This is a genomic window from Streptomyces chrestomyceticus JCM 4735, from assembly GCF_003865135.1.
Taxonomy (GTDB): domain Bacteria; phylum Actinomycetota; class Actinomycetes; order Streptomycetales; family Streptomycetaceae; genus Streptomyces; species Streptomyces chrestomyceticus.
Genome location: NZ_BHZC01000001.1, coordinates 1,610,271 through 1,667,941, shown reverse-complemented (window position 1 = coordinate 1,667,941; position 57,671 = coordinate 1,610,271). Strand labels below are relative to the sequence as shown.

The 57,671-nt window shown below is 69.8% G+C and carries 39 protein-coding genes, 1 tRNA gene and 5 pseudogenes (2 of these 45 cut by a window edge); 26 read left to right on the top strand and 19 right to left on the bottom strand.

What is annotated here, in order from left to right:
- From EJG53_RS06745 to EJG53_RS06730, 4 genes are all read left to right on the top strand, one after another.
- Window positions 1-953 carry the 3' portion of a sugar phosphate isomerase/epimerase family protein gene (locus EJG53_RS06745; RefSeq protein WP_125044077.1) on the top strand. The gene continues 145 nt to the left of window position 1, outside the view, so only the last 953 of its 1,098 coding nucleotides appear in the window; its start codon lies beyond the left edge, outside the window; it ends in the stop codon at window positions 951-953.
- An 85-nt stretch (window positions 954-1,038) separates the two neighbouring features.
- Entirely contained in the window at window positions 1,039-1,422 is a 384-nt protein-coding gene (locus tag EJG53_RS06740; protein WP_125044076.1) for a chorismate mutase, read from the top strand.
- Between the two features lie 105 nt (window positions 1,423-1,527).
- The gene (locus EJG53_RS06735; protein WP_125044075.1) at window positions 1,528-2,106 is read left to right on the top strand and encodes a hypothetical protein; all 579 of its coding nucleotides are present in this window, start codon (window positions 1,528-1,530) and stop codon (window positions 2,104-2,106) included.
- 143 nt (window positions 2,107-2,249) lie between these two features.
- Entirely contained in the window at window positions 2,250-2,906 is a 657-nt protein-coding gene (locus EJG53_RS06730; RefSeq protein WP_125044074.1) for a PASTA domain-containing protein, read from the top strand.
- Window positions 2,907-3,014: 108 nt separating this feature from the next.
- Here EJG53_RS06730 and EJG53_RS06725 read toward each other — a convergent pair whose 3' ends face one another.
- On the bottom strand, window positions 3,015-3,611 hold the full coding sequence (locus tag EJG53_RS06725) for a class I SAM-dependent methyltransferase (protein ID WP_125044073.1): 597 nt from the start codon (window positions 3,609-3,611) through the stop codon (window positions 3,015-3,017).
- A gap of 38 nt (window positions 3,612-3,649) precedes the next feature.
- Window positions 3,650-4,777 carry an NAD(P)/FAD-dependent oxidoreductase gene (locus tag EJG53_RS06720; protein WP_125044072.1) on the bottom strand — a complete coding sequence of 376 codons (1,128 nt, stop codon included), beginning with the start codon at window positions 4,775-4,777 and terminating at the stop codon, window positions 3,650-3,652.
- A gap of 158 nt (window positions 4,778-4,935) precedes the next feature.
- Between EJG53_RS06720 and EJG53_RS42270 the strand changes: the two are divergent.
- Window positions 4,936-5,182, top strand: a pseudogene (locus EJG53_RS42270) (XRE family transcriptional regulator); the annotation flags it as partial.
- Window positions 5,183-5,222: 40 nt separating this feature from the next.
- On the opposite strand, the gene EJG53_RS06710 reads toward EJG53_RS42270, so the two are convergent.
- From EJG53_RS06710 to EJG53_RS06695, 4 genes are read right to left on the bottom strand one after another with little or no spacing between them, the layout of a single operon-like run.
- Window positions 5,223-6,587 (bottom strand): OFA family MFS transporter, encoded by a 1,365-nt coding sequence (locus tag EJG53_RS06710; protein ID WP_244955018.1) that lies wholly within the window; start codon window positions 6,585-6,587, stop codon window positions 5,223-5,225.
- 33 nt (window positions 6,588-6,620) lie between these two features.
- Complete coding sequence (locus EJG53_RS06705; RefSeq protein WP_125049204.1) at window positions 6,621-8,768, bottom strand: acetate--CoA ligase family protein; 2,148 nt, start codon at window positions 8,766-8,768, stop codon at window positions 6,621-6,623.
- A 29-nt stretch (window positions 8,769-8,797) separates the two neighbouring features.
- Entirely contained in the window at window positions 8,798-10,054 is a 1,257-nt protein-coding gene (frc, locus tag EJG53_RS06700) for a formyl-CoA transferase (protein ID WP_125044071.1), read from the bottom strand.
- Between the two features lie 10 nt (window positions 10,055-10,064).
- Window positions 10,065-11,780: a thiamine pyrophosphate-binding protein gene (locus EJG53_RS06695; protein ID WP_125044070.1), complete on the bottom strand. Its 1,716-nt coding sequence runs from the start codon at window positions 11,778-11,780 to the stop codon at window positions 10,065-10,067.
- A gap of 282 nt (window positions 11,781-12,062) precedes the next feature.
- Here EJG53_RS06695 and EJG53_RS06690 point away from each other — a divergent pair.
- A tRNA-Leu gene (locus EJG53_RS06690) sits at window positions 12,063-12,149 on the top strand.
- 245 nt (window positions 12,150-12,394) lie between these two features.
- On the opposite strand, the gene EJG53_RS06685 is transcribed toward EJG53_RS06690, so the two are convergent.
- Window positions 12,395-13,720, bottom strand: coding sequence for a hypothetical protein (locus EJG53_RS06685; protein ID WP_125044069.1), 1,326 nt, complete (start codon window positions 13,718-13,720; stop codon window positions 12,395-12,397).
- On the opposite strand from EJG53_RS06685, the gene EJG53_RS06680 reads away from it, so the two are divergent.
- The 7 genes and pseudogenes from EJG53_RS06680 to EJG53_RS06665 all read left to right on the top strand — a co-directional run bounded on the left by EJG53_RS06680 (window position 13,676) and on the right by EJG53_RS06665 (window position 18,579).
- Window positions 13,676-14,758: a DUF262 domain-containing protein gene (locus tag EJG53_RS06680; RefSeq protein ID WP_218041907.1), complete on the top strand. Its 1,083-nt coding sequence runs from the start codon at window positions 13,676-13,678 to the stop codon at window positions 14,756-14,758. The two genes, EJG53_RS06685 and EJG53_RS06680, sit on opposite strands and share 45 nt — an antisense overlap.
- A gap of 116 nt (window positions 14,759-14,874) precedes the next feature.
- Window positions 14,875-15,207: an HNH endonuclease family protein gene (locus tag EJG53_RS41680; RefSeq protein WP_218041996.1), complete on the top strand. Its 333-nt coding sequence runs from the start codon at window positions 14,875-14,877 to the stop codon at window positions 15,205-15,207.
- 219 nt (window positions 15,208-15,426) lie between these two features.
- Window positions 15,427-15,549, top strand: coding sequence for a hypothetical protein (locus tag EJG53_RS43290; protein WP_280526756.1), 123 nt, complete (start codon window positions 15,427-15,429; stop codon window positions 15,547-15,549).
- A gap of 57 nt (window positions 15,550-15,606) precedes the next feature.
- Window positions 15,607-15,789 (top strand): annotated as a pseudogene (locus EJG53_RS43825) (AAA family ATPase); the annotation flags it as partial.
- 252 nt (window positions 15,790-16,041) lie between these two features.
- On the top strand, window positions 16,042-16,596 hold the full coding sequence (locus EJG53_RS42265) for a hypothetical protein (protein WP_244955017.1): 555 nt from the start codon (window positions 16,042-16,044) through the stop codon (window positions 16,594-16,596).
- Window positions 16,593-18,110: a hypothetical protein gene (locus EJG53_RS42260; protein ID WP_244955016.1), complete on the top strand. Its 1,518-nt coding sequence runs from the start codon at window positions 16,593-16,595 to the stop codon at window positions 18,108-18,110. Before EJG53_RS42265 ends, EJG53_RS42260 begins: the two co-directional genes overlap by 4 nt.
- Window positions 18,079-18,579 carry a hypothetical protein gene (locus EJG53_RS06665; protein ID WP_125044067.1) on the top strand — a complete coding sequence of 167 codons (501 nt, stop codon included), beginning with the start codon at window positions 18,079-18,081 and terminating at the stop codon, window positions 18,577-18,579. The genes EJG53_RS42260 and EJG53_RS06665 overlap by 32 nt, the downstream gene beginning before the upstream one ends.
- A 498-nt stretch (window positions 18,580-19,077) precedes the next feature.
- On the opposite strand, the gene EJG53_RS06660 is transcribed toward EJG53_RS06665, so the two are convergent.
- The 3 genes from EJG53_RS06660 to EJG53_RS06650 form a co-directional block, all read right to left on the bottom strand.
- Entirely contained in the window at window positions 19,078-19,329 is a 252-nt protein-coding gene (locus EJG53_RS06660; protein ID WP_125044066.1) for a hypothetical protein, read from the bottom strand.
- Window positions 19,313-20,362: a PIN domain-containing protein gene (locus EJG53_RS06655; protein WP_125044065.1), complete on the bottom strand. Its 1,050-nt coding sequence runs from the start codon at window positions 20,360-20,362 to the stop codon at window positions 19,313-19,315. Before EJG53_RS06655 ends, EJG53_RS06660 begins: the two co-directional genes overlap by 17 nt.
- A gap of 234 nt (window positions 20,363-20,596) precedes the next feature.
- Window positions 20,597-21,061 carry an ATP-binding protein gene (locus EJG53_RS06650; RefSeq protein WP_125044064.1) on the bottom strand — a complete coding sequence of 155 codons (465 nt, stop codon included), beginning with the start codon at window positions 21,059-21,061 and terminating at the stop codon, window positions 20,597-20,599.
- Between the two features lie 168 nt (window positions 21,062-21,229).
- Here EJG53_RS06650 and EJG53_RS06645 point away from each other — a divergent pair, with 168 nt between their 5' ends.
- Together EJG53_RS06645 and EJG53_RS06640 are read left to right on the top strand one after the other, a co-directional pair.
- Entirely contained in the window at window positions 21,230-22,102 is an 873-nt protein-coding gene (locus EJG53_RS06645; protein WP_125044063.1) for a helix-turn-helix domain-containing protein, read from the top strand.
- Window positions 22,099-22,283 (top strand): annotated as a pseudogene (locus tag EJG53_RS06640) (DUF397 domain-containing protein). The gene EJG53_RS06645 and the pseudogene EJG53_RS06640 overlap by 4 nt, the downstream one beginning before the upstream one ends.
- 60 nt (window positions 22,284-22,343) lie before the next feature.
- Here EJG53_RS06640 and EJG53_RS06635 read toward each other — a convergent pair.
- The 9 genes from EJG53_RS06635 to EJG53_RS06600 form a co-directional block, all read right to left on the bottom strand.
- Window positions 22,344-25,439 (bottom strand): restriction endonuclease, encoded by a 3,096-nt coding sequence (locus tag EJG53_RS06635; RefSeq protein WP_125044061.1) that lies wholly within the window; start codon window positions 25,437-25,439, stop codon window positions 22,344-22,346.
- Window positions 25,440-27,437 (bottom strand): site-specific DNA-methyltransferase, encoded by a 1,998-nt coding sequence (locus tag EJG53_RS06630; RefSeq protein ID WP_125044060.1) that lies wholly within the window; start codon window positions 27,435-27,437, stop codon window positions 25,440-25,442.
- Window positions 27,438-27,482: 45 nt separating this feature from the next.
- Complete coding sequence (locus EJG53_RS06625; protein ID WP_167515069.1) at window positions 27,483-28,253, bottom strand: DUF4391 domain-containing protein; 771 nt, start codon at window positions 28,251-28,253, stop codon at window positions 27,483-27,485.
- Window positions 28,250-31,426 (bottom strand): helicase-related protein, encoded by a 3,177-nt coding sequence (locus EJG53_RS06620; protein ID WP_218041906.1) that lies wholly within the window; start codon window positions 31,424-31,426, stop codon window positions 28,250-28,252. Before EJG53_RS06620 ends, EJG53_RS06625 begins: the two co-directional genes overlap by 4 nt.
- 281 nt (window positions 31,427-31,707) lie before the next feature.
- Window positions 31,708-33,072: an AAA family ATPase gene (locus tag EJG53_RS06615; protein WP_125044058.1), complete on the bottom strand. Its 1,365-nt coding sequence runs from the start codon at window positions 33,070-33,072 to the stop codon at window positions 31,708-31,710.
- Entirely contained in the window at window positions 33,069-34,586 is a 1,518-nt protein-coding gene (locus EJG53_RS06610; protein WP_125044057.1) for a hypothetical protein, read from the bottom strand. The genes EJG53_RS06615 and EJG53_RS06610 overlap by 4 nt, the downstream gene beginning before the upstream one ends.
- Entirely contained in the window at window positions 34,583-35,701 is a 1,119-nt protein-coding gene (locus EJG53_RS06605; RefSeq protein ID WP_125044056.1) for a hypothetical protein, read from the bottom strand. Before EJG53_RS06605 ends, EJG53_RS06610 begins: the two co-directional genes overlap by 4 nt.
- 90 nt (window positions 35,702-35,791) lie before the next feature.
- A complete protein-coding gene (locus EJG53_RS42255) occupies window positions 35,792-35,959 on the bottom strand; it encodes a hypothetical protein (RefSeq protein ID WP_244955015.1) in 168 nt (55 codons plus the stop codon).
- On the bottom strand, window positions 35,956-36,666 hold the full coding sequence (locus tag EJG53_RS06600; RefSeq protein WP_244955014.1) for a hypothetical protein: 711 nt from the start codon (window positions 36,664-36,666) through the stop codon (window positions 35,956-35,958). The genes EJG53_RS42255 and EJG53_RS06600 overlap by 4 nt, the downstream gene beginning before the upstream one ends.
- A gap of 136 nt (window positions 36,667-36,802) precedes the next feature.
- Between EJG53_RS06600 and EJG53_RS06595 the strand changes: the two genes are divergently transcribed.
- The 11 genes and pseudogenes from EJG53_RS06595 to EJG53_RS43275 form a co-directional block, all read left to right on the top strand.
- Entirely contained in the window at window positions 36,803-38,449 is a 1,647-nt protein-coding gene (locus tag EJG53_RS06595) for a PD-(D/E)XK nuclease family protein (RefSeq protein WP_125044055.1), read from the top strand.
- Window positions 38,446-39,621, top strand: a complete 1,176-nt coding sequence (locus EJG53_RS06590) for a pPIWI_RE_Y domain-containing protein (RefSeq protein WP_125044054.1) — start codon at window positions 38,446-38,448, stop codon at window positions 39,619-39,621. The genes EJG53_RS06595 and EJG53_RS06590 overlap by 4 nt, the downstream gene beginning before the upstream one ends.
- Window positions 39,614-43,051, top strand: coding sequence for a pPIWI_RE_Z domain-containing protein (locus EJG53_RS06585; protein ID WP_125044053.1), 3,438 nt, complete (start codon window positions 39,614-39,616; stop codon window positions 43,049-43,051). Before EJG53_RS06590 ends, EJG53_RS06585 begins: the two co-directional genes overlap by 8 nt.
- 89 nt (window positions 43,052-43,140) lie before the next feature.
- Window positions 43,141-46,011: a pPIWI_RE module domain-containing protein gene (locus tag EJG53_RS06580; protein WP_125044052.1), complete on the top strand. Its 2,871-nt coding sequence runs from the start codon at window positions 43,141-43,143 to the stop codon at window positions 46,009-46,011.
- Between the two features lie 736 nt (window positions 46,012-46,747).
- Window positions 46,748-49,615, top strand: a complete 2,868-nt coding sequence (locus EJG53_RS06575) for a helix-turn-helix transcriptional regulator (RefSeq protein WP_125044051.1) — start codon at window positions 46,748-46,750, stop codon at window positions 49,613-49,615.
- Between the two features lie 288 nt (window positions 49,616-49,903).
- On the top strand, window positions 49,904-50,953 hold the full coding sequence (gene aroF / locus EJG53_RS06570) for a 3-deoxy-7-phosphoheptulonate synthase (protein ID WP_125044050.1): 1,050 nt from the start codon (window positions 49,904-49,906) through the stop codon (window positions 50,951-50,953).
- Window positions 50,954-51,214: 261 nt separating this feature from the next.
- Window positions 51,215-51,700, top strand: a pseudogene (locus EJG53_RS43285) (winged helix-turn-helix domain-containing protein); the annotation flags it as partial.
- A 436-nt stretch (window positions 51,701-52,136) separates the two neighbouring features.
- Window positions 52,137-53,132, top strand: coding sequence for a ParB N-terminal domain-containing protein (locus EJG53_RS06560; RefSeq protein WP_244955013.1), 996 nt, complete (start codon window positions 52,137-52,139; stop codon window positions 53,130-53,132).
- A 458-nt stretch (window positions 53,133-53,590) separates the two neighbouring features.
- Window positions 53,591-55,663 (top strand): ABC transporter ATP-binding protein, encoded by a 2,073-nt coding sequence (locus EJG53_RS06555; protein WP_125044048.1) that lies wholly within the window; start codon window positions 53,591-53,593, stop codon window positions 55,661-55,663.
- Between the two features lie 105 nt (window positions 55,664-55,768).
- Entirely contained in the window at window positions 55,769-57,595 is a 1,827-nt protein-coding gene (locus tag EJG53_RS43280) for a condensation domain-containing protein (protein ID WP_125044047.1), read from the top strand.
- Window positions 57,583-57,671 (top strand): annotated as a pseudogene (locus tag EJG53_RS43275) (amino acid adenylation domain-containing protein); its annotated part runs 7,333 nt beyond the window's last position; the annotation flags it as partial. The gene EJG53_RS43280 and the pseudogene EJG53_RS43275, both read left to right, overlap by 13 nt.

Sequence of the window (57,671 nt, the reverse complement as noted above, 5' to 3'; positions counted from 1 at the left end):
CGTACGGCACACGGCCCGCCGCCCCGGCGACCCCCGCCCGGCACCCCCTCCACCGTCCCGTCCTCCCGCCCGGCCGCCTCGGCATCCAGCTCTACACGCTCCGCGACCAGACCTCGTCCCTCGGTTTCGCCCGCGTCTTCGAGGAGCTCGCCCGGTACGGCTACGACGAGGTCGAGTTCGCCGGCTACACCCAGGGCACCGCCGGCGCGATCACCCTGCGGCGGATCAAGCGGCTCCTCAGGGACAACGGCCTGCGCGGCATCGGCAGCCACGTCGGGTACGCCTCGGCCGACCCCACCGCGTACACGTTCGCCACCGCCCTGACCAAGGTCCTCGACGACGCCGAGGCCCTGGGCCTGCCGTACGTCGGCACCCCGTCCGTCCCCGACCGGTACGGCAACACCGTCGACGCCTGGAAGCGCGCCGCCGCCGAATTCAACGCGTACGGCGCCGCCGCCCGGGCCCGCGGCCTGCGTTTCTACCACCACAATCACGCCGAGGAATTCGCGTTCGCCGCCGACGACCCACGCGTCCGTCTCTATGACGTCCTGCTCGCGGAGACCGACCCCCGGCTCGTCTTCTTCGAGATGGACATCTTCTGGGCCTATGTGGCGCAGCATCGTTTCTCCAGGCGTCCGGACGGCACCCCCGCCCCCTTCGAACCCCTCGACTACGTCCTGGCCGCGCCCGCCCGCTACCCCCTCTTCCACGTCAAGGACGGCGAGCACGACACCGCCACCCAGGACGGCTACCGCATGGTCGACGTAGGCGACGGCGACATCGACTACCGCCGCTTCCTCTCCGCCGTGGAACGCCGCCGCGGCCGCCGCTCCGCCCACTGGATCGTCGAACGGGACGACGCCGTGGACCCGGCCGCCAACCCGGCGGGCTCCCTGTCGACCGCCCGCCGCTCCGCCCGCCATCTGCGGAGCCTGCGCGCACCGCGCGGTTAAGCCGTACGCCCGTGGCCGGGTAGTGTGCTCAGGATCAGCGCTACCCGACCGGGGCCACCGGTACGACCAGATTGGCGAGACGTACATGAGCGAGGGGACCGCACCACCGGCGGGCGACGCGACCTCCGTCGCCGACGAGGAGGCGCGGGAGCGCCTGCTCTACCTGCGGGGCAGCATCGACAACCTGGACGCCGCACTCGTGCACCTGCTCGCCGAGCGCTTCAAGTGCACCCAGCAGGTCGGCGAGCTGAAGGCCCGCCACAACCTCCCGCCCGCCGACCCGGCCCGTGAGGCCACCCAGATCGCCCGCCTGCGCAGACTGGCCGAGGACGCCAAACTGGACCCGGCCTTCGCCGAGAAGTTCCTGAACTTCATCATCGGCGAGGTGGTACGCCACCACAAAGCCATCGCGGACCAGGAAATCGGACGGGACGACGCCCCAGGCCGGCGTGACGTGACCATCGGCTGACGTACCGACGTGCTCCGGCGTGCTCCGGTCCGGCTGGGCTGGACGGGAGCGGGCGGCCGGTCCGGAAAACCTTCACTGTCAGTGGTCGGCGTTACCGTCAGTGACATGACCGTAAGCAATCATCTGCTGGACCGGATCGAGCGCACCCCGGACGTCCGGGAGCTGCTGCGCTCGTCCTTCGCCTTCGACACCAGCCGACGGAACGGTGACGGCCTGCGGCTCGCCTCGGGCGCGCCGCTGGAGCCGATCGCCGGAGAGTTCGCGGGCGGGACGTACTTCCTGTGCCCGGAGGAAGACGGCCGTCGGCCGGTGGTCTACGCGAGCTCCGAGGGCGAAGGCGGGCTGATGGCCGACGATCTGGCGGACGCGCTGGAGATCATCGTCGGCCTCGACTGGATGGACTGCCTCAGTTTCTCCGGCGGCGGTGACGCAGCCGTCATGCAGGTCTCCGCTCAGCATCTCGAACGGCATCTGGCCAGGGACAATCCGGAGATAGCCGAGGAGCGTGCCCGGGTCGCCGAGGCTCTGTCGCTCCGTATCGTGCCGGTCGCCGACCTCGTCGTCCGGCTGCACACGGCCGCCTCGCGGACCGTGCCCGAGTATGTGGTGACCACCGAGGACGGGGAGGAGTACGGTCCGCTCTTCGGCGTGTCCACGGAACCGCGCCTGGGCGGCTGGGACTGAACCACCGGCCGCGCCCGGCCCCTCGAACAGGTTTGCCCCCGGCCTCGCGCACAACCCTTGCCGGCGATCGGAGGTCTCGGTCTCCGTCACGACCTGTCACGACGCCATCTCTCCATCGGCGCCCTTCCCGTACTGGGGGAACCATGCACCGCACCACCGTCACCGCCGCTGCCCTCGCGGTGCTCTGTCTCGGGCTCACCGCCTGTCAGCCCGCGGGGAGCGCCGACGGCGCCGCGGGCTCGCCCACGAAGGCGGTGGCGGAGCCCGGGGCAGCCGCGGAGACCACGCCGGGGCCCGCTCCGGCGCGGAAGGCCACGCTGCCCGATCTGGTGGGGAAGGGGCTGCAGAGCGCGCAGGACGCCGCCCAGGCGGCCGGGTTCCGGGTGCTGCGCAGTCACGACGCGCTTGGCCGCGGACGGATGCAGGCGCTCGACCGGAACTGGAAGGTCTGTACGCAGACCCCGGGGCCTGGCCAGGTGGACACCGGCCGGACGGTGGACTTCGGCGCGGTGAAGCTGACGGAGTCCTGTCCCGAGACCGACGCCGGGTCCTGGGCCGCGGCGGACGGCTCCGCCGGGGCCGGATCGGCCATGCCGGACTTCCGGGACAAGTCGGTGAAGGTGGCCCGGCGCGCTCTCGACGCCGGTACCGGCATCACGGTGAAGGACGCCTCGGGCCGCGGGCGGATCGTGCTCGTGGAGTCCAACTGGAAGGTGTGCCGCCAGAGCCCGGCGGCGGGCACGAAGGTGGACGGGCAGCCGGTGACGCTGGAGGCGGTGAAGTTCCAGGAGGAGTGTTGAGGCTGGGAGGGCCTATTCGAGCTGGCTGAGCCCCCTGATCCCCTTGTGCCCCTGAGCCCCCTGAGCCCCCTGAGTCCGTCGGGTCTGCCGCGCCCGCCGTCATCCTCTTCAGCGCGGGCGCCGGGCTCGTAGGACGGTGTCGTGGGTGTGGGAGGTGCCGGCGGGTGCGGGAACCGTCCGGGGGCGGGTCTCGTTGATCTGTACGGTCCAGTCGGGGTCTAGGAGCCGGGCGATGTCGGCGGGCCGGTAGTAGTCGGCCGGGTCGAAGTCGGGCTGTACGGGCAGGCCGGTCACGTCGTGGCCGACGAAGAGCAGGGTGCCGCCGGGCGCGACGGCGGCCAGCAGCCCGCGCAGCGCGGTGTGCTCCGGTTCGTGCAGGAGCGGGAAGTACTGGACGGACACCAGGTCGAACGCGTCGGCCGGGGGCGGCGTGACGGCCAGGTCGGCCCGAGCCCAGGCGATGCGGTCGGCGACGTCCGCAGCCGCGGCGGCGGCGCGCCGCAGGGCGACCTCGGAGATGTCCACCCCGGTGACCTGCCAGCCCTGCCGGGCGAGCCACCGGGCGTCGGCGCCCTCACCGCATCCCACGTCGAGTGCCTGCCCCGGCGGGAAGCCGGTGATCTCGGTGACGAGCACTCCGTTGGGCGATCCGCTGAAGAGCTGGTCGCGGCTGCTGTACCGGTCGTCCCAGAACTGGGCGTCCATAGGGTTCTCCTGGGGGAGTGGAAGGGGAAGGGAAGGGGCTACAGACCGTGGCGCCGGTCGCCCGCGACCAGCTCGCAGACGTGGGCTTCGGACGCGGCGGAGAACGGGTCCTTACGGGCTCGCACCGCGCGGCGGGTGTCCTCGGCGACGAGGTCGGCGTTGATCGCCCCCGCCGCGGCCGAGCCGGAGGCGGCGGACGCGAGGCCGTTCGCGGTGAGGTCGGCGGCGTTGCCCGCGACCCACACGCCGGGCACGTCCGTCAGACCGGCCGGGCCGGCGGCGAGGTACGAGCCCATGCCGCTCGGGTGCTCGGTGGAGGCCAGCCCGAGGGAGTCCAGGAACGCGGCCGTGGCGGCGCCCGGGACGGCGCGGGGCGCCACGGTCAGCGCCCGGAGCGGGAGCAGTTCGCCGGTGTCCAGGCGGACTCCGGTGAGGCGGTCGTCGGTGATCTCCAGACCGGTCACCTCGCCGGGTACGACCGTGATGCCGCGCGCCGCCAACTGCTCGGTCTCCTCGTCCGTAGGGCGGGGACCGGTGTGCAGCAGGAGGGTGAGCCGGTCGGTCCACTGACGGAACAGCAGGGCCTGGTGCACGCCCATCGGGCCGGTGGACAGGACACCGATCGGCGCGTCGCGTACCTCCCAGCCGTGGCAGTACGGGCAGTGCAGCACATCCCGCCCCCACCGCTGGGCGAGGCCGGGGACGTCGGGGAGTTCGTCGGTGAACCCGGTGGTCACCAGCAGCCGCCGCGCCCGTACGGTGCGCCCCGCGTCGTCGGTGACCGCGAACAGGCCGCCGTCCCGTACCGCCGTCCGCGCCCGGCCGGTGCGGATCTCGACCCCGTAACCGGCCACTTCCCTGCGTCCCGCCGCCAGCAGGTCGCCGGGCGCCGCGCCGTCCCGGGAGAGGAAGCCGTGCATGTGGGCCGCCGGCGCGTTGCGGGGCTCACCGGCGTCGATCACCAGGACGGACCGCCGGGCGCGGCCCAGCATGAGCGCCGCGCTCAGCCCCGCCGGACCGCCTCCGACGATCACCACGTCGTACCGGTCACCGGTGTACCGGTTGCTGTCGTATCGGTCGCCGTCGTATCGGTCGCCGTCGTCCCGGCCACCGTGATCAGGCCGGGACTCCCGGAATTCTCGGGCTTCTCGGGCTTCTCGGGTCATCGTGACCACCTCCGCCCCCAACCTGCGCCCTCTCCCACCGGCCTGACAAAGTTCTTTGCGGAAACCGCAAAACGTGAGCACAGTGGAGGGGTGGACGGCGAGCGGACGGGCGACCGCTTCGATGCCGTGCCGGCCGCGGTCGGGCCCCGGCCGTCCTCGACCCCCGGGTACATCCGCGACCGTTCACCCACAACGGCATGACCGTCGTCCCGCTGAGCCGCAACCCCGGCGGTCTCCAGGCGTTCAAGCAGATTCTTCCCGCGCAAGGTCGCCGAGCTCGACACCCACCTCCCGCACTGGTTCGGCAACGCCGACGCGCGGCCGGTGGAATTCCTCACCATCCTCGGCCCTCAGGGCGAGCGCTTCCACATCAAAGCCCGCTACCGGCCCACCGATTCCCGATAGGCCGGAGCGAGCCCTCACCCGGAGCGGGCCGACCCGCCCCTCACCCCAGACCGACCACCCCTCCCTTCCCCACCGGCCGCCGCAGCAGCAGGGACAGGCCCGCTGCCACCAGGCCCACACACCCGGCGATCGCGTACGCGCCCTCGTACCCCCACGCCGCCACGACCGCCGCGCCGATGCCGCCGCCCAGGAGGCCGGAGACCAGTTTGGAGCTGTAGACGAGGCCGTAGTTCGACGCGTTGTTGTTCTCGCCGAAGTAGTCGGGGACGAGGGCCGCGAAGAGCGGGAAGAACGCGCCGCCGCCGAAGCCGGACAGGAAGGCGAAGACGAGGAACAGGGGCTGGTTGGCGTGCTCCCCGGCCCACAGGACGCCGAACTGGGCGAGGCCGAGGACCAGGCACACGTACGTCAGGGTCACGCGCCGCCCCAGCCGGTCCGAGAGCCAGCCGACCACGCCCCGGCCCGTGCCGTTGACGACCGACATGATGCCCATGGAGGACGCCGCGACCAGCGGCCCGAACCCGGCGTCCTTGGCGTACGGCACCTGGAAGGAGATGCCGAAGATCGAGACGCCGGCGGTGCACAGCAGGCAGACCCACATCAGGGGCAGCATGCCCGTACGGATGGCCTCACGCGGAGTGAACTGGGCCGCCGAGGGCGGGTTCTTGCGCAGCGCGGCGGAGGTACGGGAGTCGCGCGGTACGGCCAGCGGGTCGACGTGTGCGGGCCACCAGTTCTTGGGCGGGTCCTTGAAGAACAGGCCCGCCACCGCGGTCAGCAGCAGCACGTACAGGCCGACCAGGTCCAGTACGGTCCGGTAGTTGTCGGCGTCGAAGCCGTAGGAGAACAGGAAGATGAACGGTACGGCCCCGTAGGCGAAGCCGCCGTTGACGAAACCGGTCTTACCGCCGCGCCGTTCCGGATACCACTTGCCGACCATGTTGATGCAGGTCGCGTAGACCAGCCCGGCGCCGGTGCCGCCCAGCACGCCGAAGCCGGCGATCGCCCACCAGATGTCCGCGGCGTGGCTCAGGCTCAGGAAGCCCGCCAGGGACAGTACGGACCCGCAGAGCATCGCGGCACGGCTGGTGAGCAGGCCCTTCTCCCGCAGTCTGCCCGCGGGGAAGGCCACCGCCGCCTGGAAGAAGACCCAGACGCTCAGCACCCAGAAGGTGTCCGTGTGTGTCCAGTGGTGCGCCGCGGAGAGAGTGGTCTCGGCGGCTCCGAAGGCGTACTCGAATATGCTGATACCGAGCATCGCCACCCAAGGCAGCAGCACCATGGTCCACCGGGGGTGGCCGAGCAACTGCCGGTCGGTCTCGCCCATGCGGTAGACCCGCCCGTGCGCGTCGCGGACCTCGGTGACCGTGGTGCGGTCCGCGCTCCTGACGTCCTGAGTGGTCACCTCACATCGCCTCCCGTCGCCTCACCGTCCGGATCACAGCAGGCCGGCGGCGCGTGCCCACCGGTATTTCGCGCCGAGCGCCGCCACCGGCTTCTCGGTCGTGTACGGGTACGCCACCACGCCCCGCGCGAAGAGGTACGCGCCCGCCTCGGCCACCTCGGTGTCCCCGGCCAGTGACGCCACCACCGGCTTCTCGACGCCGGCCGCCCGGAACTCGGCGACCACACGCGCCGTCAGCTCGGCGAAGACCATCGGCGGGGTGACGAGGGTGTGCCAGTAGCCGAGGACCAGGGCGTGGACCCGGGGGTCGCGCAGGGCGAGCCGGATGGCGGCCTCGTACGTGGCGGGCGGTTCGCCGCCCGTGATGTCGACGGGGTTGCCGGCCGCCCCGAAGGGCGGGATGAACTCCCGGAAGGCGGCGTCCAGATCGTCCGGGACGGTCATCAGGCGCAGCCCGTGATCGACGGCCGCGTCCGAGAGCAGGACGCCCGAGCCGCCCGCCCCCGTGACGATGAGGACGTTCTCGCCCTTCGGCGTGGGCAGCACCGGCAGCGCCCGCGCGTACTCCAGCATCTCGTCGAGCCCCGGCGCCCGGATGACACCGGCCTGCCGCAGGATGGCGTCGTACACCGCGTCGTTCCCGGCCAGCGCACCGGTGTGCGACCCGGCGGCCTTGGCGCCGGCACCGGTCCGTCCCGCCTTCAGCACCACGACGGGCTTCTCGCGTACGGTCTTCCGCGCGGCCGCCACGAACGCACGCCCGTCCTTCAGGTCCTCCAGGTGCATCGCGATGCTCCGGGTGTGCGGGTCGTGGGCGAAGTACGTGAGGAGGTCGTCCTCGTCCACGTCCGCCTTGTTGCCGAGGCCGACGATCGCCGAGACGCCCGTCCCGGTGGCGCGCGCGAAACCCAGGACGGCCATGCCGATGCCGCCGGACTGCGAGGTCAGCGCGACCGGGCCGGTGACGTCGTACGGGGTGCAGAAGGTGGCGCACAGGTGGTGCCAGGGGGAGTAGTAGCCGTAGATGTTCGGGCCGAGCAGCCTGGTCCCATACTTCTCGGCAATGGCCACGAGCCGTTCCTGAAGGGCGTGTTCGCCGGTCTCGGCGAAGCCGGAGGGGATCAGTACGGCATTCGGGATGCCCTTGCGCCCCACTTCCTCCAGGGCCGCGGGCACCAGCCGCGCCGGGACGGCGAAGACCGCCACGTCGGCGCCGTCCGGTACGTCCGCGACGGAGCGGTACGCCGTACGGCCGAGGATGGTCCCGCCCTTCGGGTTCACCGGGTGGACCGCGCCGTCGAAGCCCCCGTCGAGCAGATTGCGCAGCACCGCGTGCCCGATCTTCCCCGGCTCGGCGGAGGCACCGACGACGACCACCGAGCGCGGCCGCATCAGCCGCTCCATCGAGGCGAGGATCTCCTCCTCGGAGTACTGGCGGCGCCGCGGGGGCGGCCCGTCGCCGAGGACGATGCGTACGTCGGCGGCCAGCACGCCGTCCGGGGAGGCGAACACCGGGTTCAGGTCGATCTCGGCCACCTCGGGGAAGTCGGCGGCCAGCCGGGACACCCGGACGATCAGGTCCGCCAGCGCCGCGCGGTCCACGGCGGGCCCGCCGCGTACGCCGCGCAGCACCTCGGCCGCGCGGATGCCGTCCAGCATGGACTCCGCGTCCTCCGTGGAGGCCGGTGCGAGACGGAAGGTGACGTCCTTGAGCGTCTCCACCAGCACTCCGCCGAGCCCGAAGGCGACGACCTTCCCGAAGCTCGGGTCGGTGACCGCGCCGACCAGCACCTCCAGCCCGCCCTCCGGCGCCATCCGCTGCACCAGTACGCCCTCGATGCGGGCCTCCGGGGCGTACGCGGTGGCGTTCCGCACGAGCGCCGGGAACGCCTCGCGCACCTCGGCGGCCGAGGAGAGCCCCACCCGTACGCCGCCCGCGTCCGTCTTGTGCGGGATGTCCGGCGAGACGATCTTCAGGGCGACCGGCCCGCCGATCCGGGCGGCGAGCGCCACCGCCTCGTCCGCCGTCTCGGCCAGGCCCTCCGCCGGGGTGGGAATCCCGTACGCGTCCGCGAGGAGCCTGCCCTCGGGAGCCGTCAGCGTCGTACGCCCGGCGGCCCGCGCGGCCCGCAGCACCGCTGCCACGTCCACCGTCGCCGCCCCCGTCGTTGCCGCGTCCATCGCTGCCGCGTCCGTCTGTCGGTCCGCCATCAGATGACTCCGTCCGCCGCGAGCCGCCGCAATTCCTCGTCGCCGAGCCCCAGCTCGCCGCCGTACACCTCGTCGTTGTGCTCACCGAGCAGCGGTGAAGACTCGATCTCCACGGGGGAGTCGGACAGCTTCAGCGGCGACCCGACCGTGGTGAACGTGCCGCGCCGCGGATGCCGGACCCGGACGATCATCCCGTCGGCGGCCAGCGACGCGTCCTGCACGATCTCCTTCGTGGACAGCACCGGGCCGCAGGGGATGCCGTGCGCGGTCAGCCGCTCCAGCACCTCCCACTTGGGCAGCGTGGCGCTCCACTCCTCGACGAGCTGGAAGACCTTCGCCAGCTTGGACAGCCGGGCGGCCGGCGTCGACCACTCGGGGTCGTGGGCCAGCTCGGGCCGTCCGATGAGCCGGGAGAGCGGTTCCCAGCCGGCCGGCTGCACGATGACGTACACATAGTCGTTGGGCCCGCCGGGCGCGCACCGGACCGCCCAGCCGGGCTGCCCGCCGCCGCTCGCGTTGCCGCTGCGCGGCACCTCGTCCCCGGAGGTGTCGTCCGGGTACTCCGGCAGCGGACCGTGCTCCAGCCGCTGCTGATCGCGGATCTTGACCCGGCACAGATTCAGCACCGCGTGCTGCATCGCGACCTGCACCCGCTGTCCGCGCCCGGTGCGTTCCCGCTGGTAGAGCGCGGCGAGGATACCGGCGACGCAGTGCACGCCGGTGCCCGAGTCACCGATCTGCGCGCCGGTCGCCAGCGGCGGCCCGTCCGCGAACCCGGTGGTCGCCATCGACCCGCCCATGGCCTGCGCGACGACCTCGTACGCCTTGAACCGGGTGTACGGGCCGTCGCCGAAACCCTTGATCGAGGCGTACACGAGCCGCGGGTTGATCTCCCGGACCCGCTCCCAGGGGAAGCCCATCCGGTCCACGGCGCCCGGCCCGAAGTTCTCCACCAGGACGTCCGAGCGGCGGATCAGCTCGGTCAGCAGCTCCTTGCCGCGGTCGGTCTTGGTGTTGAGGGTGATGCTGCGCTTGTTGCAGTTGAGCATCGTGAAATACAGGGAATCCACGTCCGGTATGTCGCGCAGTTGGCCCCGGGTGACGTCACCGGTGACCGCCTCCAGCTTGACGACGTCCGCACCGAGCCAGGCGAGCAACTGGGTGGCGGACGGCCCGGACTGCACATGTGTCATGTCCAGCACCCGGACACCGCTGAGCGCCTTGGCGCCTGCCTCCTGAACTGGAACTGTGCTCATCAGCGGCTCCTCACTTGTACATGGTCTGGTTGACGGTGCCGGGGGCGTACGCGTCCGGATCGATCCAGACGTTGACCAGCGACGGCTTGCCGGACTGCCGGGCGCGCTCCAGCGCCGGCCGGATCTGCGCCGGGTCGCGGACCTCCTCGCCGTGCCCGCCGAGCATCCGCGCGAACGCGTCGTACGGCACGTCGCCCAGCGTGTTGCCGAGCCGCTCGCGCGCCGCGCCGTACTTGGCGCGCTGGCCGTAACGGATCTGGTTCATCGACGAGTTGTTGCCGACGATCCCCACGAACGGCAGATCGAAGCGGACCAGCGTCTCGAAGTCCCAGCCGGTCAGCGAGAACGCGCCGTCCCCGAAGAGCGCCACCACCTCCGTCTCCGGCCGCGCCTTCTTCGCCGCCAGCACGAACGGCACGCCGACACCGAGCGTCCCCAGCGGCCCCGGGTCCATCCAGCGGCCCGGCGCCTTCGGCTGCACCACCTGACCGGAGAAGGTGACCACGTCGCCGCCGTCCCCGATGTAGAGCGAGTCCTCGGTCAGGAAGTCGTTGATCTCGCTGACCAGGCGGTACGGGTGGATGGGCGCGGCGTCCGAGCGGAGCAGCGGCAGCCGCTTGGCCAGCGCGGCCTCCTCGACGGCCCGCAGCTCCTCGATCCACTCCTTGCGCCGCCCGGCACCCGCACTCGCGTCCACCCGGCCCGAAGCGGCCTGCGCGGCGGCGGCCAGCACCAGCCCCGCGTCGCCCACGATCCCCAGATCGACGTCCCGGTTCTTGCCGACGGTGCGGTAGTCCAGGTCGATCTGCACGACGGTCGCGGCGGGGGACAGCCGCTTCCCGTACCCCATCCGGAAGTCGAAGGGGGTGCCGACGATCACGATCAGGTCGGCGCGGGCGAAGGCGTGGCGGCGGGAGAGCTGGAAGTGGTGCGGGTCGCCGGGCGGCAGCGTGCCGCGGCCCGCGCCGTTCAGGTACGCCGGGACGTTCAGGGCCCGTACGAGACCGGCCGCCGCGTCCGTACCGCGCGTCGTCCACACCTGGCTGCCGTACAGGATCGCCGGCCGCTCGGACCGTACGAGCAGGTCGGCCAGCTTCTCGACGGCCTCCGGATCGCCCGCCGAACGGGTCGAGGCACGGTAGTGCCCGGCCCGGGGCACCCGCGCCGTGTCCCGCGGCACCTTCGCGTCCAGCACGTCCCGGGGTATCTCCAGGAAGGCGGGCCCGGGCGCGCCGTGGAAGCACTCGCGGAACGCCATCGAGACCATGTCGGCCACCCGCGCCGTGTCCGGCACGGTGGCCGCGAACTTCGTGATCGGCGTCATCATCTCGACGTGCGGCAGATCCTGCAGCGACCCCATCTTGTGCTGCCCGCGCGCGCCCTGCCCGCCGATCAGCAGCATCGGCGACTCCGCGCGCAGGGCGTTGGCCACACCGGTCACGGCGTCCGTCGTGCCGGGCCCGGCGGTGACGACGGCACACCCCGGCCGCCCGGTGATCCGGGCATGGGCGTCGGCCGCGTGCGCGGCGACCTGCTCGTGCCGGACGTCGACCACGTCGATCCCCTCGTCCGCGCAGCCGTCGTAGATGTCGATGATGTGGCCGCCACAGAGGGTGTAGACGACGTCCACCCCTTCCGCCTTGAGCGCTTTGGCGACGAGGTGGCCGCCGGAGACGAGGTCGTGGGGGGTGGTGTCCGGGGCGAGGTCAGGGGCTTCGTCGGGCATGGGGCATCGCTTCCCTTCGGGGGTGGGCTTGGGCTCGGGTTCGGCGCGGGTCTCGGCTTCCGGTGGATCGCATACAGTCGACGAATACTGTATGGAGCCTGTATCCCGCATCGAGCCGCCGCTGTCCAGGGCCCACCGCACTGTTCCAGCCACCGGGCCGGGGCCTGGGATGTCCCATAACCTCCGGTTATGCCCACAGTGGATACGCAGGTGAAACCCACTCCAAAACCTTGGTATTGTTGTCCATGTCGCCGCGGGGAACGCCCCGCGAAGACCACACCTGGTCCGGGTGGCGGAATGGCAGACGCGCTAGCTTGAGGTGCTAGTGCCCTTTATCGGGCGTGGGGGTTCAAGTCCCCCTCGGACACAGATCAAGGGACGTTCACGAGATCGTCCCGAAGCGTTCACGAATTACCGGTTGAGTCATGTGACTCACCGGTAATTCGCCGTTTCTGGGGCCTCAAGCCTCGTGATCGGCTCGATGAGGAGGTGAGGCGGTGGCGGTCCAGGCACTGCGCCTCTCACCTGCGGAAACAGGACATGCCTGCGCGACGGCTGGTAGCCGTGGCGCAGGCATGTGGGGTTTTCAGGGGGTGGAGCGCGGCGGGGGTGTGTCACTCGCGTGGCGGCGGCTCGACTTGCTCGGTCGGAAGGGGGCGCGCCAGGGGCGGGTCGGAGGGCTCACCGGGTTGGGTGACGGCGCTCTGCGTGCTGGCCTTGCGGGGCTGGATGCCCTGGTCGCGGAGGAACCGTCGAATGGCTCTGAGGTTCGCCACAAAGATGATGACGGCATTGAGCAGGGTCTGTGCGACGCGTCCGTGCGGCAGGCGGAGCTGAGGATTGTCGATGCTGTCGAGGGCCGACTTCTTGAGGTTGCCGTTGCCGCCCTCATTCTGACTGCGCAGTCCGGACCAGGCTTCCTGCCACAGAGGGGTGAACAGGGGGTATTTCTGCCGCCACTTGGCCAACACGGCGCCCGGGACGGTGATGCTCTTCCCCCTACAGATGTCTGGGTGGACGGGGAGGTCCCGCTTGGGCCTGGGGATGGTGGGCAGGGCTGCCGGGGTACGGACAGTGGGGGCGTCGAGGTCGACGACCGTGGACGGGCGTGGCTGGGGCCGGCGGTAGCAGGTGACCGTGGCGTGGGACCCGAGGGCGGGGCACTGTCGACGCTGGTCCCCTGTGGGGCCGTACTCCTTGATCTTGGTCTGGTAGTCCTTCCGGGACTGGATCAGGTTGAGTGCGTGGGCGCGGTCCTCGTCCGTGCGGCTGTCGATGTATGTGGCGCCCGCAGTGATGAGCGGGGTGGGCATCAGCGGGCAGTAGAACTCGCCGCCGACCAGCTGCAGGCCACGGAACTCTCCCTGCCGGTCGACCTTGTCGTCGTTGTAGTGCTTCACTGCATTGAGGCCGAGTTTGAGCAGCTGCAGATGCAGGTTGTGAGGCTTGGCCTGGGTGATGCCCCGGTCGGCGCAGAACAGCCCTCTAATCAGGCCTCGTTCGAAGGCCGGCTGGATGGCGCGCAGGGCGGCCGGGCCGGGGTCGGTGCCCGGGGTGTGAAGGATCATGCCGAGGCAGACCGCGGGGTAGGCGCCGGCGAGCTCGCCATGGCCGTGGCCCGGGAACGCGGCCATCATGGCGTAGCGGAACTCTCTCTTCTCCGGCGCCTTGCCCTTCTTCTCCTGTCCCGACTTGGTCTTGCGAGGCAATGGCTTGTTTGCCGTGCCGCGCCGGGTGCCAGTGTTCGTGGAGGCCGCAGCTTTGCCCCTGGGCCCCGACTTCTTCTGCGTACCTCCCTTCACGTACATCCCGGCGGTGATCTCAAGCGAGGCCCGGTCCTGGTGGTAGTCCGGCTCTTTGCCCCAGACCGGAACCGGAGTGTCGTCGACCGCGATGTGGCCAGGCCACCGAGCGAAGTCGCCGCGCCGGTAGGAAGCCATCACCGGAGCGAGAACCAGATCCTGGGCGATGGCCTCGACGGCCAGCAGCGCCTCACGACCCTGACCATCCTCCTGTCGGTGCTGCGCGACCTGACCGAGGATCCGGAACTACGCGGTGACCTCGACCGGCTGGTGATGGAGCCGGGTGCCAAGATCCGTGGGCTCGCCCCGAGGCCGCGGCTCACTCTGCGCAGCCGTGACGCGGACTTCTTCGAGAAGTACGTGCAGACGAAGGGCGCGGTGGGCACTCTGCTGACGCTCAAGGAGGAAGCCCTGCGGACCGACGCGCAGAAGGCCGTTCTCCGCAACGCGACGGTCCTCCACCAGAGCCTCACCGCGGTGACCGAGGAACGCCGGCTGGAACTGGCTCAGATGCTCGCCGAGCGGACGTTCCTCGTCGTCGTCAGCACTCCTGACCTCGACAGCGCACACCGGATCTTCAGCGTCATGAACTCCCGTGGCCTGGACCTGTCTCCCACCGACATCTTCAAGTCGCAGATCATCGGAGATCTCGGCGCGGAGGCGTCCGAGGCGTGCGCCACCACCTGGGAGCACGCCGAGGAGATGCTGGGACGTGACGACTTCGCGGAACTCTTCCTCCACCTGCGGATGATCTTCGCCAAGAAGCGGGCGGAACAGGAGCTGCTCAAGGAGTTCCCGGAGCAGGTGCTCAGCCGCTACTTCCCTGGCAGGGCCGAGGTCTTCGTCCATGACGTCGTCCGGCCGTATGCCGAGGCCTACGCCCAGATCCGCGAAGCACGTTATGAGTCCGCTTCGGGTGCGGAGGCGGTCAACGCCTGGTTCAGGAGGCTCCAGCAGGTCGACAACTACGACTGGCGACCGGCCGCCCTCTGGGTGTTGCGCCACCACGAGGACGACCCGGCATGGCTCGACACGTTCATGCGAGCCTTGGAGCGGCTGTCGGCCAGCATGTTCGTCCGCCGCGTCTACACGACACCTCGCGTCACACATGGTACGCCGAGCTGCTTCGGCAGCTCGACGACGGACTGGGCCTCGACTCCCCGGCTCTCGAGCTGAGGGACGACGAGAAGGCCGAAACCCGGGCCAGGCTCGATGGCGATCTCTATCTAGTCGGCAAGATCCGCAAGTGCGTCCTGCTGCGGCTCGACGAGCTGCTGGCCCGCGGGCAGGGGGTGACGTACGACCACCCGCTCATCACCGTGGAGCACGTCCTGCCGCAGAACCCGAAGGCCGACTCGCAGTGGGTCGAGCTGTTCGACGAGGAGCGGCGTGCCCAGTGGACGCACCGCCTGGGAAACCTGGTGCTGCTGTACCGCGCCAAGAACTCTGCGGCCCAGAACCACGACTTCACCGCCAAGAAGGCCAAGTACTTCACCGGTCGCGGGGGAGTGGTCCCGTTCGCGCTGACCAGCCAAGTGCTCCAGCACGCCGAGTGGACCCCCGAAGTGCTGAAGGCCAGACAGGAGGAGCTGCTGGGGGTGCTCTTCGAGGAGTGGCGTCTGTGAGTGCGGGGGCTGGGGTGTCACGTCCCGGCTCTTACCCCAACGATCTCCATGAAATTCCAAAGAGTTCCATGATTGGGGGTGGGTGGGTTATGGTCGTCCACAACTCACGGCTCACGGCCCCGCGTTGTAACGCTGCTCCCGTGTGCCCCGTGTCGTTCAGTTGCCGTCAGCCTGTCCGGCCCCACGCTTCACAGCCATAGTCTCCACGGGAGTTTCGCCATGCCAGAACCCGCCGATCCCGCCCCGGACCCGTCTCCCGCAGGGCCGCCCGCCCAGGACCCGGCGGCCGGCCCCCTCGCCCATCTCATCGCCGATCGACTCGCCGGCTCGGACCTCGACTAGGAGACCCGATGCCTCCTGCTCACCGCGTTCCGGTACGACGACGGGGCGCGCGGCCGGATGCCGGGCGCCTACCTGCAGTCCGTCACGGTCAGCGGCTTCCGCGGTATCGGACGCACCGCACGCCTCCCCCTCACCCCCGGCCCGGGGCTCACCCTGGTCGCCGGCCGCAATGGCTCTGGCAAGTCGAGCTTCGCGGAGGCTGTCGAGATTGCGCTGACCGGCGACAACGCCCGTTGGCGCGGCCGCAGCGACATCTGCGCAAGAGCTGGCGCAACCTTCACCACGGCCAGGAACCGCAGGTCGCCGTGGAGTTGCGTATCGACGGCGAACCGGAGCCGGCCACCGTGCTGCGCACCTGGCACGGGGACGACGTCGCCGACTCCACTGCCGAACTCGACCACGGGCCACGAGCCCGTCCCTCTCCCGGGCCTCGGCTGGCAGGAGGGCCTGGCGACCTACCGCCCCATCCTGTCGTACTCCGAGCTCGGCCAGGTGATCGGAGGCAGGCCCAGCGAGATGTACGACGCCGTCGCCTCCATCCTCGGGATGGAGCAACTCGTCGCCGCCAACGAGGGGTTGCGGGAGCTGGCCCGCGAGTACGAGGCACCCGCCAAGGAAGCCAAGGCGGAACTGCCCGCCCTGCTCATCCTCCTGGACGGCACCGACGACCCCCGCGCCCGGGCCGCCCACACCGCATTGAGCGGGCGGCGCCCAGACCTCGCGCGGGCGGCCGAACTCGCCGCCGGGACCGGCCCGGCGGACGAGTCACTCCTGTTCGACCTGCGCCGCCGCTCCACCCTGACCGGACCCGACACCGAGGCGGTCGCCACGGCCGTGACCCGGCTGCGCGAAGCCATCGCCTCCGCGAGGACCTGCGGGGCACCTCCGCCGAGGACGCGCTGCGCCGCGCCGAACTCCTCGCCCGTGCGCTCGCTCACCACCGCGCCCACCCCGCCCTCGACACCTGCCGCCAGCAGAGCAACGTCGCCCTCGGCCCGGTCCGCCTGGGCGGCTCCGGAACCCAGCGTAAGGTCGCCCTCGACGTGACCGTCGACGACATCGACGCCCCCGCGCTCGGCGTGATGAGCCAGGGGGAACTGCACTCCCTCGCCCTGTCCCTCTTCCCCCCGTGCACCTTCCTCCCGGAGAACCCCTTCCGGTTCCTCGTCATCGACGACCCAGTGCAGTCGATGGACCCCGCCAAGGTGGACGGTCTCGCCCGCGTCCTCGCGCTCCTCGCTGAGCACCGCCAGGTCGTCGTCTTCCCCCACGACACCCGCCTGCCGCAGGCCCTGAAGTACCTGCGGCTGCCCGCCACCGTCCTCACGGTCGACCGCCGTGAGCGCTCCGCCGTACGGGTCCGCTCCGGCTACGACCCCGTCAAGCAGGCCCTGGACGACGCGAAGGCGCTCGCCAGGGCCCGTGATCTGCCCGGCGACGTCGTAGCCCGCGTCCTGCCCGGCCTGTGCCGCACCGCCCTGGAGGCCGCCCTCCTCGAACCGGCCCGGCGCCGGCTCCTCGGCAGGGGCCTGCCGCACGCCGAGATCGAACAGCACGTCGCCAAGGCCCACAAGCTCACCGAACTGGCCCCCCTCGCCCTCTACGGGGAGACCGACCGGGTGGGCGAGACCATGACCGACCTCACCCGGGCCTACGGCCAGCAGGCCACTGACCACATCCGGTGGTGCAACAAGGGTTCCACGAAGCCGTACCCGTCGACGACGCGGAGGAGATCATCCGCCGCACCGCGGACCTCGCGAAGGCGGTGCGCTCCCTGTGACCACGATCCGCCCGGCCACGCCTATCCCGCCCGCACGCCCGCCCCGGCTCCCCGCGGCCATCCCGCCTCCGCCGCCGCCCACCTCGCCCCCGAGGAACTGCCCGCGGGCACGGACCGGTTGCTCGGCACGGCCACCGCCTCCACCGCGGGCGTCTGGCCGCGCGCCGTGGCACTGCTGCTGCGCCACGCCCTCGAAGAAGCCCTGCGCCGCTACTGGCAGGCTCGCAAGCCGCAACTGTCCTACTGTCTGCCGCACGCCCAGGCCCTGTGCCTGGAGTCCTACGCCGACCCCGACACGGCCCGCCGCTGGTCGGCGACCTGGGCCGGCCTCAGCCGGGCCTGCCACTACCACGGGTATGAGCTGGCTCCCACGCAGGGGGAGTTGTGCGCGTGGCGGGACGACGTCGAGCGGGTGCTGGGTGCACTGGCACAGGGAACGGTGTCGACGGCTGCAGTGCGCCTGCAGGGTGTCCGCCGTGCCATGGGCGTGTCATGGTCACCAGTCCTTGGGCCAGAGGCCACGACACCATTCGTGAGGTGGAGTCGGCAAGCATGCAACCTGTGGACAGGGGCGGCGTTTGTGTGGGAGGTCCTAGCAGCGGTGGCCCTTCGCGCCGCCGGTGCGGGCGCCCTGGCAGCCGGGCGCCGATCCCGTGTACGCCCGGAACCAGGGAGACCGTGCGTCGTGCGGAGGTTGTGGAAGTGGAGTCGCAGGTGCTCCGGGCGGCCACCTCGGTATCGTGGTCGGCATGCCGTCCACACACCTACTGATTATTGGTGACCGCGCCGCACTGAGCTGGGTGGTCACTGCGCAGCGGATGGCCTTCCCTGCCGGGCGTTCCAAATCGGCCCGAGCCCTGGAGGAGGGCGACGAAATCTTTCTCTACACCACGCGGGGCTGCTTCAGGAACCCTATGCGCGACCTCGGGCGCGTTATCGGCCGTGCCCGGGTCGCTGGCCCGGTGGGAGTCCTGAAGGATCCGATCGTCTTTGGCGAGCGTACCTTTACCGAGGGCTGTCACCTGGAGGTGTCCGGCCTGGCGCGGTTCCGCGAGGGGTTGGTTCTGCGTGACCGTGTGCCGAGGCTTTCCGTGTTCCCTGATCCGGCCACGTGGAGCGTCCGTATGCGGAGGGCATCGCTGACTCTGCCGCCGGGCGACGCCAGCCTGGTGCGTACAGAACTGGAACCGCTGTTGGTTTCCTACAGGGAGGCAGCTGAGGGCTACCGTTGGGAGCCGACTTTGGCCTGACCCGACGGACCGGAATGTCGGGTCCGACTTCCGCCTCTGCACAGGGCCGTGTCGCCCACTCGGCGGGTTCGAGAGCGTGCCAATTTCGGCTCCCACCAGCGTCGTCATCGCCTGATGACCGTGCCGGAGGTTTGGTTCTCGAGGACAACTTGACGCGACTCACGACCCGTCGAGCATGGGGGCGTACATCCGCGGGATGCCCGGACATCGCTGGTCGGCCGAAAGACGCGAACCCGCCCCGCTCGGGATTCCTGTCCCTCGGCGGGGCAGGTACCTTGCGGACCTTTTCCACGCAGCGTGCAGTCCGTCTTGGAACGTGTGTTGAGTCGTCGCGCCAGGCCCCGATCGGCTGAGGCAGTCGCCCAGGCGGCCTCTCGTTGTGGATCACCGCTAGGCCGCGCTTTGCTCCTCTGCGGCGCGGGCTTTCGAGGAGCGTTGGCTGCGCTCGCCGGCGGTCGTCGTCACGTGCAGCATCTCTGCCAAGCGGACCTTTGGAGTCTACTGCTCGTCATCGTCCGCCAAGTCGTTGATCAATGGAACGAGGAGAGGGTGAACCTTAAAGCCGGAGGCGCGGCCCGGACCATTCTCGTACTCGGCGGTGAGAACCGGCACCGCGGAGTCTGGGATGGCCCCCTGTTCCACCAGGTTTCCGCTGATCCGCTTGATGGGTCGGGTGAAGCCCCTCAGGCTGCGGTCGTCGTCGTAATCACAGATCTCGTACACGGACAGCGCCTCAATGCGGCCGTCCATCTCTGCCGCGTAACGGATGACGTCGACGCGGTTGCCGTAACCCTCGTATGAGAGGCCGTTGAAGAGTGCCTCGATCGCAGCGGCGGTCCAACCGCCGTGGGAGGGCTCGGTCGTCGATGCGTTCCACCCGCTCGATGTCTTCAACGGAGCTGGCTTGCAGGCTAAGTTGCAAGATGGGGGCGGCTACCTCAAGGAACTGCTTTGGCGACAGCAGGAACAGTCGGCCCCCTCCCCACCTCCGGAGTTCTGCGGTCAGCTCGGGGCGAGGACCCCGGTTGTGACCGTGCTCCTTCCGCCACCAGTCTTCCTTGGCATCGGCGGTCACGAAAAGGACGTCGCTCCCGCGTTCGGATGCCGCGCGCAGGAGCTGCTCCCACACGAAGAAGTCACCGACCGCGCCGTCGCCGTCCTTCTTGGCATCCATGTAGCCCGGCGGAATGCGCTTCCTGAGTCGCTCCTTGCCCGTTTCAGCGAGCTCGGTGCGTTCCTCGGGGCTGAAGGGCGTCCCGACCCGGCCTGCCAGCGCATGCTCCAGTCCGGCGATCACCGGATCGGCGCTCGTGTCGTGGGTGATGCTCTGCCATTCACCTTCACCGACCTCGGTGATCTTCTTCTGTACCTCGTCGAAGACACCCGTCAGTCGGTCGCGGAGATCTGCCAAGTCTTGGTCGCTCAAGGCCACTCGGTTTGCCCAGGTGCGCAGGGTCTGCACCGCAGTCCCGGCGTGGCCACTCATCTCCTGGGCGGCACTCTTGCTTGTCGACCGCGCATCACTGATGACGCTTTCCCTGTTCCGCCAGAACTCGTCGACGACCTGGTGAGGAACCCAGAGGCGGTCTCCGAGAGCGCCGAGTGCCCTGAGAAAGTCGGTTCGAGCCTGCTCCGTGTACCGGTAGAGATTCAGCAGCACGTTCGCGTCGGGGGCGACCAAGCCGTCCGTCAGTACGGCGGTGAAGTCCACCGTCGTTGTCGGTCCGGTAAGCCCCGAATTCGTCGAAGAGACCGCGACCGCTCCCGTCGGCTGTCGTGTCACCCATCACAACCACCCCCGTCTACGTCGCGCGCCGGGTCCCCTGTGCCGACGCATCTGAGGGCGACCTTAGCGATTTCGAGGGCGTGGCGTCGGCAAACAACTGGGACGGCACATCGATGACCGTTCTTAGCCGTTGTCGACTCCCAGGACGCGGCGTTGCCCTTGCCGTCGGCCATGATCTCCAGGGGAGAGGCGCACTGCGCGTCTCCCTGTGCGAGAGTGAGAACGTACACCTCACTCACCAGCTGGCCTCGCTTCGCTCGGGGCGACGGCAATTTCGGCCCAGACGGTCTTGCTTCCGCAGGGATACGGCTCCGTGCCCCAGCCATCGGCGAGGGCGGTGACCAGGAGCAGGCCGCGGCTGGACTCGGCATCCAGGGACGTTCCGCATTCCGCAGGCGGCGACGGCAGGTGCTCGCCCCGGGCATCGGTGACAGCGATGCGGAGCAGGCTGGCCGTGGTGTCGAGGGCGAGGGTGAGCCGGAAGTCGCGGCCGCCCACATGACCGTGCAGGGCGGCGTTGGCGGCGCGCTCGGCCACGATCTGCTCGGCGCGCTCCGTGACGCCAGGTGACACCGGCCACGCGCGGAGCTGCTCGGAGGCGAGGAGACGGGCGAGCCGGGCCCCGCGGCGGGTGGACGACAAGAGCTGGGCGAACGTGTGTACGGTGGCGGTGATTTGGGGTGGGGATGCGCTCATGAGGCCACGGTGATGGGTGCGTGGGTGCGCGTTCCAGACGCACGGTCCGTACGCTGCGTCAGCTTACGGGCACATTCCGTGGGCGGTGTGACGGTTTATACGTCACGCGGGGTGTCGTCGAGTGGGAGACGGCGAACAGCGCGTGTGCGGAACCGGAGGTGGCCGCGGATGACCGGCGGCGGTGTGGTGGACGACGAGGATGTGCCGGGCGGCGAGGTGGACCGAGAGCCCGATCCCTCGGACAGTCTGCGGACGTTCGGCGCGGTCATGCAGGCGCTGCGCGAGCACGCCGGGTACAGCAGGACCGAGTTCGCGGACCTGGTGCGCTTCTCCAAGCACACAGTGGAGTCGGTGGAGCTGGGACGGCGGAAGCCCGACCTTGCCTTGGTGGAGCGGGCTGAGGATGCGCTGGGGAACACCGGGGCGCTGCGGAAGGCGTCGAAGTACGTGACACGGGGGCGCGGGGATGCCGGGCTCGCGGCGTGGTTCCGGCAGTGGGCTCGGCTGGAGCGGGTGGCGGTGAGCCTGTGCACGTACGAGTGCCGGCTGGTGCCGGGGTTGTTGCAGTCGGAGGGGTATGCGCGGGCCCTGTTCGAGAACAGGCTTCCGCTGTTGACCGACGAGCGGTTGGAGGCGCAGATCGAGGCACGACTGGAGCGGCAAAAGATTCTGCGCGAGCGGTCGACGGTGCCGTTTCACTTCATCGTGGAGGAGGCCGTCTTTCGGCGCAGGTTCGGCGGGCGCCAAGTGCTGAGGGGCCAGTTGGATCACGCGCTAGAGCTGACGACATTGCGTAACGTGACGTTGCAGGTCATGCCGACCGAGGTGGAGTTCCACGCCTGCATGGATGGCCCAGTACAGCTCCTCGAGATACCGGAGGGCCGAAGGCTGGCGTACTCCGAAGGCCAGGAGAACGGCCGGCTGATCTCCGACCCGAAAGAGGTGAGCCCCCTCTACCAGCGCTATGCCACACTTCGCTCGCAGGCTCTGAACCGCCAAGAATCACGCGGCCTGCTGGAGCGACTCCGAGGAGAGCTATGAGCACGACGGAACTCGTCTGGTTCAAGTCCAGCTACAGTGGCAGCTCGGGCGACAGCTGCGTCGAGGTCGCCGTCACCGAACAAGCCGTGTGCGTACGGGACTCCAAGGACGTGTCACGCCCTCACTTCGCCGTCCGCCGCGGGGAGTGGCGCGGTTCGTGGGCTTCTTGACGGAGGCGTGAAAGGTGCGGGCACCTGTGCTGCGGGAACGGTGCTGACCGATCCCGCAGCACACCGTGATTTCAGGCGTCCCGTTCCATCACCGCGGTCGCCGCCTCGATGCCGTTGACGACCTCGTACTCGAGATCGTCTATCCCCGCGTCTCGCGTCACCGCGGCGAAGTGCTTACGGGCGGAAGCGATCTTTTTTTGCTCTGCGGGGCGCAGTAGGGCCAGTTCGTTGACGTCCTTGGTCTCGAAAACGATGTAGCGGCTGCCGTCGGTCCGTTCCACGGTCAGGGCCCAGTCGGGATTGTAGTTCCCCAGAGGGGTCGGGATTTGGAACGATGGCGGAAGCTTGACGAAAGTCTTGACCTCGGGACGCTGTAGGAGTGCGAGTGCGAATTCCTTCTCCGGAGCCGAGTCGATGATCAGGTAGCGGTACACGGACTTGTCCTCGAACGAGACGGCGTTGCCGTCCGCGTTCGTGATGATGTTTCCTCCGGGGCCGGTGTAGCCGGCGAGGTCAGCCTCGTGGAACAGGCTTATCGGGTAGCGGCGGTCCGCTTCTGGGCGGGAGGCGTCCACCAACTCGTAGTGCACCCCTTCGACAAGGAACTGCTCCTTGGTGATGTTGAGTAGGCGGCCCACCTGGTCGATGTATGCCTGCGGATTGTTCCGGAACTGTGCGAGGGTGCCCGACTCAGTGAGGACATGGGCGAGCGTGGCACGGGTCAACTGCGTGCGATCCGCGAGGACGGACAGGATGTCGGGCAGGTCTTCACTGTCCGCGTAGGTGACGTCCGTGCGGCGCGCGGCCGCCGCTTCGGCCGTCAGACCGCTCTGGTCTATGCGCCGCACGCGGTGCGTGAGCCATTCGCCGCGGCGCTTGGGCACGGGGAGCATGGTGCGCAGCGCGTTGACCATCGCGGCGCGAAGGTCGGTTTCGTCGACGTCGACGCGGTACTCCGTGCGGTGCCGGATGCGGTTCCAGAGTTCCTGAAACTCGGCGCTTTCCAGCCGTTCCTGGACCACCGGCACCGCCATGCGTTCGCCAGCCTTCTTGACGTCGATCGGCTTGGCCAGGCGTTTGATGTGCCCGAGTACCGTTTTGGTCGCGGTCTCCGAATCCATGACGTCGCCGACGATCTCCGTGAGTTTCGCGTCGCCTGTCTGCACGGCCTTGCGCAGGCTGTCCTGTACCTTCCCCTTAACGTCGACGTACCCTTCGAAGAACAGGGCCTGGTACAGCTGTTCCGCGGCGGCCGCGCCCACGGGGACGACGCTCCCGTCCTCCGCTTTGAAGGTCAGCCGTGCGAAGCCGTCCACGGTGACGACGCCGAACCGGATTCCCAGGTCGTCGGCCATTTCGCGCTGGAGGCGCTCGGCGAACTCCTCGTAGGACTCGTTCGCGATCACGGTGAGGTGGTTGGTGTCGAATCCGTGCACGCGGTTGCCAGACCCGTCCACGCAGAGGCGCAGGCCCCGGCCGATGGACTGGCGCCTCCACCGCTCGGTGCCCATGTTCCTCAGGACGCAGATCTGGAAGACGTTGGGGTTGTCCCATCCCTCCTGCAGCGCGGAGTGGCTGAAGATGAACCGGATGGGGGTGCCGGGCGTGGTCAGGCCGACCTTGTCCCGCATGATCTGCTCGTAAGCCAGACCGGCCTGCTGGCGCCCCTTGTCGGTGGTCTCCTTGGTGTCCACCAGTACTTCACCACCGCCCTTGCGGCGGTCCACGGAGAAGTACCCCTGGTGAGCTTCCTTTGCGACTTGGTCGGCGGGGGAGTCGCCCAGCAGAGTGCTGAACTCCGGCTCCGAGGCGATGCGCGTGTACTCCTCCTCGAAGATCCGCGCATGCTCGCCGGGAAGAGCCTCCCCGTTGGGGCCGTACTCACGGTACTTTGCCACGGAGTCGACGAAGATCAGGCTGAGTACCTTTATGTCACGTCCGTGGATTGCGAACTCCTGCTCCTTGCGCAGATGCTGCCGGATGGTCTGAGCGATCATCTGGCGGGCCCGCTCATCGACGCTGACCTCGGCGCCGATGCTGTCGCCTACACCGAGCGGATGCGCGACGGTATCGAAGGAAATGCTCTGCTGCCCCTCGGCCGCGTTGATGGCGACCACCGTGAGGTCCTTGTACAGGTCACGCCCAGTCACATCTGCGAGGTTGCTGCGCGACCCGGTGTCAACCGTGATGGCTTTCCGTTTGAGCTCGTTCCCCTCCTCGACGTCCGCCTCGACGCGGGCCGTGATCGCTCCGGCCTTGCCGCGCTTTGCCTCGAGGAACTTGACGTACGGGGTCGTCCCACTGGAAGACGTGATCAGCGAGTCGACCTCGATCTGCTTGACCAGCTCGTTCTCGTAAGCGGCGATGGCGTCGAGACGGTAGACGAGGTTGGCTTTGTCGTCCTTCGGGTGGGTGGCCGAATAGCGCAGAGTGGCCAGGGCGTTGAAGTCCTCCAGCGCGCTGCGTCCCGCGCCCTTCTTCCTTCCGTTGCCGGCGTCCCCGTACACGCTCTGGGGTTCGTCGACGATGATGATCGGCCTTGTGGCCCGGATCAGATCGGCGGGCACCTCGAAGTCGAGATCCTCGGCCGGCTGGTAGATCTTGTTGGTCTTCTTGTTGATCGCCCCGACGGTGACGATTATGATTTCGATGCTCGGCGAGGTGGCGAAGGATCGGACCCGGGATGGATTACCGCCGTCGAACTGGAAAAAGTTCATCGGCGGATTGCCGTACAGGGTCGCAAAATGCTCACGAAGCATCCGGATGGACGTCTCGACGCCCTCCTTGATGGCCACCGATGGCACCACCACCATGAACTTAGTAAATCCGTATAGCTGGTTGAGCTCATAGATGGTGCGCAGGTAAACGTACGTCTTGCCGGTGCCGGTCTCCATCTCGATGGTGAAGTTCATCGAGTCCAGTGACGGCTCCGGGGCGAGACCGGTACGGTTCTGCACCTCGCGCAGGTTCGCGAGGATCGTCTCCCGGTCCAGATGCAGCATGTTGCCGTATCCCAGGTCGGACAGCCCCTCGAAGCCAGCGTGCGCGGACGGGTGCGCGTGCACGGTGAACTGGGAGGTCATGGCCTCCTGACCCTTGAACAGGCCCGTGACCGCATCGATGGCCTGACGCTGGTAGTCGAGGTCCGCATCGAAGGAGAACTTCATTCAGATGCTCCGCAGCGTGGTGAAGCCAGCCTGCTTGAGCGCGGCGGCGAAGTTGAGCTTGGCGGCGGAGTCGACGAAGCCGGTGTCGCGGACGACGACCGTGGTGTCGGCGTCGCCCGGCTCTTCGTCGCGCCAGGCCGCCAGAGCCTTGGCGACCTCGTTCGCCCGGTCGATCGTGATGTCGGTGCCGAAGTATGCGAACAGTGTGCCCGCCAGGTTGTACAGCGGGCTGCCCGCGACTTCGCGTGTCTCCAGCGGTGTGGTCAGCTCCACGCCCATGCGCAGCATCATCTCTACCAGCAGATCATCTGCGGTACGCCCAGCCACGAGGTTGTCCACGGCTTCGAGCAGGCTCAACTGGTCAGGGGTCCCGTCCCAGACCTTCACGTTGCTGGAGGCCAGGCGGTACGACCGGAAGCCGGTGTCGATGGGGGCGGCGTCGGGGCTCTGCTTGGACACGATCTGCTGGCCCGCACGGCGTAGGCGTTCGCGGGTGATGTCCGCGATCGTGTTGTAGCCGTCCTCGCCTACGGGCTCGTCGAGCTGGACCAGGATGTAGCGACGGTTGCCGCCGTCAGCGGCGTTAAGGTTCATGACTGCGTGGCCAGTGGAGCCGGAACCTGCAAAGAAGTCAAGGATGAGTGCATTCGGGTTGCGATCGGTCACGATATTGAGCCACCGGGCAACCACGTTGACGTCTTTCGGGAAAGGGAAAACATCGCAACCAAGTAGATTCACCAGGGACTTTCCGGCAGAGGTTCGCTCCTGATTGAATACCGACTCTGCCACTTGATCGGACATTTCATCCAGGAAGATTTTCCCGCGCGGGACTTTTGTCTCATCTTCACCGAAGACGATGAGGTCGTCTTTGATCATTTGTTGGGCGGACTCTTTGGTCATGCGCCACCCGCTTCCACCCTGGGGCCGGGTCACGGCTTTTTTGGTAACCGGATGGTAGATGTCGTAGTCGCCGCTGGCTCGGAGGTTCGGTGCAGATAGGTCGCGGTCTGCGTTATAGGGGCGGCCCGTTGTTTCATCGAGGTTTGCAAACCTCAGGACTCCTGCGGTCGCCCCCTTCTTTGCCATTCCCTTGAGGAATTTCTTGTAAGCCTTGTTTGCGGCCTCCTTATCATCATGGGAGCGCCAGATTTCTGAAGCGCGCGCCAAGATTTCGTCAACTCCGGGTTTCCTTTCGCGCCATCGCGTTTCGGATTGGCGAAGGACTCCCTCGTTTTTTGCGTAGATGAGCATGTAATCGTGGCCGACGGAAACGTAGCGAGAGTCATTCTTGCGGCCGCCTTGCCAAATAAGGTTGGCGATGAAGTTCTCTGCCCCGAACACTCGATCCATCAAAAGCTTGAGCCGCGCATGCTCGCAGTCATCAATCGCAACAATGATGACGCCTGTCTCTTTGAGCAAGTGGTGTGCTACTAGCAACCGCGGATACATCATCGACAACCACGCCGAATGCCTGGACGCGCCGGTCCTGCGGTCCTGTACTCGGTCGGATTCGGTGCCGGCCTGGAGTGCCCCCTCATCGTCCCGCTGCCCCGCCAGGGTCTCGTGCCCGGCCTGCGAAGTGACGCGCTTGTCCTCGTAGACGAAGTCGTTGCCCGTGTTGTAGGGCGGGTCGATGTAGATCACGTCGACCTTGTTGGTGTATCCGCGCCGCAGCAGACGCAGCCCCTCGAGGTTGTCGCCCTCGATGACGATGTTGCGGGTGTTGTCCCAGTCCACGGACTCCTCGGGCTTCGGAAGCAGCGTGCCTGTCGCCGGAAGCGTGGACAGGCGCCGGGCTTCGGCCATGCCCGGCCAGCGCAGGCCGAACGCCTCAGCGGTCGTGGGGGCGGCGTTCTCACCCAGGAGGCCCCGGAGGGCATCGAGGTCGACGGTGCCGTCGACGACGGCGTCGGGGAAGAGACGCGCCAGTACGTCGAGGTTCGACTTGGCCTCGCCGGGGCCGGTCAGGTCGCCGACCGGTTCGAAGTCCAGGGTCACGGGTGATGTCTTCCTTGTGTGCTTAGGTGATGATTTGCAAGCTGTTCAGGCGGTGTCATGGTCGCCGTCGGCACTGTATAGGGTGCCTCTGACATGACCGATCTGTGTACGTAGCGTCCGAGCCGACATATTCAGATCGATGCGCTGCTGCTGATTCCTCGCGCGTTTCGCGTCCCGCACGACCGTGATCAGTTCGCTCTCCAGGTCGGTCAACCGTCGGCGTAGCGCGACCGCGTCCGCCGCCCGCAGGGCAGTGCCGGCAGGGCGGCCGTCAGCGGCTGCGGTCCGCACGAGGTCGCGGTACAGCGCCCACATGTCCGTGCGGTCCAGCCGGTCGAGGTGGAGGGCGCCCGGTTCGATACCTTTGGTCGGCACCATGACGTGCGCGTCTATTACGGAGGTCGACCTGGTGGGGTCTGTGCGGCTCACATGGCTGAGCGCCAGCGAGAGGGCCGTGATGCCGTCGGGCATGTGCACGAACAGCACCACCGGCTTGGCCATGCTGCGATGGACGAGTTCGGCCACGCGAGTCCTGTCGGATGCCGAGGTCCTGTCGGCCAGGAAGGCCTCGAGGACAGGGACGTCGACGACAGTACGCTCGCCGTCCTGGTACCGGGGCACCTGTATGGTCTCCGGGCGTAAAATGCCGACCAGGTTCGCCGAGGCCACCGCCTTGGTCAGTAGCCGGGCGTCGGCGGGGGTCTGATCCTCGAACTGGGCGGCGAGCATCTTCTTCGCGACACGCTGCTGCTGCCGGGCCTTCTCGGGCAGAGCCAGCAGGTCGGCACCGGCGCACTTGTGGGGAATGCCACTCACGGCAGCACCGCCAGCCATGCGATCAAATTAACGGCTTCCAGGCCGGGCGTGGCGGCCTCCGTTCCCAGTAGTGAGGGGCCTGCCGAGAAGAGAGAGGCCACCATGCTTTCTTCGGCCTTTCCTGAGGCGGCGCGGACCGCCACGTCCAAGAGGTCGCGGTAGTGCTTCATGGACCTGCCCGACCTGGTCATCCGGTCGAACTCCGCCAGAATGGCGGCGTCGGGTTCGGTAATGCCCAGGCAGTGGTGGCGCAGGACGTCGAGGGCCAGCTTGGGTTCCTCGATCTCGTGAGCGAGGCTGCCGTCGTCGGTCACGTAAGCCAGCACGTACGGCGCCAGCGGGTACCCCTCGGAGAAGGCGAACGCGTCGTCCCGCACACGCAGGAGGAAGACCGCACCAGGAGCGAGCCCGTCGTCGGCGAGGGCCTTGTCGAAGCGGGAGACGCCAAACAGGGCCAGGGGCCACCCGGCGATCTCCTGAAGCTCGTCACGCGCACGAGCCGCGGCGTCCATGCGGAAGTCGGAGAGCGTCAGGTCGGTGATGCTCAGACCGCCGGCGAGGTCCTCCATGGTGGGAGCGGCCTGCTGCATCTGCTGCAGTTGCTTGCGCCGGTAGTCGAGGTCGTTCATGTCGCCGGACGTGACGTCCAGGACGTTCTCCTCACCGGTCGCGGAGACGTCCAGCAGGGTCATACGGCTGGACACGCGCGCCTCGAGGTTGATGTAGGCGTCCAGGTCTATGTTGGGCCAGAAGTTGACCAGTTGAACACTCGTGTTGGTGGTACCGAGGCGGTCGACGCGACCGAAACGCTGGACGATGCGCACCGGGTTCCAGTGGATGTCGTAGTTGATCACCGTGTCGCAGTCCTGGAGGTTCTGGCCCTCGGAAATGGTGTCGGTGGCGATCACGATGTCGATCTGCGGGTCGTCCGGATCCCCGTCCTTGGAGCGCGGTGAGAACGCGGTGAGGACGTCGACCATATGGACGCGCTTCATCGGGAGGGTGCTCCGGGTGCTCTGCCCCGTGACCAGGGCCACGTGCACCCCCAGTTCGTCACGAGCCCAGCGGGCCACATGCTCGTAGAGGTACTCGGCCGTGTCGCTGAAAGCGGTGAACACCAGTGCCTTGCGGTTGCCGTCGTTGGTGGGGTGCTGGACCTTGTCGCGCAGGAACCGTTTGAGTTCGGCCAGTTTGGCGTCGCGGTCGGCGTCGACCGCCGTCACCTCGGCGAGCAGGCTGGCCACGGTGTCCCGGTCGTGCTCGAGTTCCTGCCGCCACCGCACCCGGTCGATGTCAGCGAGGAAGACCTTGACGCTGCCGCCGACGGTGTCCTCGAACTGCGGGTCGTCCAGGTCGATCTTCTCCAGGTCGGCGAAACTGTCAATGGACGTTCCTTCGGCCCCGGTCGCCTCGTAGGCGTCGATGCTGGCGATCGCGCCCTCCACGGTGGCCAGGATCTTGCCGAGCGTCTTGCCCAGGGAGTTGACCGAGGACTCCAAGCGCTTTAGCAGACCCACTCGCAGCAGGTGGACCACGTTGTTCTCACGGTCGGTCTGCCGCCACACGCGTCGGCCGCCAGTGCGCACCCTCTGGTCGTACAAGGCCGCGTACTTGCTCTCGTGCTTGGCGCTGACGTAGGAGGTGGGCTTGTAGGCGGCCAGATTCAGACGCAGGATCGACCGGTTGATCTCCTCCAGCGGGATCATCATGTCGGCCGTGTCGATGGGCGGGGTGAGGTTTACGGGAGCCAGGCGGGCGGGGAACCTTCCGACGTCCTTGGTGCCGTAATATTTCTCGATGTGCTTGCGGGAGCGGGCGATCGTGACCAGGTCCAGCAGTCGAATGTAATCCATGCCGAGCGTGCCGACCAGGGACTTCGTACTCCGAGTGGCCGCAGGGAGTCGCTGCCACTCGTTGAAGTGCCTTTGTGCCTTGTTCAGTGTGGTCTCGATACTTCTGATCCCGTCCGAAGCCAGTGCCTGGTCGTCTCCCTCGGTGGCGAACAGAACCTGGTTTTTCAGGTCAGCCAAGCGTGTATTCACGGGCGTTGCACTGAGCATGAGGACTTTGGTCCTCACTCCAGACCTGAAGACCTCGTCCATGAGGCGCTCGTATCGGGTCGTTCGTCCCTTGACCTGAGGGTTGTTACGGAAGTTGTGAGACTCGTCGATCACGACGAGGTCGTAGTTGCCCCAGTTGACGTTCGCCAGGTCGATGTCCCCCGACAGCCCGCCGGTCCGGCTGAGATCGGTGTGGTTGAGGACGTCATAATGGAAGCGGTCCGCAGCCAGCGGATTCCGCCTGTCGTTGCCGCGGTAGATGGTCCAATTCTCCCGCAGCCGCTTGGGCGCCAGGACGAGAACGCGGTCATTGCGCAGCTCGTAGTACTTGATGACGGCGAGGGCCTCGAAGGTCTTCCCCAGGCCCACACTGTCGGCGATGATGCAGCCGTTATGGCGTTCAAGCTTCTCGATCGCACCGAGCACGCCGTCACGCTGGAACTTGTAGAGCTTCTTCCACACGACGGAGTCGTAGAAGCCCGTTCTGCCTCGCTCAGCGGTCTCCTCGCCGGCCTCCTCGACGAAGTCCTTGAACAGGGACGTCAGGATGCGCAGGTAGATGGACTCAGGTGCCCTGTCCATGAAGAGGGTTCGGGCGGCGTTGAGGAACTCCTGCTGGATGGTACTGCTGGTGCCGTCGTCGTGCCACATCCGCTCGAAGCGGACCACGGCCTGCGCCACCTTGTCCGCTTCCGTCGTTTCCAGAGGGAAGTACAGGTCCTGGGACGCCACCAGGCCGAGGCTCTCGGCCTCAAGGCCCGCGCCGTCGACGACATAAGGGAACGGCCCGTCGACGCTCGTCCAGGTACCGCGCGTGCGCCGTTTCAGTGCCCTTGCCTGGAGATGTTCTTCGGCCCAGGTCAGGAACACGCGGGCAACGCGGTGCTGATCCAGCCGGGCGCGATGGAGGTTCTCCTCCTCAAGGCCATTCAGGGCGAAATCGTCAAGACTGTGGCCGTGCAGGAGCAGGCGTAGGTCGACATTGACCAACTCCTCCTTAAGCGCCTCGTAGACGAACACGGAGAACGACTCAGACAGCGAGTCCAGGCGTGTGGCGCCGGTCAGATGCTTGCGCAACCGGTCGATCGTCCGGCCCGTGTCGCTGGGGACCATGAAAGCGGAACCTCCGGGGTGAAGACGTGTACTAACTGTCGCTGCTCCGACCGGGTTACCGGTGAACGGCAGGGGACCTGGCTCAGGCGGCGGCCGTTGGAAGTGGTTCCCCCATCGGCTGCCTTCGTTCGTCCAGTTCCCAGTGCCAGGCCCGCTCGCTGTACGGCAAGTCAATGCTCGGATTGTCGATTGCTACTGCCATGCGGTAGGTATCCCCCTCAGGCCACATCTGCGTGGACCGTACATTCTTCCACTGCCATTGGCACCCTATTCGTGCATGATCACGTCGTCCGCACCCGGTGCTCGCCCTGCTCCAGCCGCCCCATAACCACCTGATGCGCCCGCCACCCGTCCGGAAACTTCGGCGGTACGTCCAGGTACACAAGATTGCTCCGCGGATGCTGGTCCAAGAGGTCGCGGATGCCGGCGCGGGCCACCACGATGCAGGCGAAGCGGTGCCGGGAGAGGAGGACGCACAGGCGGCCCGTCTCCAGGTGGAAGGTCGAGGCGTCCTGGCGGCCGGACAGCGGGTGCCAGACCAAGGTCACGTCGAACTCGCGGCCCTGGAGGCGGTTGGCGGTGTCCACCGTGATGCCGGTCAGGCCGCAGGCAGCGAGGCGGGAGCGGACTGCGTCCGCCTGCACAGTGCGTGCTGTGCCGATCGCGAAGCGGTCCGCGGTCAGGCGCTCCCCGTTGACCAGCGCACCCCGCTCCAGCAGCCGAGCCGCCGTCGCCACGAGGGCGTCCGCCACCTCCGGGTCATGGTCCAGGGTGTGTCGGGCGGGGAGTTCCAGGTAGCCCCAGCCGGAGTCGGCGGCCCGGGCGAGGACGTCGTCCGGCGGGCCGGAGCCGTGGGGCAGGCTGGCGTACGACAGCACGCGCTCCGGTGCCGTCGTGCCGGGGACGAACCGGTAGAAGGGGTAGAAGGCCTCCTCGACCAGGGGCGCCGCCGTCTCCGGGAGCCGCCAGGAGACGGGGAGCTGGTGGCGGAGCAGGTCGGGGTTGTGGGCAAGGGTGACGTCGACCGCGTTGCGCAGGGGGTCCCAGGTCAGGCCGTGCCAGCGGTCGGTCTCCACGGTGGCGAAGGGGTCGAGCTGGCCGGGGTCGCCGACGAAGAGGACCTGTGAGTCGTCCTGGGCGAACAGCGGGGCCGTCGCCAGGAGGCCATCCGAGCGCATCTGGTACGCCTCGTCGACGATGGCCCACCGCCACGGCGTGCACTTGTCCGGCGTGACGAACGACCACTTCTTCGCCGTGGACACCACGACGGGCAGGTCGCGCAGGTCCGTCACCTGGTTGCTCCCGGTCACGTTGGGGTGCCGGGTGACGCGGGGCGGGAGGACGTGGCCACTGGCGTGGAGGCGGCCGAGTGCCAGACCGGGGTGCTCCCGCGCGATGCGGTCCACCAGGTCGTCGACCTGCTCGTTGGTCTGCGCGACGATCATGAGCTGGTGGCCAGCGGACGTCAGGTGCCCGGTGGCCTTCACTACCAGCGTGGACTTTCCGGCTCCGGGCGGCGAGTCCACCACGACGCCCCGGCCGGGCGCGGTGTCGAGGCTGGTCAGGATCCCCGCGACCGCCCGGTCCGCGCGTTCGCCGGGGGTGAGGGCTTCGGGCTCCCCGGTGTCGGGAAGGAGGGCGGTCACTCCCAGGTCTCCTCTGCGTCCTCGTCGGTGGGCTCGTACGACTGCGGCGGACCGCCGTGGGTCCAGGGGGTGTTCTCCTCGTCGGGCAGGGCGGACGGCATGGCCGTGGGGTTGAGCGTGGTGTACGTCAGCTCCTCGCCGGCCTCCGCGAGGGTGCCGGGCGGTGCCGGCGGTGTGCGCTTCCTCGCGAAACCGCCCTTGAGCTGGAGCACCACGGCGTGGCCGCCGTCGTCCTCCCGCCTGACTTCGAGGATGCGGGCCTCCTGGCCGGGCCGGGCCGGGGACTTCACCTCCGTGCCGACCGCGAGATCGACGCGGACGTCGGTGCCGGTGCGCAGGGTGATCGTCGGACGCCACACCTGGGATCCGGGACGCTCGCCGGGGATGAAGCGGTCCCCGTCCCTGGCCGTGACCGTGCCCGTGAACGCCTCGCCGGTCAGCTCGTACTCCGCCATCACCAGCGGGTCGTCGTACGCGCGCTGCGCCTCGTAGCGGGTGACCGCATCCTCCAGCCGGGCCAGGCGGCGGGCGGCTCGGACGGCCTGGTCGCGGCGGGCCTGCGGGCGGCCGTCGGCCTCCAGGTACTCGGCGTACTCGGAGAACCAGCGCCGGTCGAGGGCCCAGCGGCCGGGGACGTGGGCGCCCTCCGGCAGCTCGCGGAGCAGCTCCACGCCGCGCCACATCAGCCGCCAGGTGGGCAGCATCTGGCCGCTCAGCTCACGGTCGATCTGGCGGCCGACCGCTTCGCGTCCGCGGCCGTCGGACGCCTCGTCGTAGCGCGTCATCAACTCGTGCAGGGTCCGGTCGAAGACCGGGTCCGTGGACGGACCGGCCGGCGGCCACACGGCGGGGTCCTCCGCCTCCCGTGCCGCCCGCGCGCCGTCGCTGCCCTCCGGCGGATCGATCCAGGCGAGCAGGGACGCGAGGTGGGAGTCCTCGGAAGAACTCTGGCCCGTGGCCCAGTTGGCGGCGAGCAGCCGGGTCATCGCGAGGAGCACACCGGAGTCCGGAAACTCGGCCAGGTCCGCGAACCAGGTCAGCCACTTGCCGAGGGTCGGCACGGACTGGTCGACTGCGTACGGCCCCTCGGTGGCGCGCAGCCTGGTCAGCCGGCCGAGCAGGCGCACGTACGAGATGCCCTCGCCGTTCGGGACGAGGAGCTGCGGGGCCCGCCGGCAGCGCAGGCGTTCCTCTTTCTCCTTGCCGCGGCCGACGGTGTAGGGCTCCGTCTCCGTCCGGCACCCGTCGATGTACGCGAGGAGGAGCGCGGCCAGGCGCTCGGCGAACCGGAAGCGTTCGGCACGGTTGCGTGGCTGGCGGACGGTGAGGAGGGTCGGGTGCTCGGGGTCCGTACCCGCGAGCGCGGCCAAGGGCGCGCACGCCTCGCCGGCGAGGGTGAGCGGCACCAGGACGAACGGCTTCTCGTCCAGGTGCTGGTGGCGGACGGTCGTCAGCGGTTCGGCACGGCCGGTGCGGGAGGCCGTGAGCGTCGCGACGGTGGACAGGACGCTCATGCGGCCCCCCGGCGGAGTCGGCGCAGCCGGGCGGCGGCGCGCAGCAGGTCGGCGGCTTCCGCCTCGGCCTCTCCGGGGGCGGCGACGCCGTCCAGGTAGTCGAGCGCGGTGCGGGTGGAGTCGATGCCCGGCAGGTCGTTGCGCACGCCGCTGCCCAGACGGGCCGGTGAGGCGCATTCGTCGGCCTCGTCGCGGCAGTAGCGCGCCATTTCGCAGAAGGACAGGCAGGAGGGTGTGTACGACGCGTCCAACGCCTCTATGGAAGAGGAGATTTCGTCCGCGCTTCGGGCCGTGTCCAGGGTCGCCGTCTCGGGGAGCTGGGCCGCGAGGTCCTCGGCGCGCCGCAGCCGCGAGAGCTGGAACTGGAGGGCGTCGAGTTCCTGCCGGAGGTCGATCAGGCGGCCGTAGGGGCGGTTGGAGAAGTCCTTGGGGCAGACGAGCAGGAACTCGTGGGAGATCTGCTCGGCGGGCAGGCCGGCCGTCTCGAAGGCGCGGTGCAGCGCGAGGACGTACACCGCGGCCTGCTTGGCCGTCTCGGCGACGGCGGTCGGATTGGCCTGGCCGTCGATCGCCGCGAACGAGCGGATGAGGACGACGTGGAACTTCCCCCCGATGCGGTGGGTGAGCGCGTCCGGCTCCAAGTACGCCGTCTGACCGGCGACTTCGAGGGTGAGCAGGGGACGGTCGAGGATGAGCCGTACGTCCTGGCCGGAGGCCACGTGCGCGATGAGGCGGCGGGTCTCCCGCTCGCGCAGGTGCAGGGCCGTGTTGCCCCCTACCTCGTTGAGGTCGGTGACATGGGCCTCCGCCACGGGGACGGAGAGCTGCTCGCGCAGCAGCCGGATGAGCTCGGCGTAGCTGCCCCACTTCACGTGGCCGTGGAACGCCTGTTCGCGGGCGAGAGCGAAGGGGGACTGGCCGAAGCGCGGCTCGTATCCGACCTGCTGGGCGAGCAGCGCCTTGTCCACACCGGCGGCGTCGAGGACGGCGCGGCGGGCGCAGGCGGGATTGGCGGTCAGGGCGGTGATCTTGCGGGCGGTGTACGGCTGAGGGGGCTTTGGTCCGCGCAGCCGCGCGAGTCGGTTGTCGGGAGGTTCGGACTGCTGCGAGGGCATCGTCTCTACTTCGGGAACGTCTTCGGGTACGTCTTCGGGAGCTCACCGGCGTGCGAGGCGTCTGACGTCATCGCCGTCGTGAAGGGGTCGTCAGGACAGGGTCCCACTCGCATCGCGCAAGGTGTCACGCATCGGTGCCGCACCGAACAGCTGCTGCACGTCGGCGAGTTGGGTACGGGCGCGCTGCGCGGCCGCTAGCCGTTGCTGGTCGTCCTCCTGCTGGTGGACGGCCGCTTCGGCGTGGGCGGCCGCGATCACGCGGGCGGGGTCGGGTTCCGGGGCCGCGGCGTCGTAGGCGCCCGGGATCGTGAGGGCGAAACGGCGCAGCAGCCGCCAGGCCGCGTCGGGGCCGGATGCCCCGCGGTGGTGAGTCGCTGGATCTGCTCGGCGGTTCCCACCGCGTGGGTGAGAAAGTCGGCACGGGGGCTGAGCGGGCCGATGATCCGCCGCTCCACGGGCCAGGTGGACAGGGACAGGAGTCCGCGTGCGGGGACCAGGCGGTCGTGGGTCAGTGCCGCGCAGATGTAGTACGGGCGGGCATAGCCCTGTGCCGTGAAGGATCGCTCCTCGTCGCGGCGCAGGGACGCGAGTTTGGTGGCGACCAGCGACTCGGTGAAGAACGCCTCGTAGGTGGACGAGATGAGCTTCGGGGCGGCAGGGGCGCCCAGCAGGGTGAGTGCCTGGTGGACCTGTTCGCGGATCGGGATGGAGCCGTGCGTCGGGCGCTCCGTGCGGCGTGGTGCGCCTGTGGTTGCCGACGTTTGCGGCGCCGGGGACTCGGCCGGGGATGCCTCGGCGTCCGGTTCCGCCTCGGTCTCGAGGGCGTGCTCCCAAGCGGCCTCGGCTTCGCGCAGCGCACGACGGATGCGCGCGGTTTCGGCCTTGTCCCGTGCGCGCACGGCACCGCGCAGCTCGGTGCGCAGGTGGGACAGGCGCTGCTCGAGTTCCTCCAGTGATGCCGCCATGCGGGGCAGCTTAGCGCAGCAACCAACCTATGCCAAGAACTTCCAATGAGTTCCAAGATTACCTGCTACGGTCGAATGCGGCGGCGCACCCGGCCCGACCGAAGGGTGCCGTCTGTTCTGAGACAAGGGGGAGGCAATGGGCCACGACACGACGGCATGGCACAAGCCGCACTGGCTGACCGGGAACGACGGCCTCGTGCGCGTAGGGCCCGGTACGGGCGGGAGCGAGGAGCACACCTGCCCCTCGCACGCCGCTGCCAAGGCCCGGCCCGGTCTGTGGCCGACCCGGCCTCTCCGGCTTCCGAAGCCGGAGCTCGAGACGTTCACCCTCGGGCCGGTGATGGACGCCGTCGACCGGGTCGAGTTCGACGGTGAGACACCTGACCAGGCCCTGGTGGGGCTGCGCTCGCGCACCCCCGCGCTCCACCCCGGTCACCTGACGTATGCCGAGCACGCCCTCCGTACGTACATAGAAGCGTGCACCGGCGACGGTGAGCAGCGGCTGCAGCCGGTCCGCCCGTACTGGGTGGCCCAGCGGGAGAACGGCAAGTTCTGGGAGATGTACGCCTGGTGGCGCAGGTACGAGTCGGCCGACGGACGACTGCGCGAGTACCGGCGGCTGCGGCACGGCGAGGCCAAGGACTCCGAGCCCGGCGAGATCGCCATCGCCGTGTACGTGGCCGTTCACGGGCGCCAGGCGGCCTGGCCGCGGAAATGGGCGCGCGCGTTCCAGCCGTACGGCCCCGCCGCCCGGCCCGAGCGGGTGCGTGTCGTCGAAGTCGGGCTCGCCGACGGACGTCCGCGCGTGCAGTTCGACGGGACGGCCGAGGAGGCCGAGGCCTACTACGCCGAGCACGGGCATGCGCACGTGGCCCGTGTCGTGGCGGGCGGCAGGCCGGTACCCGGCTCATCCTGCGTCGACTGCAAGCAGTTCACGGGCTGCGAGGCCGTTCCGCGCAGGCCGGGTGTCCTCGGCCTTCCCGCGAGGGTGGCACCGCTGAGAAAGGTGTCGGTCAGCGATCTGCGCTATCACGCGGCCTGCCCGGCACAGGGATTCCTCCGTTCTCTGCACCTGCCCAAGTCTGACGAGTACGGCAGCGCGGCCAGGCTCGGCCAGGCGGTGCACGGCTGGATCGAAAAGCTGCACCGGCGCCCGGGATGGCCGCCGTGCGCGGTCGGCGACATGCCCCCGGCGGGCGAGAACTGGACAGAGGGACGCTGGCGCGTCTCCGACGAGGACGCCGCGACCGGTCGGGACATGCTGCTCCACCACGTCGACGCCTGTCCCTTCCAGGACGCCGCACTCATCCAGCGGGTCGAGCCCGAAGCCCTCCGAGTCGTCCACGACACCGCGGCGCAGGCCGTCGTCATCGCCAAACCCGACCTGCTCTACCAGGAGGACGGCTCGTGGGTGTGGCGGGAGCTCAAGACGACACGGAAGCGGCGCCGCCACCACGAGGACCTTCTCGACACCTACCCCCAACTCGCCTTGGCGGTCGCGCTCCTGGCTCAGGGTGCGCTGGGCGGCGATCCGGACGGCTCGCGCGTCGAGGTGGAGATCCTCCGGCCGGACGGTTCCGATCCGCACGTGATCGACCCGACGGACCCCGGCCAGAAGCGGAAGGCGCTGTCGGTTCTGCGGCGGTACGCAGGACCGTGGCGGGAGGACGAGACATGGGACGCCCGCCCCGGCCCGCATTGCCGCTTCTGCCCGGTGTCCCGGTGGTGTCCGAGCGCCGCTGCCGCGCCCGACGGCGCCGTCGCGAGAGAGGGGGAGGCGTGACCACGACCGACATGAGGGATGCACGGCCCGAGGACGCCGTCGGCACGGACGAGGGGCTGCTCCGACAGATCGCCAGCGCCCTGGCGTGCCTGTCCCGGCAGAGGACGGTACCCAACCCGGTCTACCCGGCGAAGGTGCAGAACGCGTACAACCGCCTCGTCCTGCACTGCCTGCGCCGGGGCGACGAACCGCCGGGCAGTGTGCCGCAGATGGTCCGCTGGGCTTGTGAACGGCCGCTGATCGAGTGGCCGTTGGAGCTGCCGCCCGAGAACTTTCCGGGCACGGCCCTGCTCGTCGATCCGGAGACCCGGCTGCCGCACCAGCTGTGCCTGGAGTGGGAGGTGAGCGCGGCCGACCCTGCCGCCGAGCTCTTCGAGAGCGAACGCATCCGGGAAGCACTCGCCGTGTGCCGTGCGGCCAAGGCCCCGCAGGCCTACACCGCGTTCCGGGCCCTGCTCACCTCCAGGCCCGTGCTGACCGGCGCCGAGCTGGCACTGCTCGGCGGCGATCCCGACTGCGGAATGCTGCTGCACGACGTGATCAAGCGCTGCTATGAGCCCGTACCCGCCTCCTACCTGCGGTGCGGCACATACCGGCAGTGCGCTCGCTGCCGCTGCCTGATGGTGCCGCTGCTGCACGGCGGCCACCGCTGCGAACTGGACCGGTGCAGCCGCGACGGCACCTCGGACGAAGGCACGCCGCTTCGTGCCGACAAAGGCGGAGTCTTCCAGCTCAGCCGCCCCCTGCGGATGTTCATCACCAGCCCCGGGCTCGCGGAGACCGATCTGCAAACCGCCCTGGAGAAGAAGTTCGGAATCACCGCCGAGATGTGGCCCAACTACGACGCGTACGACCTGCGCGTCCCCCTGCCGGGGCGACGGCACTGGGCGGTGGACGTCAAGGACCGGGTGAACCCCGTTCTCCTGGCGCGCTCCCTCACGTCGTTGAGGAACGAGCCGCCGTACGACCGGGCGTTCGTCGTCGTGCCCCGCTACCGCTTCCGCGACAACGAGGCGTACGGGCGGCAGTTCCGCCGCAACCTGCCGGAGGACCTGGCCGACCGGGTCACCCTGCTGGACGACCGGGCCTTCCTGCGGCTGGTCGCCGATGAGATCTCCACCCCACGTAACAAGGCGGGAGACCCGTGTACCGAAGGAGGAAGCCGTGCGTGACCGCAGAGGATGGCACCGGCGCTGCTCGCCGCAGCAGCTCACCGAGGTGTGGCCGGCGAACCTCGGCAGCTTCCGTCCCGGCGACCTTCTCGACGTCGAACTGGGCCTGTACCTCCTGGAGGACGTGACGCCCACCCGCACGGCCGCCGATGTCTGGCCGCTGTTGGGCGGTTACCCGTACAGCGAGGTGTTCGGAGACGTCCGCACCGACGAACAGCGGCTGCGCGTTCTGCGCGCCCGCCACTATCTGTGGGACATGCGGCGACGGCGCGCCTGGTCGGAGGCGCTGACCGACTACCTTGAGGTCCCCCAACACCTGCGCGGATACGACATCGACGGGCCCGGCTCCGTACCGCGCCGTCGGGAGCCATCGCGCGCCGCACGCCGTTTCGAGATCTTCGAAGAGCTGCTCAGCACCGCTCCACGGTTCGCGACGCGGTCCATTCCGTTCGCCGAGGAGGGAGAGCACACCTTCCGGGTGCAGGACCGTACCCACTCCGTGGTGTTCGACGAGGAACTGCTGACGGACACCCTGCCGCGCGCTCACGCGCTCGATGCACCACCGGCCGGGCATGGAGAGCCCGTCGACGTCACCTGGGAAGAGCTCGAGAAGGCCGCCGACGAGATGGACGCCGTCGAGGCGACGGCGCCGGAGGGGGCGCGGGGCGGCTGGGCCGGGCGGCTCCGGCGGGTGAAACTGCTTGTGCGCGACGCGGAACTCGGCCGCTTCACCGAACAGGGACGGCTGAGGATCGACCGGCTGCTGCACCTCGTGGGGATGGTGGGAGCCGGCAAGTCCACCCTCCGGGACATCCTGACCTACCACCTCGTGACCCGGACACCGCGCCGGGTGACCATCGTCGTCGGTGACGTGGCCGAGACGCTCGCCGTGGTGGAGCAGTTCAACCGGCTCGGTGTGCGGGCGGCGCCGATCCTCGGGCACTCCACCCGGGAGCGCAACATCAATCGGCTGCACCGCCGCACCGCCACGGCCGGCGCCGCCACCATGCTCGGGCACGACAACGCGGGCTTCGCCTACCTCAGCAGCGCCTGTCCTGTCGACGTGCTGCGCGGCCTGGAAGCCCGCCGCCCGCTCGGCGTCCGTGAAGCACCGTGCATCACGCTGTACACCGTCCCCGAGCAGGAGGCCACGGACGGCGATCCCCTCCTCGACGAGGAGTACAGCACGCAGCGTGACGCACAAGGCCCGAAGCCGCAGCGGAGACTGTGCCCGTTGTGGAACCGCTGTCCGCGCCACCGCGGGGCTCGTGATCTGGTCGACGCACAGGTGTGGGTCGCCACCCCAGCCGGTCTCGTGCACAGTTCCGTCCCGATGCACCAGCACCAGGAACAGCTCCGGTATCTTGAACTCGCGTGCCGACTCAGCGACCTGATCATCGTCGACGAGGCCGACCGGGTGCAGATGCAGCTCGACACGGCCTTCGCGCCGGCCAGCACTCTGGTGGGGAAGGCCCCGAACTCCTGGTTCGACGAGGTCGCCGTCCACAAGTTCCAGCAGATGGCCCGGGACGGCCGGCTCCAGCTGTCCGCCCGTGACGTCGACGACTGGACCAACGCCGTCAACACGGTCAGCGCCGCCACTGACCGCCTCTTCGCCCTGCTCGTCAAGGACGACAAGCTCAGGCGGTGGATCAGCGTCGACTACTTCAGTGCCTTCACCCTCCACAACCTGCTGCTGGAAAGCTGGTTCCCGGGGCGGAAGGAGGGCGAACGCCCGCCTGCGGCGGCCCGGACGCTGGACGGTGCACTCGGCCGGTTCCGCGACGACCCGCTGCACGAGCAGCAGAGCACGGGAGACGACGATGAAGTGACACCCTTAGTGAACACCTTCGTCCACCTCGCCCTGGAACTCCTGCATGCGCCCCAGGGAGCACGGACGCGTGAGAGGCTGCGCGACACCCTCACCGACATCGTCGGAGACGACAGCACGGTGCTCGCGGACGCCGACCTCCAGGCCCGGCGCTTCGAGTTCACCTTGCTCCTTTCCGCTCTGCACAGCCGCCTCGACTTCATGACCACGCTGTGGCCGCGCGTCGAGGCCGCCCTCAATCTCGAGAGCGCCTCGAACGTGCTCTCCCGCAGGCCCCCCAAGGACTACGAGGCGGTCATCCCCGAGTCGCCCATGGGTAACGTGCTTGGCTTCCAGTTCCGCCACGACGACCGTGAGCGCGATGGTGACCGCAGCGGTGAACTCCGCTTCTTCCACTGCAACGGCGTGGGCCGCGAACTGCTCATGCGGCTCGGTGAGCTGTGCGCCGTGGACGGCCGCCCGGGCCCGCACGTCCTGCTCATGTCCGCGACGAGCTGGGCGGGCACGTCGAGCAGGTACCACGTGCACGCCGACGTCGGTGCCGTTCTGCGTCCTCACGACGAGGAAGTCGAAGCCGTCCTGGGCAGCGAGTTCCGCAAGGAGTTCTTGTACTGGCCCGGGAATGACCGGCCCAAGCCGCTGCGCCTGTCAGGCTGCGACCCCGAAGAACGGCCACAGGCCCTTCTGCACATGCTGCACCAGCTCGCGGTGCCCGACCGGAGTCTGCCCGACGCCGAGAGCATGCTGGACACCGAGCTGAAGGAGATCGACGATCCGGACCGCCGCCGCATCCTGTTGCTCGTCGGCAGCTACGACGAGGCACGTCGGGCCGCCGAGTACCTCAACCAGATCCCCGAGTGGAACGGCCGCGTCACCCGACTCGTTTCCGACGACGCGGACTCCGACACCGTCTGGACCCGGCTGCCGGAGGACGCCGCCGCACGGACACTGCCCCGCGGTGACGTGAAGGCTTTCCCCTCGGTCGGCGGCGACATTCTCGTCGCGCCGCTGCTCGCCGTGGAGCGGGGACACAACATCGTCCTGCGCGATGGCAAGGCGGCCATCGGCACGGTCTACTTCCTGGCACGCCCACACCCTCGGCCCGACGACATCTCACTCGCCATCCAGTCCATCAACGACTGGGCCGTACGCCAACTCCGGGATGCCGACGGATCCTTCAGGCAGAACGCGCTCGCCGCCGTCACCCCCGACCAGGCGGCCGCGGCGTTCCGCAGCCGCGCACGCCGTCAGTGGAACCGCTTCCTCACCCGACGATTGGCCTGGTCCAGCCTGCGGGACGAGGAGAAGGCAGCGTTCACCTGGGACCAGCTCGTCGTCATGTGGCAGGTCATCGGTCGTCTGGTGCGCGGCGGCGCGCCGGCCCGGGTGGTCTTCGTCGACGCGGCCTTCTCTCCCAGAGAAGCCGGATTCCAGGACACGGACACCCCCGACACCAGCCTGCTGGCGAGCATGCGTGAGGTGCTCGCCCCCTACTTCGAGGACGGGAACACGGCGGAGCGGCACCTTGCCCCGATCGGCAAGTCCCTGGTCCGTGAGCTGTACGAACCGCTCTACCGCGCCCTGGTGGACATGGGCTGACGGCATCCGTCACCACACCACACCTCACCCCCGACGTGTTCGCGTCGCGTCCGAAGACTTCACGCCTTGCTCCGAGGAGAACCGACACTATGCCCTACCAGTACAACCGTCCGGCTGCGTACCTGCCCGACCCGGCACGGGGACCCTTCGTCGTCCCGATGCACACGCTCTCCCTGCCCGCCCACTGGGAGGAACCACTCCTGCGCCTCTACCACGGTGGAATGACCGAGGGGCAGGCTGAGCGACGGCGCCGCGTACCCACAGCGGCTGTCAACCAGCTGATGCGCGCCACCGCGCCGGACATCGTCGCGGTCGACTCCACGGCACGGTTCGGTTCGGAGAACCCCTGGCTGTACTGCCAGGACGCGTACCCGATGGCGGTGACGAACCTCTACATCGCCACCTGGCTCAAGAGCCTCCCGCGCGATGCCGGCGATCCCGAGACCGCGGCCCTGCTGATGAACTGCTTTCGTGACCTCGACACCGCGGCTCTCAGCTGGCGGCCCGGCAGGGTCGACCTCCTCGAGCAGAAGGTGTCGCCCGGAGGAACCGCTCTGCCTGCACCCCATGTGTACCGGTTGCTTCCCGACGTCCTCGCCGAAAGGATCGCGCGCCAGGGCGCGTACGAACACCACGGGCAGCAGCTGTCGTTCCGGCAGGTCGCCGGCCGCACGGGGGCCAGGGGGCAGGGAAGCGGGGGCGCCGAGCTGATGTCGAACGTGATCGGGTACGTACCCGGGCGGCGCGGTGGCGGCGACGGCAAGTCGGCCTACTATGCGGCGACCCTCCGCATCACCGTGCGCACCGTTCCCTTCTCACCCGTCCCGCGCGTCCACGTGGCCGCCGGCGTGCGTCGGTTTGTCACCGGCAAGGTCTACATGCCATACGGCAAGGGCGTGTCCGCGTACCTGCTCCCGGACGACTCCCTCGTCCATGACGGTCCGCAGCCGCAGCGTTTCGCCGTCGCCATGCTGGAGTGGAAGAACGGCACCACGGACTGGCGTCAGGGCGGAGCAGAAGGAATGCTCGCCGGGATCAGCGCACTCGACGCACTGCCGTCCCCGGACCGGCTGGTGAAGGAGGCCGACCACTGGATCCACGGCCGGGAGGGCATCCGGATCGCGATCGGGCACCAGGCGGCCATGGGGAGGCACACGATCGGCACCGGACTGATGCCCAGCGAACACCGACGGCTGATCGAGTGGGCGGAGCAGGCGATCGCTCCCGAGTTCGTCTCCGTTCCGAAGCTCGAGCGCAGTGCGTACGCGCGGCCGCCCAAGAAGCAGCTCAAGAAGCTGCCGTCCATTCCCAAGAACATGGAAGAGAAGGATCCCGAAGAGCGCGCGGTCATCCTGGACCAGCGTGAGCTGAACGCGGCCCACAACGCTCAGGTTCTGCGGACACGCCTGGCCGAAGCTCTCGAAGGGGAAGACCTCACCGCGGTCGTGCTCCACCAGAACGACGCCATCCGCGATCAGATGATCGCAGCGGCGGAGACGGGGCTGGGGCTGGCCGGGCACCGGCGTGAGCAGGGTCCCGATACCTGGGTGTGGGAGGCGGAGGAGCTGACCGTCCGGCTGCACGCGCGGCCACTGGGCGCTCTCGGTGCACCGCTGGGAGGCGACGGCGTGCCACGCCGGGGACAGGAACACGACAGGGCCATCGAGGAGCGCCGTATCGGTGTCGCGCTGGCCATGTCCGCCCTGCGGAAAGCCGTCCCCGGGGCGCGGCTGGCCTTCGTGGAGCTCGACGGGCAGGATGCCTTCCGCCACGCCAAGCGACGGACCGACCCCAAGCATGCGATCCGCCTCGGCTGCGCGGACGCCGGCCTGGTGACCCAATTCATCCGTCCACTAGACCCGGATGCGGAGGCGGACGAGGCTCTCGCCGATGCAGGTCTCCGTGCCACCGCGGCCTGGTCGGACGGCCTGCGCCAGACCGGCATGCGGCTGGTGCCTCAGCACACGCTCGGTGACACGCTCATCCCCGCGAACCTGAACCAGGTGGCCTTCCACCTCGTGGAACGCCGCCTTGACGGGCCCATGGGCAAGCAACAGTTTACGCCGATCGCGGTGCTCATCCGACCGGGCGCGAAATGCGTGCTGGGCAAGTCGGCCGACATGCAGGCATGGGTGCCGTACTCCGAACTCCTCAAGTCATTGACGGGAAGGGTCGAAGGCAGGAAGAACAGCGCCGAGCAGTCGGCCCTCATGGCGGCCTTCGTCAAAAAGACCCTCGCACAACTGCGCAGCACCCCGACGCTCGTCCTGGCCCACGCCCAGGACGTCCGCAAGCGCTGGCCGTGGCTGAGGAACGACGGTCTGGAACGGGACAGGCTCGGCCTCGACGGGGGTCCCCTTCAGCGGATCGGTCTGTACGGCAAGCAGCTTCGTATCGTTCGGATCGCCGATGGCAGCCGGGACGAAACGGCACAGTGCTGGGCCGAGGCGGAGGAACTCTCTCCCAAGTTGGAGGGCCAGCAACGTGGGGGCATCGCGATGGGGCTGTGGCGGCCCGGAGTGCGGGGTGACTCGGACCGCGTCTTCTACAGCACGACCGGCAAGTCCGGCTCGCAGCCAAATCTCACCAACGACGACGCCAAACTCACTCCGCACACCAACGCCTCGGGCAACAACGCCTACCGGCCGACGGCGAACGCCTGGAATCCGGACCTCCTCGAACTGACCGTCGCGTGCCTTCAGCCCGGTGACGATGCGGAAGCATGGGCCGCATTCGTCCACCAGCAGCGTTTCAGCGAGGACTACCGTGCTGGTCGCGAGGGGTTGGCTCTGCCCTTGATCCTCCACCTCGCGCGACTCGCGGACGATTACGCTCTGCCTCACGAGATCGAGGAGGCTTTGGACCCGACGGAGCCCCAGGCTGCGGCCGCGCCGGACGACGCTCTGTCGGGCCAGCTGACCTTCGACTTTGACCTCGATGACGGGGATGACGACGAATGAAGCTTCCCGCTGAGGAGCCGAGGGAGTCTCACCCCTCCTCAGCGGGTAAGGCCCTACTATCTCAGGGCGTAGGTGCGGGTTCAATAAATGCATATGCATGCTCTCGGGGAGTGATCTTGCGGGCCGCGGGAACCTCAACATCAATTAGTCCTGTTGTGCCTGGTCAAGGGAACTCGTGAACGTCCCACAGCTCAAGACCCCACGGTCCCTCGCGGACCGTGGGGTCTTGTCGTTGTCACCCTGGCCGTAGCCGCCCCCGTCGTCGTCTCCGTCCTCGTCCCTGTGGGTGAGGTCACCGCGATGCGGCTGAGGCCGTGGCGACGGTCGGCGCCCATGGAGCGTTCGAGGGTGGCGGGAAGGGTGATGTATTCGGGTGGGGAGGGGGCGGTGTATCTCCTGGGGTGGAATCAGGGGGGTTTTGCGGGGCTTTTCGTTACGGGTAGTGAGGGTTTTGGGGGAGGTCGCGGGGAGGGGCCCGGAGGGGAATGGTGGACTCCTGAAATACTTTCCGGGGCGGCCTGGTCGGAGGGCCGGGCCGGGGTAATGTTGAGGTAATACGGAACATGTTAGGCGGGGCGGTCGGCGCCGGGGTGCGGACGCGGGCGGTGACCGTTCCGGAGGCCGGGACAATCGGCCGGTGTGGATTTCCTGTGACCGTGGGAGCCGAAGGGTCGGTAGCGGCTGGATATCCGTCCAACTGAACAACGCGAGTCCGGATACGGGGGTGAACCGGCTCATGAAGTTGGTGGAGCGGGACACGGAGCTCTCCGTCCTGGAGGGCCTGCTCGACGCCTGCGCGGCCGGGCGTGGCGGAGCGGTGGTGGTCGGCGGCGCGGTGGGCAGTGGCAAGACGGCCCTGCTGCGTGCCTTCCGGGAGCGGGGCGCGCCCACCGGGGCCCTGTGGTTGCAGGCCACGGCGGCCGCGGCGGAGAAGGACGTGCCGCTGCGCGTGGCGGGGCGACTGCTGCGGAGTGCGGAGCTGGCCGGTGAGGGGGTGGAACCGGTGGTGTGGCTGCCGCCGCCGGCCGGGGGCGGTGGCGCGCCGGTGCGGGCGGCCGCGGGGGCCATTCCCGCGGAAGTCGCCGTGAACGTCGTTCCCCGGGTGTGCGGCATTCTGTTCGCCCAGGCCAGGAAGCGGCCGGTCGTCGTGTGTATCGACGATGCCCATCAGGCCGACGCCTATTCGCTGGAATGTGTGCTGTATGTGGTGCGGCGGCTGGCCGTCAGCAGGATTCTGGTGGTTCTCGGGGAAAGCAGTGGTACGGCGTGGGAGGACAGTCCGGCGCGGCGGGAATTGCTGCGCGGTCCGGCGTGCCGATTCCTGCACGTCGGTCCGTTGCCGCGGGACGGTGTCGTCGCCATGCTGGCCGCCGGGCAGAAAGGGCGGCGTTCGGCGCCGCCCGTTGCGGAATTCCACCGGCTGAGCGGCGGCAGTCCGCTGCTGATGGAGGCGCTGCTGGACGACTACGCGGACGCGGAGCGGGCCGGGGCCGCCGGGCCGGTGCCCGGAGAGGCGTACGAGCGCGCCGTGGCGCAGTGCCTGAGCCGCAGCGACGACGTCACGCGGCGTACCGCGTGGCTGCTGGCGGTGCTCGGGGAGCGGGCCGCGCACGGCGGGTCCGCCGAACTGCTCGGGGTGTCCCGCCAGGCCGGCGAACGCGCCCTGCGCGCCCTGCACGACATGGGGTTGCTCGCCGATGGCCGGTTCCGTCACGAGGCGGGGCGGACGGCGGTGCTGCGGCGGGCGGAACCGCCGCGCAGCGCGCGCCTGGAGGCCCGGGTCGCCCAGGTGCTGTACGAGCGCGGTGCGCCGGCGACCGCACTCGCCCGCCACCTCGTCGCCGCGGAGACCGTGGACGCGCCGTGGGCGCTGCCCGTGCTGCTGGAGGCGGCGGAGGCGGCGCTGGCCCGCGACGAGGTGGGCACCGCGCTGGACTGCCTGCGCGTGGCCAGGGACGGCTGTGCGGACGAACAGCAACTGCTGGAGGTCAGGCTCGCCCTGGTACGGGCCGGGTGGCGGGTCGATCCGTCCGCCGCCGTACGGCACCTGTCGGCGCTCACCGAGGCGGCACCCGCCGGGCGGCTCACCGCGCGCGCCATGAGGGAACTGGTCGGCCATCTGCTGTGGTTCGGCAGGGCGGACGATGCCTTGGAGGTGTTGCGGATCGTGGAGGAGGGAGAGGGGGAGGGCTGTACGGGGGTGGGGCTGGAGTCGGTGCGGTTCTGGTTCGCTTACGGGTATCCGGGGCTGGCGGGGAAGTACCGCGCCGAGGTGGCCGCGGGCCCGTACCGCGGTACGGCGGCGGGTGCCCGGGCCCCCGGCCTGACGCCCGAACAGGACACCCAGCAGCGCGCGCTCGCCCTGATGGCCTCCGTGCTGGACCAGCGGGTGACCGGCGACGTGACCGGGCGCGCGGAGCGGATTCTCCAGGAGACCCGGCCGGAGGACCGTACTCCGGCGGCGGGGCTGGCGGCGCTGGTCGCGCTCATCGTCGCCGACGGGCTGCCGGAGGCGGCCCGCTGGTGCGAGATCCTGCTCGCGGAGGCGCGGGAGCACCGCACGCCCATGTGGCAGTCGCTGTTCGCCTCGGCCAAGGCGTTCATCGAGATCCGGCTCGGCGAGCTGGCCGCGGCGGAGGATTCGGCGCACACCGCGCTCACCGTCGTCCCGCCCGAAGGGTGGGGGGCGGCCGTGGCCGCCCCGGTCGCCGCGCTGCTGTACACGAAGGCCGCCACGGGACGGCTGGACGAGGCGGTGGCCCACCTGAAGGTCCCCGTGCCCGACGCGGCGTTCCGGACGCCCGCCGGGCTGCTGTATCTCTGGGCCCGCGGCCACTACCAGCTCGCCGCCGGCCGGCCGTACGCCGCGCTGGAGGACTTCCACCGCTGCGGTGACCTGATGGCGCGGTGGCGGCTCGACCTGTCCGGGCTGGTGCCGTGGCGGACCGACGCCGCGCAGGTCCATGTCGCGCTGGGGGACGACCGCCGCGCGCGGGGCCTGCTGGAGGAGGAGCTGGTCCGTACCGGGCGCCGCCCGCTGTGGACGCGGGGTGTGGCGCTGCGGGTGCTGGCGTCGCTGGCCGAGCGCGCGGAGCGGCCGCGGCTCCTGGGGGAGGCGATGGACATCCTCCAGCGCGGCGGGCACCGGCTGGAGCTGGCGTACGCCATGGCGGAACTGTCGTACAGCTACTGGGACATGAACGACGACAGCCGGGCACGGATCGCGGCGCGCAAGGCGCAGCAACTGATGCGGGAGTGCGGCATCAAGGCGCCCGTCCTGAAGGCGTCGCCGGTCGGCGCGGCGAGCGCCTGCCCGCCCGAGCGGTCCGGGGCGGGCTGCGCCGGACACCCGCCCGCCGAGCTGAGCGGTGCGGAGCTGCGGGTCGCGACGCTCGCCGCCCGTGGCTACACCAACCGGCAGATCGCCGCGGCGCTGTTCATCACGATCAGCACCGTGGAGCAGCATCTGACCCGGGCGTACCGGAAGCTGGGCGTGCAGCGCCGTACCGACCTGGCGACGCGGCTGGAGCCGGACACCGTGGAGGACAGCGGTCTCGACGGGTGCGGGGACGGTGCCCAGCGGGACTGCTTGCGTGCCGGATAGGAGGTGGGGGGGAGGGGGAGTGGGAGCCGGGGACAGGCCCGAGTGCGGGGCGGGCGTGCGGTGCCGCGGTCGACGTTGCGCGGTTGGACAGTCCGGCGCGGGCGTGTGGAATGATTGACGGCGCTATCAAAAGCCGCGAACTCCATTGACCGGCAAGGGAGTTGTCGCGTTGCGGCGGCTCGACCGGAGTTGGCGGGCGGGTGCGCACGGCGGTGCGGGCGGGCGCCGGTTTCTCGTCCAACCACATCCGGCCGGCCGGTGCCGGCCACTCAACGGGAGGAACCCCTCATGGTGGTGGTGATGGCCCCCGGGGCCACGCAGGAGGATGTCGACACCGTCGTCGGCCTGGTGCGCTCGGCGGGAGGTGACGCCTTCGTCAGCCGGGGGGTGACCCGGACGATCGTCGGACTCGTCGGGGACGTGGACGAGTTCGAGGCGCTCAACCTGCGCAGCCGCAGGGGCGTTCTCGACGTCGTACGGATCTCCGTGCCGCACAAGCTGGTGAGCCGGGAGCACCACCCGGCCCGCTCGGTCGTGCGGGTCGGCGGTGTGCCGATCGGGCCCGACACCCTGTCCGTCATCGCGGGCCCGTGCGCGGTGGAGTCCGCCGAGCAGACGCTCGCCGCGGCGCGGATGGCGCAGACCGCCGGGGCCGCGCTGCTGCGCGGCGGCGCGTTCAAGCCGCGCACCTCGCCGTACGCCTACCAGGGGCTGGGCGAGACCGGGCTGCGCATTCTCGCCGACGTGCGGGCCGAGACCGGGCTGCCGGTGGTCACCGAGGTCATCGACCCGGGCAGTGTCGAACTGGTCGCCTCCTACGCGGACATGCTCCAGGTCGGCACCCGCAACATGCAGAACTTCGCGCTGCTCCAGGCGGTGGGCTCCGCGGGCAAACCCGTGCTGCTCAAGCGCGGGTTCGGCGCGACCATCGACGAGTGGCTGATGGCCGCCGAGTACATCGCGCAGCGCGGCAACCTGGACATCGTGCTGTGCGAGCGCGGCATCCGTACGTTCGAGACGCGGACCCGCAACACGCTGGACATCAGCGCGGTGCCGGTGGTCCAGCGGCTGTCGCACCTGCCGGTGATCGTGGACCCGTCGCACTCGGGCGGCCGCCGGGAACTGGTCCTGCCGCTGATGCGGGCGGCGCTGGCGGTCGGCGCGGACGGCGTCATGATCGATGTGCATCCGGCGCCGGAGACGGCGCGGTGCGACGGCGACCAGGCCCTGCTGGAGGCCGACATGCGGGAGATCGCCAGTACGGCCACGATCCTGTCGCCGCTGATGGGCCGGAGCCTCACGCAGCCGGTGCCGCAGGCCGCGGCCGTTGCCTCCTGAGATTCCCGGAGCCCCGGCTCCGCCCGGCGGGGTGCGCACCGCCGGTAGGGGTACCCCGACGGGCGGCCGGACGAAAGCGCACACGACCCACCGTCCGGCCGCTTGGTACAGGCCAATTTCCGCGCCGGCGGACGGACGGGTGGGGCGTCCGGGGACCGGTGTTCCCCGGTGCACGGCGCCGCCCGCGATAGGGGTACCGGTGCTGAACCCGTAATGTCGCCGGAGGCCGACGCGTCGCGCAGGGTGGGGTATGTCGGAGAGATGCGATACGCACAGGGCGGCGGACTGACCGCCGAGCGGCGGGAGTTCCGCGAGCGGCTGCGGCTGAAGGCGGTCGAGCGGTTCGCGCGGGGCGAGACCAACGCGGTGATCGCCCGGGAGCTGCGGGTGAGCGTGCGGTCGGTGCAGCGGTGGCGCCGGGCCTGGCAGCAGGCGGGGGAGCGGGCGCTGGACTCGAAGGGGCCGGCGTCCCGGCCGCGGCTGAGCCCGGCCCAGTTCCGCCGGCTGGAGGCGGAACTCGCCCGGGGCCCGGCGGCCTACGGCTGGTCCGGGGACCGCTGGACGCTGGAGCGCATCCAGGCCGTGATCGTGCGGCGCTTCCGGGTCACGTACACGGTGCAGGGCGTACGCAAGCTGATGCGCCGCCACGGGTGGACGTACGTGGCGCCGGCGGCCGGCGGGGACGGGCGGGAGCCCGGCGGATGGACGCGGGCGGAGGACGGGCGCGGTGGGCGCTCCCGGCGGGGGACGCGGACCGGCTGACCGGCACGGCCGGCCGCCGGGCTCCCGGTGGCCGGCCGCGGGAGCCGCGGACGGTGGCCGGGAACGGGAGCCGAAAGGCCCGGTTCCGGTGCCCGGGGGAATGCGACATCGCGGGTTCAGGCACTTCAGGTAGGGGTGCCCCGTAGATAAAGGCACTGTTAGAGTATGTATCTGAATGGGGGAAGATGGTTTGTTTGCCTATGTGTTCCGCTTCGCGTGGGGCGTTTTCTGCGGTTCGGGAACCTTCCTCCCCCGCCGGGAGTTGTAACCGGTCGAGAAGCGGGGGTGGGTTCTACACACCTGAACGGCCCGGTGATGTCCTACTCAGGCCGGCATCACCGAAGCAAGGGCCTGCCGTACGACGTTAGGGTGCGTCGGCGCGAGCTTGCGCACGGGGGAATCACAACGCGAGGAGCCTGGAGTGGAACCTGGGCAGGCGCACCTGGATATGCAGACGGTCGTCGAGGTGGAGATCAATTCTCTCTCGGTGGCCGGCTCTCCGCGCATATCCGGGGAAGACGACGAACATGTGGAGATGCTGACGGTGGCGCAGGCGCCACTGCCGCCCATCATCGCGCACCGCGCGACGATGCGGGTCATCGACGGCGTCCACCGACTGCGCGCCGCGGAACGGCGCGGCGACGACAAGATAGCGGTGCGGTTCTTCGACGGTGACGAGGCCGACGCCTTCGTTCTCGCCGTCGAGTCGAACATCACGCACGGCCTTCCGCTCTCCATGGCGGACCGCAAGAACGCGGCCGAACGCATCATCCGTTCACACCCGTTGTGGTCGGACCGGATGATCGCCTCGGTCACCGGCATCGCGCCGGGCACCGTCGCGGAGATCCGCCGGCGGGTGGCGGGCGCGGCGGCCGCGGGGCGCGGCAGGATCGGCCAGGACGGCCGCTTCCGGCCGCTGAACGGGGCCGAGGGCCGCCGGCTCGCCGGCAACCTCATCGCCGAGAACCCCGGTCTGTCGCTGCGGCAGATCGCGCGGGCGTCCGGGATCTCGCCCGAGACGGCGCGCGACGTCCGCAACCGGCTGCGCCGGGGCGAGGAACCGCTCCTGAAGGGGCGGGGCCGGCCGGCCAGGGCACCGCAGGAGCAGCTCTCCGCCGGGCCCGCCGACGCGGGGGACGGCGGCGACGGCACGGCACCCGTCCGGATGCCCGTCCAGGACCGGACGGTGGTGGTACGCCGCCTCAAGGTCGATCCGGCCCTGCGGTTCAGCGAGACCGGACGGACGCTGCTGCGGCTGCTGAGCATCCACACGATCAGCGCGGAGGAGTGGGACGACATCATGGCAAACATTCCGCCGCACTGCAGTGGCATCATCGCGCAACTGGCCCGGGAATGCGCGGACATCTGGGCGGACTTCGCCCAGCGGGCCGAGCGCAATGTCGCCGAGGCCGTCTGACAGGCGGCCGCACCACGTCCAAGTGAGGAACGCGGCCGGTTGGACGGATATCGGGCCGGCCGCCCCCGATGGAAATGCGCGATACGGTCGGTACCGGCGGGCGCCCGCGAAAGCGCCGCCCGCCGGGCCGCCCGGCACCCGGCGCCGTGAATTCTCCGGTGCACCGGTGTGCCGTGGACCGGTGCTGCACTTTCACCTTTTCCGTGGCCGGGCGAGAAAACCCCGGAGCCGCCCCGGGCCCATCGGCCTGGCTGGCGGAAGTTGATATGGGTATCGTCGAAATGGCGCGCGGCAGCAGGACAGTATTCCGGTCACCGCGTCCGGTGGGCCGGCCTTCGTGAAAGCCCGCCGAACATGACGGACCGGGCGCCCTTCGGGGTGCCGCCTTTTCCCTGCGGTCCGGCCGTACGGCCAGGAACCAGGAACCAGGAATCCCGACCCAGGAGGTTTCCGCTGATATGTTTGCCGGACAAGGCTCGGGCATCATGCTGGCGACGTACGACGACCCGGGCAATTCCACGGCTTCGCAGCGGCTCCGGCCGGGAACGCTCCGCCGGATTCTCGCCTATGCGAAACCGCATTCCCGCGAGAGCGTCCTGCTGGTGCTGCTCACCGTGCTGGACTCGCTCATCATCGTCTCCACCCCGCTGCTCCTCAAGGAGATCATCGACGTCGGCATCCTGGAGAAGAACACCACGGTGCTGACGGTGATCTCGCTCGTCGTCGCGGGGCTCGCCCTCCTCGACGCGGGGCTGCAACTGGCGCAGAGCTGGTACTCGGGCCGGATCAGCCAGGGCGTCAGCTACGACCTGCGGGTGCAGGCGTTCACCCACGTACAGCGCCAGCCGCTGGCCTTCTTCACCCGGACCCAGACCGGGTCGCTGGTCAGCCGGCTCAACACGGACGTGGTGGGCGCGCAGCACGCGCTGGGCACCCTGCTGGGCTCGCTGTCCAGCGTGTTCACGCTGGTGCTGGTCCTCGGCAGCATGTTCTACCTGTCGTGGCTGGTCAGTCTGGTCGCGCTGGTGATCCTGCCGGTCTTCATGATTCCCGGCGCGCTGGTCGGGCGGCGGCTGACCCGCTACTCCCGCGAACAGATGCAGATGAACGCCGAGATGGGCGCGACCATCGGCGAGCGCTTCAACGTGGCGGGCGCGATGCTCTCCAAGCTCTTCGGCCGCCCGCGCGAGGAGGCGCGGCTGTTCGCCGAGCGCGCGGAGAAGGTGCGCAAGGTCGGTATCACCTGGATGGTGCTGAGCCGGCTGACGGTCATCATCATGACGCTGCTGGCCGCCGTGGTCACCGCGCTCGTCTACGGCCTCGGCGGTGCCATGGTCGTCGACGGCACCTTCCAGGTCGGCACGCTGGTGGCGCTGGCCGCCCTGCTGGCCCGCCTGTACGGCCCGATCACCCAGCTCTCCAGCATCCAGGGCGAGGCGCACACCGCGATGGTCAGCTTCGACCGGATCTTCGAACTGCTCGACCTGAAGCCGCTGATCACCGAGCGGGAGAACGCCACCGACCTGCCCGCGCCGGACGACGGCGCCGCCCCCGAGATCACCTTCGACGGGGTGTCCTTCCGCTACCCGAAGGCGAGCGAGGTCTCCCTGGCGTCCCTGGAGTCGAACGCGCTGCCCGCCGACGAGCGCGCCCAGGAGTCGCCCGAGGTGCTGCGCGACATCAGCTTCACGGCGCCGTCCGGCAAACTCACCGCGCTGGTGGGCCCGTCCGGCGTGGGCAAGACGACCGCCACGCACCTGGTGTCGCGGCTGTACGACCCGTCGGCGGGCAGCGTCCGCATCGCCGGGCAGGACCTGCGCGACGTCACCCTGGACTCCCTCCGCCGGACCGTCGGTGTGGTGTCCCAGGACGCCCACCTCTTCCACGACACCATCCGCAACAACCTGGAGTACGCCCGCCCCGGCGCCACCGAGGAGGAGCTGATCGAGGCGTGCCGGGCCGCGCAGATCTGGGACACCATCAGCGCGCTGCCCAGCGGCCTGGACACGGTGGCGGGCGACCGCGGCTACCGGCTCTCCGGCGGCGAGAAGCAACGCCTGGCGCTGGCCCGACTGCTGCTCAAGGCCCCCTCGATCGTGGTCCTCGACGAGGCGACCGCGCACCTGGACTCGGAGTCCGAGGCGGCCGTCCAGCGGGCCCTGAAGACGGCGCTGCGCGGCCGTACCTCCGTCGTCATCGCGCACCGGCTGTCCACCATCCGGGAGGCCGACCAGATCCTGGTCTTCGACGAGGGCGGCATCCGCGAGCGGGGCACGCACGAGGAGCTGCTGGCGGCCGGCGGGCTCTACGCGGAGCTGTACCACACACAGTTCGCCCGGCAGGCCGTCAACGGCAGCGGGCCGGCGCCGGAGGAGCCCGGCGCCGAGGAGGAGCGCCGTCCGCAGGAGGCCGCGCCGCAGATGATGCCGGGCGGCATGGTCTTCTTCGACGGCTCCGGGCCGGACGACGGCGGCGGCGCCCCGGGTGGCGGGGTGTGGCACACCAACGGGCCGGGCCCCGGCGGGCGCTGACCGAACGGCCGCGTACACGGGAACGACGCGCCACCGCGGCGGGCGGCCGCCGCGGTGGCGCGGCAGGCAGAAGCGAGCAACGGGTTGTCCGTCAAAGGGGGAGACATGGAAGGCCAGGCACAGTTCACTGCGCCCCTGACCGCTTGCCAGGAGGGGACGTGGCTGGCCCAGCGCGCGGAGAACCCGCCCCGGCAGTACGACATCAGGCAGTACGCCGATGTCCTGGGCCCGCTCGACACGGACATCTTCCGGCGGGCGCTGCGGCAGGCCGTCGCCGAGACCGAGGCGCTCCGGCTGCGGTTCACGCAGGACGGCGGGGCCCCGGTGCAGGTGATCCGGGCGGCCGGGGAGAAGATCGCGCTGCGGCACGTCGACCTCACCGGCGAGGACGAACCGTGGGAGGCGGCGCAGGCGTTGATGCGCGCGGACGGCCGGCACCCGGCCGACCCCATCGAAGGGGACCTCTGCGCGCACATCCTCTTCAAGCTGGCCCCCGACCGGTACGTCTGGTATCAGCGCCACCACCAACTGCTCGTCGACCACTTCGGAAGCACCCTGCTGGCCCGCCGCGTCGCCGCCCTCTACAACGCGGCCCTGCGCGGTGAGCCGTACTGCCCGCCCGGACACGCCCCGCTGCGGGAACTGTGGGAGCAGGAGGCCGCCTACCGCGAGTCGCCGGAGCACGAGGCCGACCGCCGGTACTGGCACGAGCACTTCGCGGACCGCCCGGAGCCGGCCACCGTGCCGGGCCACCGGTCGGTGAGCCGCGACGCCCGCCCCCGCGCGTCCGGACACCTGTCGGCCGCGGGCCGGGAAGCGCTGCGGACGGCCGCCGGGCGTACGGGCGTGAGCCGCGGCGCGCTCGTCGTCGCCGCGGTCGCCACCTTCGTGTGCCGCACGACGGGCGCGGACGAGGCGCTGCTGAGCTTCCCGGTCGACGGACGTACGGGCCCCGAGGCCCGGCGGACGCCCTGCGCGACGGCCAACGTGCTGCCGCTGCGGCTGCCCGCCCGGCCCGGCGACAGCCTCGCCGGGCTGGCCCGTGCCGCGCAGCGGGAGATCGACGGGCTGCTGGAGCACCGGCGGTACCGCGGCGAGCGCCTGCACGCGGAACTGGGGCGGCCGGGGGGCCGCCGCAACTTCGGCCCCTCGGTCGCCGTCCCGGCGAACGGCTCGGGCCTGCGGTTCGGCGAGGCCCGGGGCACCCTGCACGACCTGCCGGGCGGGCCCGTCGAGGCGTTCTCCGTGGTGCTGCGCGAGCTGCCGGACGACGCCGGGACGAGCGTCGTCCTCGAAGCCGACCCGGCGCTGTACGACCAGGAGTGGGCCGGGGCGGGACACCGGGCCTTCGTCCGGCTGCTGGAACAGGCGGCGGCCGAACCGGACACGCCCGTCGGGCGGTTCGGGGTGCTGGGCGCGCCGGAGCACGGACTCGTCGTGGAGGGCTGGAACGCCACCGGCGCCGAGCGGCCGGGCACCTCGGTGCCGGAGCTGGTCGCCCGTCAGGCAGCGCGCCTGCCCGGCTCCATAGCTGTGTCCGACGACGAACGGTCCCTGACGTACGCGGAGTTGAACGCGGAAGCGGGCCGCCTGGCCGCGTATCTGACCAGCCGGGGCGTGACGCGCGGCAGCCGGGTCGCCGTACTGATGGAGCGGTCGGCCGGGCTGCTGGTGGCGCTGCTCGGCGTGTGGAAGGCGGGCGCGGCGTACGTGCCGGTGGACGCCGCGTACCCGGCGGAGCGGGTGGCGGTCATGCTGGCCGACTCGGCGCCGGCGGCCGTGCTGTGCACCGGGAGCACCCGGGCCGCGGTGCCGCCCGGCGTGCCCGGCGACGTGGTGGTGCTGGACGACCCCGGACCCGGGCGGCCGTGGCCGCGAGCCCGGCGCAGGGCCCCGCGGTCCGGGTGGGCCCCGAGGACCTGGCGTACGTGATGTACACCTCCGGCTCCACCGGGGTGCCGAAGGGCGTGTCGATGCCGCACGGCAGCGTCGCCGGGCTCGTCGGGCA

Excerpts from the sequence above, each read along its gene's own strand:
- EJG53_RS06740 (WP_125044076.1), top strand. The coding sequence starts at position 1,039 with ATGAGCGAGGGGACCGCACCACCGGCGGGCGACGCGACCTCCGTCGCC.
- EJG53_RS06735 (WP_125044075.1), top strand. The coding sequence starts at position 1,528 with ATGACCGTAAGCAATCATCTGCTGGACCGGATCGAGCGCACCCCGGAC.
- EJG53_RS06730 (WP_125044074.1), top strand. The coding sequence starts at position 2,250 with ATGCACCGCACCACCGTCACCGCCGCTGCCCTCGCGGTGCTCTGTCTC.
- EJG53_RS06725 (WP_125044073.1), bottom strand. The coding sequence starts at position 3,611 with ATGGACGCCCAGTTCTGGGACGACCGGTACAGCAGCCGCGACCAGCTC.
- EJG53_RS06720 (WP_125044072.1), bottom strand. The coding sequence starts at position 4,777 with ATGACCCGAGAAGCCCGAGAAGCCCGAGAATTCCGGGAGTCCCGGCCT.
- EJG53_RS06705 (WP_125049204.1), bottom strand. The coding sequence starts at position 8,768 with ATGGACGCGGCAACGACGGGGGCGGCGACGGTGGACGTGGCAGCGGTG.
- frc (WP_125044071.1), bottom strand. The coding sequence starts at position 10,054 with ATGAGCACAGTTCCAGTTCAGGAGGCAGGCGCCAAGGCGCTCAGCGGT.
- EJG53_RS06695 (WP_125044070.1), bottom strand. The coding sequence starts at position 11,780 with ATGCCCGACGAAGCCCCTGACCTCGCCCCGGACACCACCCCCCACGAC.
- EJG53_RS06685 (WP_125044069.1), bottom strand. The coding sequence starts at position 13,720 with ATGGCTTCCTACCGGCGCGGCGACTTCGCTCGGTGGCCTGGCCACATC.
- EJG53_RS43290 (WP_280526756.1), top strand. The coding sequence starts at position 15,427 with ATGCCAGAACCCGCCGATCCCGCCCCGGACCCGTCTCCCGCAGGGCCG.
- EJG53_RS06665 (WP_125044067.1), top strand. The coding sequence starts at position 18,079 with ATGCCGTCCACACACCTACTGATTATTGGTGACCGCGCCGCACTGAGC.
- EJG53_RS06660 (WP_125044066.1), bottom strand. The coding sequence starts at position 19,329 with ATGGACGGCCGCATTGAGGCGCTGTCCGTGTACGAGATCTGTGATTAC.
- EJG53_RS06650 (WP_125044064.1), bottom strand. The coding sequence starts at position 21,061 with ATGAGCGCATCCCCACCCCAAATCACCGCCACCGTACACACGTTCGCC.
- EJG53_RS06645 (WP_125044063.1), top strand. The coding sequence starts at position 21,230 with ATGACCGGCGGCGGTGTGGTGGACGACGAGGATGTGCCGGGCGGCGAG.
- EJG53_RS06635 (WP_125044061.1), bottom strand. The coding sequence starts at position 25,439 with ATGAAGTTCTCCTTCGATGCGGACCTCGACTACCAGCGTCAGGCCATC.
- EJG53_RS06620 (WP_218041906.1), bottom strand. The coding sequence starts at position 31,426 with ATGGTCCCCAGCGACACGGGCCGGACGATCGACCGGTTGCGCAAGCAT.
- EJG53_RS06610 (WP_125044057.1), bottom strand. The coding sequence starts at position 34,586 with ATGAGCGTCCTGTCCACCGTCGCGACGCTCACGGCCTCCCGCACCGGC.
- EJG53_RS06605 (WP_125044056.1), bottom strand. The coding sequence starts at position 35,701 with ATGCCCTCGCAGCAGTCCGAACCTCCCGACAACCGACTCGCGCGGCTG.
- EJG53_RS06600 (WP_244955014.1), bottom strand. The coding sequence starts at position 36,666 with ATGGCGGCATCACTGGAGGAACTCGAGCAGCGCCTGTCCCACCTGCGC.
- EJG53_RS06595 (WP_125044055.1), top strand. The coding sequence starts at position 36,803 with ATGGGCCACGACACGACGGCATGGCACAAGCCGCACTGGCTGACCGGG.
- EJG53_RS06580 (WP_125044052.1), top strand. The coding sequence starts at position 43,141 with ATGCCCTACCAGTACAACCGTCCGGCTGCGTACCTGCCCGACCCGGCA.
- EJG53_RS06575 (WP_125044051.1), top strand. The coding sequence starts at position 46,748 with ATGAAGTTGGTGGAGCGGGACACGGAGCTCTCCGTCCTGGAGGGCCTG.
- aroF (WP_125044050.1), top strand. The coding sequence starts at position 49,904 with ATGGTGGTGGTGATGGCCCCCGGGGCCACGCAGGAGGATGTCGACACC.
- EJG53_RS06555 (WP_125044048.1), top strand. The coding sequence starts at position 53,591 with ATGTTTGCCGGACAAGGCTCGGGCATCATGCTGGCGACGTACGACGAC.
- EJG53_RS43280 (WP_125044047.1), top strand. The coding sequence starts at position 55,769 with ATGGAAGGCCAGGCACAGTTCACTGCGCCCCTGACCGCTTGCCAGGAG.